The sequence below is a fragment of the Streptomyces sp. RLA131 genome, assembly GCF_056270125.1.
In genome coordinates, this window is record NZ_JBWDOQ010000001.1 from 1 (window position 1) to 55,418 (window position 55,418).

Genomic DNA, 55,418 nt, shown 5'->3' on the forward strand with positions numbered 1-55,418 from the left:
ACGCCATACGGCACAGGCAGCAAATGCAAGGAGGGCAGTGAGGTGAGAACGCGGGCGCGAAAATCGCCGACGGGCGGTCGCCGGCCGACTGCGCGGCGACCGCGGCTTCGGCAGTGTCGAGCTCGCGGTCCTGGCCGTCGTGGTGCTGGCGCTCGTCTTCACCATCATCCAGGTCGGCCTGTACTACCACGCGCGTAAGGTCGCCCAGTCCGCCGCGCGCCAAGGAGTCGACGCCGGCCGCGCCTTCGGCGCGAGCCCGAGCGACGGCGTCGCCCAGGCCGAGGACTTCCTCGCCCGGTTCGGCAACAGCGTGCGCGGCGCACACGTCTCCTCCGCAGGCAGCGACGCCCAGCAGATCCACATCACCGTCACGGGCCACGTCGCGACCCTCGTGCCGGGCCTGGAACTCGACGTCACCCAGTTCGCCGACGCCCCCGTCGAACGGTTCACCAACCCATAACCCGCCCCCACATCCCCAACCTGACGGGCGCGCTCCGCCGCGACCGGGGCAGCTACGCGCTGGAGACCGCGGTCCTGGCCCCCGTCCTGATCGCCCTGCTGGGCCTGATGGTCGCCTTCGGCCGCGTCACCGACGCCGACGGCGCCGTGGACGCGGCAGCCCACGCGGCCGCGCGCGCAGCGTCCCTGGAACGCGACGCCTCCAGCGCGCAGTCCGAGGCGCAGGCCGCCGCCACCAGCAGCCTGGAGGGCGACGGCATCACCTGCCAGACCTCCAGCGTCGTCGTGGACACCGCCGGCTACGCGCTCGACGTCGGCCAGGACGCCACCGTGACGGTGACGATCGCGTGCACCGCGCGCCTCGACGACATCGGCCTGCCCGGCCTGCCCGGCTCCAAGACGCTCACCGCATCGTGGACCAGCCCCATCGACACCTACCGGGGGCGGCAATGACCCACCGGGTTCTGGCATACGTGAACCGGCGCCGTACGGCGCTCAGCGGCCAACAGCGCGACCGGGGCTCGATGTCGCTGTTCTTCGCCATCTCAGCGCTCGCGATCCTCATGGTCATGGGCCTGATCGTGGACGGCGGTGGCGCTCTCAACGCAGGCAACAGGGCCACCTCCCTCGCCCAGGAAGCCGCCCGCACGGCCGGCCAGCAGATCGACCCGGCACAGGCCATCGAGGGCACCGCGATCACGATCGACCCCGAGGCGGCCCGCGCTGCCGCCCAGCGCTACCTCGCCGCAGCGAACGTCCAGGGCGATGTACAGATCACCGACGGCGGGCAGACCCTCACGGTGACCGTCCACGACACCTACAGCACCTACTTCGCGACGCTGGTCGGCAGGTCCACGATCCACGTGACCGGCACCGCGAAAGCCCATCTGCAGACCCAAGCTGGAGGCTGAGCCGCACCATGGCCCACCGCACCCCCGGACCCCTGCGCGCCCTCGGCGTCCTGCTGCGCGCCCTGACCGGCCTCGCTCTCCTCATAGCTCTGGTCGGTGGCGTTCCTTTCGCGCTGCTGGTGGTCGGGCACCAGCCGACCGAGCTGTCCGGCGGCTTCGACCTGCTGATGCGCCCGGACGACGGCACCGTCTTCCTGGTCGTCCTCACGCTCATCGGCTGGGCCGGGTGGGCCGCGTTCACCTTCTCCGTCCTGGTGGAGATCGTGGCCGTGCTGCGCCGCCGCTCCGCACCTCACATCAGGGGCCTGGGCGGACTGCAGTCCCTCGCCAGCTTCCTCATCGGCGGGATCCTGCTGCTCGCGCCGACCGCCGCCTCGGCCGCCACCAGCACACCGGCGGTCGCGGTGACCGCGACAGCCCGTCGCCGATGCCACCCCCAGCGCTTCGGCATCCACAGGCACAGACGAGGCCGCCTGGCCCCAGCACACGGTCACCTCGCCGACCGAGTCCCCGTGGGACCTGGCGGAGGAGTACCTCGGCAACGGGCAGCGGTGGAAGGACATCGCCGCCCTCAACCCCGGCATTCCCGAACTCGCCGCCGGCGACGCATACCTGCCGCAGGGCGCGGTCATCAACCTGCCCGCCGACGCCCGGACCGCGTCGCCGGCCACCGAGGCCGCCACCGAGACCCACGCGGCAGCCACCGCCACGCCCAAGGACCAGAGCTCCGACCAAGAGCACGCGGGCGCTGACGGCACCGAGAAGACGTCGGCCACGAAGGACACCACGGATCGGCCGCATACCGTCACGGTCCACACCGGCGACAGCCTCTGGAAGATCGCCGACACCTACGGAGACCCCACCGACTGGCCCGCCATCTACAAGGAAAACAAGGGCGAGACACAGCCCGGCGGCGGCATCTTCGACGACCCGGACCTGATCTTCCCCGGCCAGAAACTCGACCTGCCCCAGGAAAAGACCAAGGCCAGCGACCGCACAGAAGCACCGGCCGACAACGGCACAGACGCCTCGGCGCCGCCCGCCGACCAGACGCCGGATGAGAACCCGGACACCGCCACCCCGGACAACAGCGAGGGCCAGGACGACGGGCAGCAGCCCGCATCCCCGAAGGCCTCGACCCCGGCGCCGTCCGCGAGCCGCACGCCCGAGGCCTCGCCCGTCCCCAGCCGCACCCCCGAGGCCGCCGCCACCCCCGCCCCCTCCCAAAGCCCCGCCCGCCAGGACACCGGCCAGGGCCATGTGGCGGAGGAGGACCGGGCCCTCGCGCCCGCCGCTGTGTGGATGGGCGCAGGCGTCCTCGCCGCCGCACTGATGGGCACCCTGGCCACCCGCCGCGTCCTGCAGCAGCGCCGCCGCCGACCCGGCCGCCGGATCCCCATGCCCAAGGGCAGCGCGGCCGCCACCGAGCAGAGCCTGCGCGCCGCCCAGCACCCCACCGGCTTCGACCTGCTGAACACCGCACTGCGCACCCTCGCGCTCAACCTTGCCGCCAACCGCGAACTGCCCGTCCTCGAGGCGGTCGTCCTCCACGACGCCCGCGTCGACCTCCACCTCGCCAACGACACCCCCGCGTGCGCGCCCTTCACCGCAGCGGCCGGACGGCACGACATGTGGACCTGCGCGGCCAGCAACCCCGACCTGGCCGCCCCCGAAAACCTGCAGGCCGCAGAAGCCCCGTACCCGGCGCTGGTCTCCCTCGGCTGGGATCCCCAAGGCCACCTGGTCCTGGTCGACCTGGAGCACGTCGGCATCCTGAACCTGGCCGGCGACGAAGACCTCGCCCGGCACGTCCTGCAAGCCATCGCCGTGGAGCTCGCCACCACCAGCCTGCCGGGCCACCTCGAAGTCACCGCCCTCGGCAACACCACCCCCGGCCTGGACACCGCCGCCCCCGAACGCGTCGCGCGTACCGAGGACCTGGCCGGCGCCACCGCTGAACTCGCCGCGCACTCCGCCGACCAGCGACGCACCCTGGCCGCTCTGGGAGCCGACTCACTGCGCGCGGCCCGGCTGCGCGACGACGCTGGCGGCGCCTGGACCCCCCACATCATCCTCGCCCAGACCCTGCCCGACGCCGCCGCTCACCACGATGCCGTCACCGCGCTCTTCGACACGCTCGCCGACCGGCCCCGGACCGCCAGCGCGGTCATCACCGCTGCCCCCGCCTCGGTCCCGCTGCCCGCCGACGCCTGGACGCTGACCTGCCATGGCCCGGGCGACGCGGTCGTCCTGCCGGGATCCGGGCTGCCGGTCCATCTGCAAGGCCTCAGCGACAACCACTTCGCCGACGCCATCGAACTGCTGGCCCTCGCCGACAGCGACACCGACATCCCGGCCCCCGACTGGACCCGCGCCCAAGACGACCCCGACGACGACGGCCTGCCGGCCGAGTACGCCGACATCGAAGAAGAGCTCGACACCGAGACAGCCGAATGGACGCAGACCGGGACGCCCGCACCGACGATGCCAGAGGAGAACGGGGAGACGCCGGGGGCCGGGATGTCGCTCGCTGACGTCCTGGCCGAAGACGACGACACTGACGCCAGCCGCACGAACGGTACAGCCCCAACCACAGCAGGCCCGGCCGATGTCGCCCTCGTCCTCGGCCCGCAGCCTTGCGTCACCCCGGCCAAGGCCCTCCACGTCACCATCACCGACCAGGCGACCCAGACCAAGGCCCCGAGACCTGAGCCCGCAACGGCCACGCCAGCAGCAGCCCCGGGGCCGGTCGTACTGCTCCTGGGCTCCGTCGGCGTCGAAGGCGCCACCGGACGCGTCGACTCCAACCGCAAGCGCACCGGCACCGAACTCGCCGCCTACCTGGCGCTCCACCCCGGCGTCGACCACCACGCCATCGATGAGGCCCTGTGGCCCGGCCAGATCGTCAACAAGACGATGCGCAACGCCGTCATCTCCCGCCTGCGTTCCTGGCTGGGCACCGACCCGGACGGCAACGCCCACTTCCCCCGCGTCCAGGACGTGACCGACCACCGATACCGCTTCGGCCCCCACGTCACCTGCGACTGGACCCAGTTCCAACAGCACGCCCGAAAAGGCCTCAACGACCCCACCGAGGACGGCGACCTCGCCCTGCGCCAGGCCCTCGCCCTGGTCCGCGGCCGGCCCTTCGCCGCCATCGACCCCCAGCGCTACGCCTGGGCCGAGCCCGCCATCCAGGAGATGGCCTCCGCGATCGTGGACGTCGCATACGACCTCTCCACCCGATGCCGCGACGCCGGCGACATCCCCGGCGCCCTGTGGGCCGCCAGCCAGGGCCTGCTCGCCGCTGAGGAGAACGAACTCCTGCACCGCGCGCTGTTCCTCGCCCACCACGCAGCTGGTGATGTCCCCGCTCTGCGCGCCGCCGCCGCAAAACTCGCCCGCATCAACGAACACCTCGGAGGCGGCGTTGATATGGAGGCCGAGACCGCCGAGCTCCTCCGAAATCTGCTGCCGCGCACCGTCACGGCCCGCTGAAGCCGGAGGGGAAACGGATGCACAGAGCCCGCGAGAAGAAAAGCAAGCGCGACGTCTTCGCCCGTCAGATCGGCCAGCAGCCGGAACCGTTGACGCGGCCGTTGTGCTGCTGGAAGTGCGAGAGCGCAGCCGTCGCGGTGAACGGCTACTCGCGCTTGGGCACCGCCGTGCCAGCCCACTTCCGCCTCGCCCCGAAAACCGAGCACGAAGGCACGTGCCCCCTCAACCCCACCTCGGTCATCAACGGCATCGCCCACGGCTCCCACGGCCTGGCCCAGGTCGACGACGGCGGAATCCTGCGGCTGACCCTCCCCGAGGACCTCACCACCGCCCCGCCGGCCCCGCCCCCCGGTGACGCCGACCCGGCCGACGTCATCCAGCGCACCACCACGACCGTACGGCCGCTGCTGCCGCCGGCCATCAACAGCGCCGCGAAGATCGCCCGGTTCCTGCAGCTCCACGACTTCGACCCGGACATCGTGCGTCGCTTCAAAGTCCAGCCCCAGCACCACAGAAGCATCCCGTGGGGTCAGTTCTGCTTCGGCCCCACCCACCAGTCGTACGCCGAGCTGTACGAGCTGCGGCGCACCCAGAAGACCAGCACCCACCCGATCGCGGTCTACGGCACCGTCCAACGCATCGGCCAGGAGGGCGACAGCGGCCGCCCCTACGCCACGCTCGCCAGCAACGTGCCCTCCGGTGACCAGCGCGTCCACGTCGTACTGCGATCCCAGTACGACACCCTCATCAAGCCGCTCGCCGTCGGCACGCACGTCCTGGCCGTCGGGGACTGGGGCATCTTCGACCGCGGCCGTATTCCACAGCTGCGGCTCTTCGCTGAGGAGCACTGGCAAATCGCTCACTGGACCACCGACAACGCTGGCCACCCCACCGAACCGGCCTGCCCGTCGCCGGTCACCTCCCACCAGCGGGTCACCGCCCGCTCCGATGCCCGCAACCGCCGGATCAAGGCCCAGCAGCCCCCCGCAACCCAGCCGCCGGCCCCGTCAGCCGCCCGCACCGAGACGGATGCCGTGACGGCTGTCCGCCCCGAGGCCGCCCAGGCGCCGGAGTCGCCCGCAGCTCCACCCGCAACCGCGCCGCCCGAGGAACGGCCGCCACCTTCAAGCAACCCGGCGACAGACGCCATGACGGAAGCGACCGCGCCCGAGCAACCTGGGCCGGAGAACCCTGTCCTCCCTCCGCCAGCGCCCACCGTTCCGCCGCGGCCAGCGCAACCGCCCCGGACCCCGGCACCGCCCCTACGTCCAAGAGGCCGCCGCCGTTGGTTCGGTCGGCGCAGGTAGCAGCCGTGGGCCGCTGTCCGACGCCTCCGGATGGGGTTGCTTTCATAGGGGGCTGGACCGTTGGCTGCAAGGTTGGCTGGACAGGCGCATCGAGGGTTGCACCGAGGGTTGCAGCACCACCTTCGGCGGATCGAATGGATCCCCTGGTCAGCCCCGGTGGGCAAGCCTATTTGGCTCGCCGACACCTCTTTCTCCGCGGTAGCCGGAGGAAGAGGCTTGATCTCCCAACCGTGCGTGATCGCCCACAAGGCCCCCGGAAGTGCGGTGCGGTACGCATTGCCTGGTGCGCACCGCCCGCCGTGGTGCGCGCACCCGCGCATGCGCACCACCGCACCGGCCGGGCCGGGATGCGCACCACCGCACCGCACCGGCGGGGATGCGCACCGCACTACACGGCGGTGAGGCGCACCGAGTGCGCACCGGTTGTCGGTGCGGGGTGCGCGTCGAGGGCCTGGCCCACGGCGAGGGCCTCCAGCTGCTTCAGGATGTCGGCGACGTCTTCGTGGTCCTCGGTGAGGATCTGCGCGGCGAAGGCGATGATGGCGTGGGCGATCCCGTCTGCCGTTGCTGGGCACACCTGCTCCCAGGTGCGCAGGGTGTCCAGGAAGACGCGTCCGAGTGCGACGATCCGTTCGGCGACGTCCACGAGCAGCGCGGCCATCTGCCGCTGGGTGCCAGCGAACTCGGCGGCGGCTTCGATGTCGCCGGCCTCCACCGCCCGGAGGTAGTTGAAGACGCTGATCGCCGCGTCCGGGTCCATCGGGGTGAGCGGCGAAGCGGTGGTGGTCTTGGGCATGTCGGCTCCTCACGTACGGGCCGCCGCGCTGATCACGACGACCTCAAGATCGAGTCTCGGAGCGCGGGCCTGTGGACAGAGACCGCGCACCGACGGTGACCTGCCACCCCCTTGTCCTGCCCCCGCCCCGGCCCGCATTCCTCCTGGACCACCTTCGCTACGTGCGACATAACGGCCATTCCGCAGGGGAGAGATCACCCTCCGGCGCACGCAGGGTGAGCCGGTGAAAAGCCGCTGCCGATCCGGGAGCGGGACTGCGACACTGCGCGGATGACCACCCAGCAGCTGCCGTTCCCGGTACCGGACCAGCGAGCCCACAACTTCGTCTCTTCGTACGCGGACATGCACCAGCTCGTTGAGGACCTGGTCGTGCCCGACGGGGTGCCCGAGGCCGCGGCGACGGTGCTGCGCACGGCCCGCGAGCTGCTGCGCCACTCCTACTACTGCTACGAGTTCTCCACCGTGGCGGTCATGCACTCCCTGATCGGGGTGGAGATCGTGCTGCGCGACCGCATCCCGGGTGCGGGCAAGAAGCCGCTGCAGAAGCTCATCGGGCAGGGCGCCGCCGCAGGGATCCTGACGGCCAGGCAGGCCGAATACCTCGACTACGGCCGGCAGATCCGCAATGGCATGGCTCACGGCAAGACCACGCACGCGGCGATGCCTCCCGCCATGGCGGTCCCGATGGTGAACACCTCGTTCACGATCGTCACCGAACTGTGCGCCGCGCCCGCCTGATGATCACGGATCGGTAACGTCCAACGGCCGTTCGTCACACGAGGCAGCTCCAGCACACCTCTACCAATGATCGCGGGATTCTGCCCGGAGTCCCGCGCCACTTGCGTGAGGAGCATCACCATGACGCACACCAGCCGTGCCTGGCAGTCCGCCGACGGGGCCGGGGAGACCTGGATAAGGGGTGCCGGGGATCTTTCAGGCGGCCGGATATCTGGTGCCGTATCCAGTGCCGTGAACGATTCGACGACTCTGAGCATCATCGCAGGCCACACCCCTGGTCCATGTGGTCCCGGCGACGCTGACACCTCTCTCCCTGTCCCTGCTGAGTCAGCGACGGGCGAGAGGTCTTCCACTCCCACGGCTCCGAAGGTACGGGCTGACGCGTTGCGGATGCTGGGGTGTGTGCGGATAGCCACGGTTCGGCAGATGGCTCAGGTGATCACGTCGGAGGATGCGGACGGGCGGTCGTACGTGCGCAGGGCGATGCGGAAGCTGGAATCGCAGGGGCTGGCGGAGACGAACGGCAAGGACGGCAAGCACCCGATCTGGAACCTGACCCCGGCGGGGCAGAAGGCTCTGGCCGACGGCAACGAGCTGCCGCCGCGACCGAAGGCCGGCACCGGAGCGAAGGCGGTGAAGGCCGGGTTCGGTCCGCACGGCGTCGCGGTGACGGACACGATCCTCGCCTACGGCGGCCGCGAGTATCTGACCGACTGGCAGGTTGAGGTCAACCACGCCATCAAGGAGACCGGCCTGAGCTTCAACGCCGACGCGGTCCTCGCACGGCCGACCACCACCAGCGAGGTCCAGATCTTCGAGATCGACAACGGAACGATGTCCCGGGCCCGGCTCGCCAAGGAGGTCTGGGACTACGAGCGCTACGCCGGGCACCGGGTCTGGGAGGGAGCGCGCGGCACCATCGGGGGCACGTTCCCGTTCTGGTCGCGCTACCGCTACACCCGCAGCGAGCGCTTCCCCACACTGCACGTCGTCCTGGCGGGTAAGCCCGAGCACCTGCTGCAGCGGCGCCTGGACGCGCTCGCGGAAGCCGTCCGCGGCATCACCGTCGCGGTCCTGGTCGTCACGCTGCCCGGCCTCCAGCGCGGCGAGTCCTGGCAGGAGATCGGCGTGGACGACCCGCGCCGTCGGCGCGAGCGCTACCCCGAACCGTCCAGCCGCTGATCTCCGCGCGGGAGCCGGGCAAGCCCCGCCGCGCCAGCTACAGGGAGAAGCCCACGGCGGTGCTGGCGCAGAGGGGCGGGCTCTAGCGATCCCCGCAACACCCTTGGAGTTCAGGGAGTTGTTCGTAGTCGCGGGGCTGGAGCGCATCGCCCTCCAGAGCGAACACGGCTGTGGCCAGCGTGTCGGCCCCCGGTCCAGGGGCAGTTCCGCGTCGATCAGGCCCTCCAGGTCGTACAGGACATGGTTCATGAGGCGGCCGCCCACTCGTGTTCCGCGCCGGTCAGGTTGCGCAGGTGTGCGGCGAGCCGGTCCGTACGGACCAGCCGAGGGGAGTGACGCGGCGGGCTGATCCAGTGCGCGGACGCGGTGCCGTGCTCGGTGTCGGGGAACAGCAGCTGATTGCCCCTGGAGAGCACGCGCACGCCGGGAAGGCCGGCGGCGCGGTGCCGGTGCCGGGCGGCACCAGGACGTAGAGCACGTCACGGATGCGGTCGGCGAGCACCGGGTGACCGCTGGCGGTGCCCAGATGCATGGCGGCCAGCGCGTCCAGGCCGACCGAGATCGGGGTGATGGCCACCGCGTCCCACGTCCAACCGCACGCTCTCCAGCCGGTGCGGTCCCGGCTCGAAGCCCACAGCGCGCGGCGCCGGTCGGTGGGCTGCGCGAGGCGGTGCCAGGTGGGAGCGGCGGGCCTCCCGGCCGAGGCGGGGCCTGTCGCCATGGCGGTCTCCCTGATCAGTGGTCACGTCACTGTTCAGGCAAGCAACAGAGCGTCGGCGGGTGCGACGCCAGGCCGATGTAAGAACGATGCAAGTCGGCCCCGGCGGGGTGAACCGTGGCCGATGCCGGGCAGAACAACGGGTGGGAGCGGTACGGTCGCCGCACCCGTCCAATCGCGGATGCAGTCCGGAGCTGGCATGGCTGACCGCCCTCGTTCCTCCAACGCCCCGCTACGCGCTGTGCGCGAGGGCGAGTTCCAGATGTCCCGCCAGGAGTTCGCCAAGCTCATCGTCACCACCGGCGAAGAGATGGGCGAGGCAGTCGGCTGCACCGCACGCCTGGTCGCGGCCTGGGAGGACGGCGAGGTCCAGCTTCCCCGCGCGGTGTACCGGCGCATCCTCACCCGGCTGACGGGGCGCCCGCTGCGCGACCTCGGCTTCCGCCTCGACACGCCAGCACTGCCCCCGGCGCCGGCCACCACAGCGCAGGACGACGCGGTGGACCGCCGTGCCTTCCTGGCCGACGGTGCCAGCGTCGCGCTGGCACTCCTGTCCCTCGGAGCCGCCTCCGACACGGTCCCCGGCAGGATCGGGGCCGGTGAGATCCGCGCCGTCGACTGCGCCGTCACCACGATCTACGCCCACGACCACAACCACGGCTCCGCCGCGCTGCGCCGGGACGCCTCCCGGGCCCTGCACACCGCCTACCAGTGGCTGCAGGAAGGCACCTACACCGACCGGAACGGGAAGTGGCTGCGTTCAGCGACCGGGCATCTGTCGATCGCCGCCGGGTGGCTGTCGTACGACTCCGGCCGGGCCGCCGACGCCCGCTCGCTGTACGGCGAGGCCCTGGCCGCAGCCAGAATCGCGGAGGATCCCGGCCTGGAGGGGCACGCCTTCGGCTGCCTGTCGCTGCTGGCCAAGGCATCCGGCCGCCCCCGTGAGGCGATCTCCGCCGCCCAAGGCGCTCAGGCCGTCGTGCGCACCTACGGCTCGCCCCGGATGCTGGCCCTGTTCGCGCTGCGCGAGGCCGGCGGATGGGCACTCCTAGGCGACGTCAGCGCCACCGACAAGGCGATCGTGCGAGCCCACCACCTCTACGCCAAGGGCCCCGCCGACGCCGATCCGGCGTGGCTGGAGTTCTTCACGCCCGCCGAACTCGCCGGGCTCGAAGCCCTCGCACGCGCCGATCTCCAGCAGCACGAACGTGCCGCCGCCGGAGCCGAACAGGCCGTTCTCCTTCATGGCGATGACTTCGCGCGCAACCGCGCCCTGTACACCGCCGACATCGCCATCCAGCATGCAGTCAGGGACCGGCCGGAGCCGGAAGCCGCGGCCGAAGCCGCCGGACGCGTCCTGGCCTACCTGCCCGAGGTGCGCTCCGACCGCCTGCTGCAGCAGCTGCACAACGTCGGCAGCGCGCTCCAGCGGCACGCCGCCGTCCCGGCGGTCGCCGACTGGCTGGAGGAGTACCGCACCACTGCCAGCGTCATCTGAGGAGGAGACGGTGACCACCCCGCGCACCCGCACCGACGTGGTGATCCGCACCTACGGCCCGGGCCAGGTCCCGCCGCTACTGGACGTTGTCGCCGACATCTGGGCCGACGCCCACCCCGAACTGGTCGACAACCCCGGCGCCGAGACCGCCGGCCTGTCCGTGCCCGCGCTCCACCGCCAGATCACCGGACACCTCAAGCACTCCGGCTTCGCCCTGGACGTCGCGTACGCGGGCGGCACCCCGGTGGGCTTCGGCTACGCCTTCCCCTGCACCGCCGACTACTGGTTCGGCCCCGGCCTGGTCGACCAGGTCCCCGAAGGCGCCCGCACCCAACGACTGATGGGACTGTGCGAGCTCGCCGTCCGGCCACCCTGGCAGTCCCGGGGCATCGGCTCGCGACTGCACGCCGAACTCCTCAAGGCCATCGCCCCGCAGTGGGCCTCGCTACTCGCACTGCCCTCCAACCAGCGCGGCCAGGACCTCTACGCCCGGCTCGGCTACCAATACGCCGGCCCCTACAGCAACGAACCCGGCGGCCCCGAGTACGACCTGCTGCTCCTGCACGTCGAAGACGCGTCCTGAACCGGCGTACTCGCCGGGAGTCGGGCGGGACCGGAGCTGACAGCGCTGACCTGGGGCTCGCGGTGGATACTGGCCCCGTCAGCCGTACGCTGCGGCCCGGCCATCGGCCCGCTCGATGGCCTCCTGGCTAACCGGCTGACTGTGTCCTCGCCCAGGTGCTCCACCAGCCGTTCCTCCAGGCGGTCGGCGAGCTGCTCCGCCATCTCTTCGAAGAGCAGGTCGGACTCGCCGGCCATTTTCAGCAGCAGGCCAGCCACGATCGCCTCACCCGCGGTGAGCACGGCCAGCGGCGCGTCGGTGGCAGTGAGCAGCGCTTCCAGTTCTTCCAGGCATCCGCGCTGCTCCGCGCCGAGTTCCTCTCGCAGCGCACCGGCCAGTTGTCGGCGGCCCCACGCCGATGGCGCGCGACCGCCCGCTTCCTCGAGGCTGAAGCCGTGCTCGCCGGGATGGCCGCGTGGCAAGTCGCACAGCTCATCGTCGTCGGTGCTCTTGGTATCGCAGTCGTCCAGATGCTTCAGCTCACGCAGCCCCGGCGCCCACCTCAGCCACCAGTTCGCGTCCTCCCTGCCGCAGGATTGGCCGATGGCTACATGCGGGCCGCGATGGCACTCCTGGAGCTCACAGGCGACGTCCTCCTCGACTTCAAGGGCTGCCTGCGGCAGCGCCGTCAGCTGTTCGTGCTCGTCTGCGGTCAGGGCGAGCTGTGCACCGCACCGGGGATAGAGATTCGTCATGCCCGGCACGTTAGGGACAGGCTCCGACACCGGATGGGCTGAATGGCCCACCCGGGTCACCTGCAAGAGTGCCCGCTGTCCCCTGTATGGCGGCGTCGACCCATGGCCAACCTGCCACCGGGACGTCGTCTTTTAGACGGTCGGCGCGCTCTTTGCTGGGGGATCGGTGTGGTGGCGCAGTCGTGGCCACAGCGGGTTGTGGGCGAGTTCCTCCAGCAGGATCGCGGCGACGGCCGGATCAACGATGCGCAGCCGGGAGCTCTCCTTGTCAGGTCGGGGACGACGTACTCGGCCAGCACCTGGCCGTGGACGCCGGGCAGTCCCGGTTCGCAGCACACCCGCCACACGAGGTTGAGAGCGGCAGTATCAGTCAGCGCCCTCGCCCAGGTGCGGAGCATCTCCTCCGTCCAGATCGCACCGCCGTACCCGGGGTGCTGCCACACCACGTCTGCGGGCAGCCGGGGCGGCATCTGTGGCGCGCTGGGCTCGGGTAAGTGCCCGTATGCGGCCAGCACGGTGCGCATGGCGTTCTCGTAGGAGTCGACCTCGGTGTCGATCGTGAACTTCAACGTCCCTCCCCGGACAGGCTCCCGGGAGGCTACCCGGCGACACGGCGGCTGTCCGGCCGTCGCGGCCGAACTGGTCGCTTCCGACGTCGCGGCGGGGGTGTCGGTCGGACGCTGTCATGGCACGTACGTACGATCGCGGGTATGCCAGACACTGACGACGCCCCCGCCTTCCCCTGGTCACCTGAACTGCTCCAGGCCCAGGTCGACTATTTCGCTGGGTTCGTCGAGCTGGAGGCGCTGGAGCGGCCGACGTTCGTGGACGACTACCCGCCGGGCGTGCTGGCCAAGGAGCAGGAGCTGCGGGCCAAGGTGATCGCGGCTTCGGAGCGGATCCATGCGGACCCGTTCTGGAAGGACCACACCGGCACCGATCGCCTGGCGGCGGAGATGGCGCTGAAGAAGGCCGCGAAGAAGCAACTCGGTGCGGCGGCTGATCGAGCGTGAGCTCGCCGGCGTCACTGCTCAGGCGGCGAGGGCGTTGCGGAGGGCTTGCACGGCGGGCTCGCGGTGGTGCTGGGCGGGGATGGACTGGTAGAGGTCGGTGGCCCGGGCGCGGATGAGCCCGGTGCGGTAGCCGGCCGGGAGCATGGTGAGGGCGGCGGTGGCCTGGCGGCAGGCTTGTTCGGTGTCGCCGTCGTGGTGGGTGCAGGCTGCGGCGTCGATGGTCAGCAGGGTGCGGGTCATGCTGCTGGTCGGCGCGGACAGCGCGAGCGCCCGGTCCTGGCTCTCCCTGGCCCGCCGGGTGTCGCCCAGCGCGGTGAGCGCGTGGCTGAGGTGGACGTGGTGTTTCTGTTCGCAGTGCCCGAACCAGGTGTCGGCCCGCTGCTCACCGGCCAGCTGCTCCATGAGCCGGTCCGCGTCGGCGAGCGCCTCGCGGGCCTGGTCCTCCTGGTGGGCGAGGGCGTAGGCGCGGGCGGCGACGGCGGCCGCCAGGGTCGCGGCTGCGGTGGGTGCGGTGCCGGCGGTGCGGCGGGCCTGTTCGGCGAGGTGGGCGGCGGCTTTGGGGGAGCCGTAGTTCAGCCCGACCATGGCTTCGCGGGCTGTCACCCAGGCGTGCAGCTGGCGGTCGCCGGATTCGCCGGCGGCGTGGGCGGCGGTGGCGAACCACGCGCGGGCCTCCCGCCGACTCCCGAGGTCATGAAGCACGATCGCGGTCATGCCCGCCATCTGCCCGGCGGTCCGGCACAGCCTGGCCCGTACCGCGACCGGCTGCGGGACAGCGAGCAGCGGGGGAATGTCGGCGAAGTCGGTGACGAGGTCGGCCAGCACCGCCGTGGGGGCCTGGCCGTGGTAACCGTAGCCGTAGTGTTCGGCGGCGGCTTCCAGGTCGGACAGGTCGGCCGGATCGGCGGCGAGCGTGTGGTCGAAGGTGCTGCGGGAGGCGGTCAGGGCGGCGATCGCCGGAGCAGTAAGTCCAGCGGCCAGAACGCCGCGCAGCAGCTCACGGCGCTTCATGGGGTCATCTCCATCTGGGGGCTCCGGACTGGGGGCGATGGCGGCGGTGTCTTCCCAGGGTCGCGCAGCAAGCCCCAGGAGGGCACCGGGAATCCGAAGACCATCCGAGATCCGCTCCACCGTGTCGAACCCGGTCACCGCAGCGTCCCCACGGGCCACTTTGCTGACCCGCTCGCTCTTCATCCCGCAGGCCTCCGCGATGCGGTTGAAGCTGACTGCCTGGTTGGCCATGGCGAAGACGACACCGAAGTCCCGGGCCTGGAGGGCTCGCAGGAACGCCGGGTCGGATAACAGCCGGCGGGGCAGCTGAGCTGGTGACGACGGTAAGTCCACGGTGTCCCCCGACTCCCACGGCACGTGACGACTCGTCACCTATGACGATACCCACCGTGGGGGCCCCTTCGTGGGGTTATCGCCCGCTGTCCCGCTCGCTTCACTGACGGGTGTCCGATCCATTCCCGGGCCGCGCCGGGACCCCTACTCCAGCGCGGCCCACCTCTCGAAGGAGGACACGATGTCGACACCCACCCCGCCCCCGGCAAGGGGCCTGCTGCGGTCCCGGCGCCTGATCACCACCGCCCGCGGCCGCAACACGCTGCTGGGCGACGGCGGCGGCACCGGCAAGGGCGACGGCAACGACTAGTCGGAGCCGAAGCCAGCGATGACGAACATGTCGATCGCGGAGCGCCTGGGCGAGGACTTCCTCGCCCAGGCGCTGCACCGCGACTACCGCCACATCCCCGAAGCCGTCGATGTCGCCGGGCTGATGACCTGGGACGACCTGGACCGCATCCTGACCCAGCACCGCCTGGAGCCGCCCCGGCTGCGGCTGGCCCGCGACGGCAAGACGCTGCCGCTGTCGGACTACGCCACGCCCGTGGCAACCCGCCGCCACACCGTGTGGCACCGCCTCCAGCCCGCCGGCCTCCACCCACTGCTCGCAGACGGAGCCTCCCTCGCCCTCGATGGCGCCGACCAACTCCACCGGCCCCTGGCCCGGCTCGCCGAAGACCTCGAGCGCACCTTCCGTACACACGTCCGCGCGAACCTCTACGCCTCCTGGACCGCCACTCAGGGCTTCGGCACCCACTGGGACGATCACGCGGTCCTGGTCCTCCAGCTGGACGGCGCCAAACGCTGGCGGCTGTTCGGCCCCACCCGACCGGCCCCGCTGTTCCGCGACACCGAGCTCCCGCCCGAACCGCCGGCGGAACCGCTCGCCGACCTGGTGCTGCACCCGGGAGACCTGCTCTACGTACCGCGCGGCTGGTGGCACTCGGTCGCCGCCGACCAGGGCGGCCCCAGCCTGCACGTCACGTTCGGGTTCGAGCCCCACACCCCGGTCACCCTGCTCGACTGGCTCGCCGAACAGCTCACCGGGCACGAGGAATTCCGCGCCGACCTGCCCCTGCTCGACAACCCCGACGTCCAGGCCGCGACCGTACGCGGGCTGCGCAAGCTGCTCCTGGCGGAGCTGGACGACCCGCAGCTGCTGGCCCGGTACGCCGCCGCGATGGACGGCCGCTCCGTGGGGCGGCTGGCCCCGAGCCTGCCGTACGTCGGCGGCGTCCCCGCCGACCCGGGCCTGCGGGTCCGGCTGACCACCGCCCGCGCCGTCCTCACCACCACCGACGACACTGTGGTGCTCGCTGCTGCCGGCAGCGAATACGAGTTCGCCCCAGCCGCGGAGCCGGTGCTGCGGCCGCTGGTCGACGGCCTGGTCCTCACCCTGGCCGACCTCGCGACCGCCGCCGGCCTGCCCGTCGACGACGTCGCCGCCCTGATCGGCGAGCTGGTCGTCGGCCAGGCAGCCGTCGTCGGCAACCTGCCGTAGCCAAGCCCGGTGACAGCGGCCACCACTGCCGTCACCGGGCCCGGCCCGGCCGCGGCTGTGCCCGGGGAGGCCGGAAATAGCCGGACCTGCGCCCTGGTCCGGCAGACTGGCCACAGGTCGCCAGACGGCCGTGCAGCCCCCTCGGACCCCGACCGATCACGGGAGACCCCGGTGTACTCGCCCCCCTCGAACCCGGCCGATGAGCAGCGGATGCGTACGCAAGCCGAGCGCGCCGCGCAGGCCCTGAAGGTGACCCTTGGCGGCGGGGAGCCGTTCTGGGGCTGGGACGGCCGCACCCTCGGACGCTCCGGCACTACCGCGACCGGACAGCGGGTGTGGCTGCGGCTCGCAGCCGCTCCGGTGGCCAAGGCCTGCGGCAAGCTGTGGGACGGCGCGGAGGCCGCGCAGCAGGCGTTCGGCGACCTGGACGGATACCGGCCCGCGCTCCTGGCCATCCACGACGCGGAGCACGACGGCACCGCCTACCGGACGGAGCTCAGCGAGCACCTGGACCAGCCGGTCATCTCCGCCGACGCGATCCTGCGCCACCCGCTGGAGCTGCCCGCCGACTGGTGGCCGGCCATCGACGGCGCGCTGGAGAAGGTGGCGGCCGCCGTCACCGACCGCGTCGCGGTCCGCCAGGCCTACATCGACCGCGCCGTCCCGCAGTACCTCGGCATCCTGGCTCCGCCGGTCACCCGCTGGGCGACCGTCCACGGCGACCTGCACTGGGCGAACATCGCCGCCCCCGAACTGCGGCTGCTGGACTGGGAGGCATGGGGGCAAGGTCCGTGGGGATACGACCAGGCCACGCTCTACGCCTACAGCCTCCTGCGGCCCGACGTCGCCGCCCGGGTCCGCGACGCCTTCCCCTTCCTGGGCACCCCGCAGGCGTACGCGGCCGAAGCCGTCGTCTGCGCCGAACTGCTCCAGACCGTCTCCCGGGGGACGAATCTCGACCTCGCCGGACCTCTGCGGACGTGGGCCGACCAACTGCGCGACCGCGGCTGACCAAGCCGACGACGGGTCCTGAACTGCTGGGATTCCTCATCTGGCCCCGGGATAAGGCGCCGAGTTGGGGCCTTGATCAGATGGTGCCCGGCTCATCCGGAATCACATGGGTTCATTTCGCCATTTCGGTGGCAAGCTATGGGCCCGGCCCCGGCCCCTTCTGTCTCCCCCAGGCGAAGATCCGGTGGCTCCGCCCCGCCCCGGCATCAAGGGGGCGGGGCTCTCTTGCGCTCGGCTCAGCCAGCGGAGCGGTTGCCCGGTGCCTTCTTCGACTTCGCCCCGGCCCTCTTCCCCTGCGCCTTCTTCTTCGCGGCCGGGCTGGAGCGGTGGGATTCCGCGGCCTGGATGCTCTGCTCCAGGGCGGCCATCAGGTCCACCAGCCCGTCGTCGACGGGCAGGGTGTCGGGGGCGTGCGGTGGTTCCAGGCCCTCCAGGCGGGCGGTCACGACCTGCTCCAGGGCGTGCCGGTAGACGTCGCGCTGGTCTTCCAGCTGGAAGTCCTCGCTGACCACGGTCATCAGTGAGCGGGCCATCTGCAGCTCCTGGCGGCGCGGCTGCGCAGCCGGCGGCACCGCGACGTCGTCGGCGCCGCGCAGCTCATCGGGCCATAGCAGGGTCTGCATCGCGATCGTCTCGTTCTTCACCCGCAGGACGGCCAGCGATTCGCGCGTGCGCAGGGCGACGCGGACGACGGCCACCAGGCCGCTCTCGCGCATGGCCTCGCGCAGCAGCGCGTACGGTCGCGCGGCGGTCGGGTCGGCGATTCCGAGGTAGTACGGCTTGTTCAGCAGCAGCGGGTCGATGAAGTCGTCGGGCACGAAGGCCAGGACGTCGATCGCCTTCGGCGAGCTCGGCAGCGGCAGGTCCGCGAGGTCGTCGTCGGAGAGCACGACGACCCGGCCGTCGTCGGACTCCCAACCGCGCGCGACTTCCTCGTACGGGACATCCTCGATGCCCTCGCGCTCGCAGTAGCGGTGCAGCCGTACCCGGCCGCCTCCGCACCTGGTGTGGACCTGGTGGAGCGGGACGGAGTGCTGGGCGGTCGCGGCGTGCACGGTCACCGGGATCGTCACCAGGCCCCAGGAGATCGCCAACTTCGAGATGGTCTGCGGCATGATCCCATCGCACTCCCGACCAGCGGTGATCGCACCTCGGGGACCGCCGACGTCCAACCGTCGCTCGCTGAGCGAGTCGCCGGGACTGAAGATCCTCGTACCGCATCTCACCACCCCGCAGTAGCGAGCACCGTCGATGAAGCAGGCCCGTTCACGCCCGGGGGAGGGCGGGGAACCGGTCGTAGGCGGGATCGCCGGGAAAGGCGATCGATCCATGCTGCCCCTGCGGCTGTGGGCGTCAATCCCGCGGGGACCGGTCGGCGGGTGCGTGGTTGCCTGAAGGGCGCGGGGGTGCGTGCTGGTGTGCGCCCTGGTGGGATCCGGCGCAGGGGCGGGATACTGGAGATGGCCGGGCAGGGGTCGTTCACAGCCTGCGCAGGGGGTGACGGATGAGGACCAGGGACGTACGGGTGGGTGCCACGTACATCGTCAACGTGCCGCAGCGCATCCCATCCGCGGTGCGCGACCGGGTGCCGCGTACCCCCGAGGCGTTCGCTGCGGACATGCGGCTGCACCTGCACCGGGGCGGGCGCTTCGACCTGACCGTCACCGACGTGGACCTTCAGGCGCGCACGGTCGACGGGATCGAGTCGGTGACCACCAGCAAGGTCGGATTCCCGCTCACCGAGGGACAGGTGCAGGCGCTGGGGCTGTCGGAGGGCGTCTACCGCATCGAGGGCCTGGTCTACGGCCCGGACGACCGACTGGTGGAGCTGCCCACCACCCTCGCGTACACCGGGCTGCCGATGCGGTGGCTGGACCCGCTGGACACCCCCACTGTCCTCAGCGACCTGTCCGCCGCGTACTACCGCTGGCGGGTCCGCAAGGACGCCACCGGCCTTCAGCTGGAGCTCATCGCCCACGAGGCGGGGGAGATGCTGGAGAGGCAGCGCGAGGTGGCCGCCCGCGCCCTGGACAACTACGACGCCGAAAGCCACCTGCGTGAGGTGGAAGTCCAGGTGGCTGAGTGGCGACGCATCGAGCTGGTGATGCGCGTGAGCGGAGCTGGCCGCTACCGGCCCGAGGATGATCCGGACGTGGGCGAGGACGATCTCAAAGACCCCTTCACCCGGGACACCTAATCGAGATGGTGGACGGCGATGCGGGCGCCGACGAACCGTCCGGCAGCGGCGGCCTCGCGCATGAGGCGGGTCTTGGCGCGCTGGTCGGTGGCGGGGATCCCGGCGAGTCCGATCTTCCCCACGTACATCACGCTCCAGCCGTACTGGGCAACCCCGGCGATCCACTGGGGCGGGGGAGCGATCGTGCCGGTGTAGAAGAGCGTCCCGTCGGGTTCCATGACGGTCAGCTGCGAGACGCCCTCCCCGTGGGCGGGGGTGGGTAGGTGGCCAGGGCCACCGGTCCGCTTGGGCGGGTGCCTGGCGCATCCGGCCGACGGGGGAGAAGCCGTCGGCAAGGACGCGGGCGAGGACGTCCAGGAGTCGGAGCTCGTCCCGGCGCGGAGGAAGACGGGTGCTTCGGGTTCGGCGATGAGGGTGGGCAGGACGGAGCGGCCGTGTTCGACGGTGGCGGCGGTCATCCGCATCGCTGTATGCCATCGTCCGGCGCGGCCGACGGGACGGGAGAGCTGGCTTCGGGATCTCCACGACGGCGGCGGCGGCAGCGGGCGTGCGCGTACCGCACGTGCGCGACGCCCGCCGATCCGTACGACGACGTTGGCCGCTCGGCAGGGTCGATCTTCTTCTCGCAGGCCAGGCAGATCGCGCTGCGTTGGAGGGTGACGGCCTCGGCCTGGGCGACGCCCGGTCCGGCCCCAGGACGGTACGCACGTCGGCGCTCATACGGATGTCGGTCATCATCGCCCCCGCAGTGCCGCTGCAGGTATCCAGCACAGCTCTTGTCTGGCGCACGCCGGACAGGGCACTTGGCGGCTTCGACCACCACCTGGCTCACGCCACCATGCGAGCTGGCCGCCGCTGCCAACCCAGTGTGGTTCCTGCCGTAGTCCAGACGGAAAGCGATCCGGGCCCCAGCTTGTCCGGCAGCATTTCGATGAGCATGGCCGCAACTTGCTGGAGGCCGAACTGTCTCCGCCTGCGCCTCTCACCACAAAAGCCTGCGGGTCGGTTAGACGGGGCCGATTTCTCCGCCAGAACGGGCGTGCCCATCTCCGTGCCAGCCGCCGCCTGTTCCGCTTCTTCAGAAAGCTATCGTCGGCATCAATACTGCTGCTCCTCCTCTAGCTGAGGGCTTGTCCCGCATGGCGCCTGATCAAAAATTACAGGGAACGCACCCTGGGGCTGCACCCCGGCAGCTGATCGAGGTTTTCGTGTGGCCAGGTCATGTCTCGTGCTCGTCGGTGAGGTGCCTTAGCCTGGGGAGACACTGAGCAGCTCCAGTGCTGCGCGCCTCGTCCACTGTTTTCCCGGTTAGGCCGCGCGCCCACCGTCCTGCGGACCGTGAGGCCCTGGTCTCGTCACGCAGTATGTAGGCCGCTACTACGGCCACCGATTTCCAACGAGGTGCCAGATGAATGGCCAGTAGACGGCGGAGGCTGAGGGCTTCACTTTCACGGGCCGGTCCAGTTGCTGTCGTTCTGGCACAGCGTCCAGTGCTGCCGTCCTGGAGCGGGCCGCGGTTCTCGGCCAGGCTCCGTTTTTTTGTTTTTCGCGCCCTGCCGGCTCCGCCCGGCCCCGCGGGTTTGGTGGAGCTCGCCGACCCGCTGGTCACTCCGGAGCGGCTGATGGGTGAGGAGCGGCGGCGGGAGGAGGTGCGGGGGCAGCGGCTCGGGGCGTTGCATGCGGCGCTGCTGCGGACCATGGCGGATCACGACCTGAACACGTGCATCACCTTCCACCACCGGACGATAGAGGCCCAGGCGTATGCGGAGGGGCTGGGGCGCGTCGCTGCGAAGCTGCACGCGGACCAGCCGGAGAAGTACCCGGCGACGATCTGGGCGGACTGGCTGTGCGGCGAGCACGCGCCCGAGCGCCGGCGGGAAGTCCTGGGCAGCTTCGGCACCACGGCCAGGCGCGCGGTGCTCTCGAACTGCCGCGTGTTGGGGGAGGGTGTGGACATCCGGGCGGTGGACTCGGTGGCCCTCCTGGATCCCAAGGGGGCACCGCACGACATCGTGCAGGCGATCGGCCGGGCTCTGCGGCAAAAGCCCGGAGAAGGAAAACTGGCGTCCCTGGTCGTGCCGGTTTTTCTCCAGCCGGGAGAAGAGCCCGAGGATATGTTCACCTCCGGTTCGTACCGGCCTTTGGTGAAGGTTCTTGAAGGTCTTCGGGCTCACGATGAAGAGGCCGTGGAATTGCTCGCCATTCCGCAGGAACCGCAGAAGGACGTCGCGCAGCCGTCCATGAATATCGGCACGAAGCCGGAAGAGGGCGAGGAAGAATCCCGCCTGCTGCTGCGTTTTGCGGCCCCGCGTGATCCGGTGATGGTCGCAGAGTGGGTGTCCTTCAACGTGATCGACACTGAGCGGCAAGATTGGGGTCGCGGCTGGGCGGCACTCAAGCGGTTCACCGAACGTGAGGCTCACGCCCGGGTTCCGTACGACCACAAGGAGGGCGCCTACCCCCTCGGGCAGTGGGTCGCAGAGCAGCGAAGGGCGTACGGGGCCGGGCAGATGACCGGCAAGCGCGCACAGCGGCTGGAAAAGCTCGGCATGGTCTGGAGCCTGGCCGATGAGCGGTTCCAGGAGAACCTCGCGGCAGCCCGGGTGTACTACGAGCAGCACTGGACGCTGTGCGCTCCCCGGGCGGCAACAGCGCTGGACCGGCCCGTGGGGCAGTGGCTGTCCAACCTCCGCCGTCCCGGCGCACTGGCCGATCGCCCGGAGTGGGAAGCCTCGTTGAAGGAGATCGATCCGGACTGGGACCCGGCGTGGCCGGCGGAATGGCAGCGGCACTACGCGGCCCTGCGGGAGCTGCTGCGTGACGAGGACCAGGAGCAGCAGACGGAGGTCCTGCCGGGGATCACGGTCCACGGGATGGACGTCGGACGGTGGCTCCAGAAGCAGCGCAAGCACGACGTCTGGCCGGGGCTGATGGACGGGCAGCGCGAGCGCCTGGAGCAGCTCGGTGTCGCGCCGCTCCCCCCGGAGCAGGAAGCACCCGCGAAGCCGTCCAAGGCCGCCTCTGGGGCCTTCGAGCGGGGCCTTGAGGCCCTGGCGCAGTACAAGGCCCGCACGGGCTCTGTGGGGCCCGTCAGCCGCTCCCACGTCGAAGTTTTGCCAGATGGGACCGGGATCAAGCTCGGAGTGTTCCTGTCGAACACGAAGTCGAGGCGCACCAAGCTCGCCGGGGACAAGCTCCAGCAGCTGGCGGCCCTCGGGCTGGCGTGGGCGGCGGAGGAAGGGGCAGCGTGATGACCGGTGACAGCTCTGAAGAGCAGCGGGTGCAGGCGGCCGTACAGCGGCACCGCTTGGAGATGGACGCGTTCTGGGCGGAGAAAGCCATCTCGGCCGTCCTGGCCGACCCGCAGGTACAGCGTGTGAGGGCGCAGGTCCTGGAGGCGGAGACACAGTTCGGCCTGGAACTGCGCGCCTGCCTCCAGCCCTTCCAGGACCGCTACGACCAGGCGGTGCGCGACGGCAACACGGCCGTGCTCATCGGGATCTGCCCGGGCAAGCACGGCCGTTGGGGACGGATCTGCGTCCTGGACGAAGGCCACGCGGCCGCGATAGAGGAACCACACTGGGGGCACAACAGCGACGGCCAGCCCATCGCATGGGTGGGAAGCGCTCCGGATGACTGGTAGCACCGGAGTGATCGCGGTGGTCAAAACCGCCAAGTGCCCTGTCCGGCGTGCGCCGATCGGCTGTGCTGGATACCTGCACAGCAGCACTGCCGCAGGGGAGCGATGATGACCGACATCCGTATGAGCGCCGACGTGCGTACCGTCCTGGGGCCGGACGGCGTCGCCCAGGCCGGGGCCGTCACCCTCAACAACGCGATCTGCCTGGCCTGCGAGAAGAAGATCGACCCTGCCGAGCCGGCCAACGTCGTCGTACGGATCGGCGGGCACGTCGCGCACGTGCGGTACGCGCACGCCCGCTGCCACGCCTCCGCCGTCGTGGAGATCCCCGAAGCCGGCTCTCCCGTCCCGTCGGCCGCGCCGGACGATGGCATGGCGATGCGGATGACCGCCGCCACCGTCGAACACGGCCGCTCCGTCCTGCCCACCCTCATCGCCGAACCCGAAGCACCCGTCTTCCTCCGCGCCGGGACAGGCTCCGAGCTCCTGGACGTCCTCGCTTCCCGCGTCCTTGCCCGCGGCTTCTCCCCCGTCGGCCGGATGCGCCAGGCACCCGCCCAAGCGGACCGGTGGCTGGCCACCTACACCACCCCCGCCCACGGGGAGGGCGTCTCGCAGCTGACCGTCATGGAACCCGACGGGACGCTCTTCTACACCGGCACGATCGCTCCCCCGCCCCAGTGGATCGCCGGGGTTGCCCAGTACGGCTGGAGCGTGATGTACGTGGGGAAGATCGGACTCGCCGGGATCCCCGCCACCGACCAGCGCGCCAAGACCCGCCTCATGCGCGAGGCCGCCGCTGCCGGACGGTTCGTCGGCGCCCGCATCGCCGTCCACCATCTCGATTAGGTGTCCCGGGTGAAGGGGTCTTTGAGATCGTCCTCGCCCACGTCCGGATCATCCTCGGGCCGGTAGCGGCCAGCTCCGCTCACGCGCATCACCAGCTCGATGCGTCGCCACTCAGCCACCTGGACTTCCACCTCACGCAGGTGGCTTTCGGCGTCGTAGTTGTCCAGGGCGCGGGCGGCCACCTCGCGCTGCCTCTCCAGCATCTCCCCCGCCTCGTGGGCGATGAGCTCCAGCTGAAGGCCGGTGGCGTCCTTGCGGACCCGCCAGCGGTAGTACGCGGCGGACAGGTCGCTGAGGACAGTGGGGGTGTCCAGCGGGTCCAGCCACCGCATCGGCAGCCCGGTGTACGCGAGGGTGGTGGGCAGCTCCACCAGTCGGTCGTCCGGGCCGTAGACCAGGCCCTCGATGCGGTAGACGCCCTCCGACAGCCCCAGCGCCTGCACCTGTCCCTCGGTGAGCGGGAATCCGACCTTGCTGGTGGTCACCGACTCGATCCCGTCGACCGTGCGCGCCTGAAGGTCCACGTCGGTGACGGTCAGGTCGAAGCGCCCGCCCCGGTGCAGGTGCAGCCGCATGTCCGCAGCGAACGCCTCGGGGGTACGCGGCACCCGGTCGCGCACCGCGGATGGGATGCGCTGCGGCACGTTGACGATGTACGTGGCACCCACCCGTACGTCCCTGGTCCTCATCCGTCACCCCCTGCGCAGGCTGTGAACGACCCCTGCCCGGCCATCTCCAGTATCCCGCCCCTGCGCCGGATCCCACCAGGGCGCACACCAGCACGCACCCCCGCGGCCCTTCAGGCAACCACGCACCCGCCGACCGGTCCCCGCGGGGATTGACGCCCACAGCCGCAGGGGCAGCATGGATCGATCGCCTTTCCCGGCGATCCCGCCTACGACCGGTTCCCCGCCCTCCCCCCGGGCGTGAACGGGCTCGCTTCATCGACGGTGCTCGCTACTGCGGGGTGGTGAGATGCGGTACGAGGATCTTCAGTCCCGGCGACTCGCTCAGCGAGCGACGGTTGGACGTCGGCGGTCCCCGAGGTGCGATCACCGCTGGTCGGGAGTGCGATGGGATCATGCCGCAGACCATCTCGAAGTTGGCGATCTCCTGGGGCCTGGTGACGATCCCGGTGACCGTGCACGCCGCGACCGCCCAGCACTCCGTCCCGCTCCACCAGGTCCACACCAGGTGCGGAGGCGGCCGGGTACGGCTGCACCGCTACTGCGAGCGCGAGGGCATCGAGGATGTCCCGTACGAGGAAGTCGCGCGCGGTTGGGAGTCCGACGACGGCCGGGTCGTCGTGCTCTCCGACGACGACCTCGCGGACCTGCCGCTGCCGAGCTCGCCGAAGGCGATCGACGTCCTGGCCTTCGTGCCCGACGACTTCATCGACCCGCTGCTGCTGAACAAGCCGTACTACCTCGGAATCGCCGACCCGACCGCCGCGCGACCGTACGCGCTGCTGCGCGAGGCCATGCGCGAGAGCGGCCTGGTGGCCGTCGTCCGCGTCGCCCTGCGCACGCGCGAATCGCTGGCCGTCCTGCGGGTGAAGAACGAGACGATCGCGATGCAGACCCTGCTATGGCCCGATGAGCTGCGCGGCGCCGACGACGTCGCGGTGCCGCCGGCTGCGCAGCCGCGCCGCCAGGAGCTGCAGATGGCCCGCTCACTGATGACCGTGGTCAGCGAGGACTTCCAGCTGGAAGACCAGCGCGACGTCTACCGGCACGCCCTGGAGCAGGTCGTGACCGCCCGCCTGGAGGGCCTGGAACCACCGCACGCCCCCGACACCCTGCCCGTCGACGACGGGCTGGTGGACCTGATGGCCGCCCTGGAGCAGAGCATCCAGGCCGCGGAATCCCACCGCTCCAGCCCGGCCGCGAAGAAGAAGGCGCAGGGGAAGAGGGCCGGGGCGAAGTCGAAGAAGGCACCGGGCAACCGCTCCGCTGGCTGAGCCGAGCGCAAGAGAGCCCCGCCCCCTTGATGCCGGGGCGGGGCGGAGCCACCGGATCTTCGCCTGGGGGAGACAGAAGGGGCCGGGGCCGGGCCCATAGCTTGCCACCGAAATGGCGAAATGAACCCATGTGATTCCGGATGAGCCGGGCACCATCTGATCAAGGCCCCAACTCGGCGCCTTATCCCGGGGCCAGATGAGGAATCCCAGCAGTTCAGGACCCGTCGTCGGCTTGGTCAGCCGCGGTCGCGCAGTTGGTCGGCCCACGTCCGCAGAGGTCCGGCGAGGTCGAGATTCGTCCCCCGGGAGACGGTCTGGAGCAGTTCGGCGCAGACGACGGCTTCGGCCGCGTACGCCTGCGGGGTGCCCAGGAAGGGGAAGGCGTCGCGGACCCGGGCGGCGACGTCGGGCCGCAGGAGGCTGTAGGCGTAGAGCGTGGCCTGGTCGTATCCCCACGGACCTTGCCCCCATGCCTCCCAGTCCAGCAGCCGCAGTTCGGGGGCGGCGATGTTCGCCCAGTGCAGGTCGCCGTGGACGGTCGCCCAGCGGGTGACCGGCGGAGCCAGGATGCCGAGGTACTGCGGGACGGCGCGGTCGATGTAGGCCTGGCGGACCGCGACGCGGTCGGTGACGGCGGCCGCCACCTTCTCCAGCGCGCCGTCGATGGCCGGCCACCAGTCGGCGGGCAGCTCCAGCGGGTGGCGCAGGATCGCGTCGGCGGAGATGACCGGCTGGTCCAGGTGCTCGCTGAGCTCCGTCCGGTAGGCGGTGCCGTCGTGCTCCGCGTCGTGGATGGCCAGGAGCGCGGGCCGGTATCCGTCCAGGTCGCCGAACGCCTGCTGCGCGGCCTCCGCGCCGTCCCACAGCTTGCCGCAGGCCTTGGCCACCGGAGCGGCTGCGAGCCGCAGCCACACCCGCTGTCCGGTCGCGGTAGTGCCGGAGCGTCCGAGGGTGCGGCCGTCCCAGCCCCAGAACGGCTCCCCGCCGCCAAGGGTCACCTTCAGGGCCTGCGCGGCGCGCTCGGCTTGCGTACGCATCCGCTGCTCATCGGCCGGGTTCGAGGGGGGCGAGTACACCGGGGTCTCCCGTGATCGGTCGGGGTCCGAGGGGGCTGCACGGCCGTCTGGCGACCTGTGGCCAGTCTGCCGGACCAGGGCGCAGGTCCGGCTATTTCCGGCCTCCCCGGGCACAGCCGCGGCCGGGCCGGGCCCGGTGACGGCAGTGGTGGCCGCTGTCACCGGGCTTGGCTACGGCAGGTTGCCGACGACGGCTGCCTGGCCGACGACCAGCTCGCCGATCAGGGCGGCGACGTCGTCGACGGGCAGGCCGGCGGCGGTCGCGAGGTCGGCCAGGGTGAGGACCAGGCCGTCGACCAGCGGCCGCAGCACCGGCTCCGCGGCTGGGGCGAACTCGTATTCGCTGCCGGCAGCAGCGAGCACCACAGTGTCGTCGGTGGTGGTGAGGACGGCGCGGGCGGTGGTCAGCCGGACCCGCAGGCCCGGGTCGGCGGGGACGCCGCCGACGTACGGCAGGCTCGGGGCCAGCCGCCCCACGGAGCGGCCGTCCATCGCGGCGGCGTACCGGGCCAGCAGCTGCGGGTCGTCCAGCTCCGCCAGGAGCAGCTTGCGCAGCCCGCGTACGGTCGCGGCCTGGACGTCGGGGTTGTCGAGCAGGGGCAGGTCGGCGCGGAATTCCTCGTGCCCGGTGAGCTGTTCGGCGAGCCAGTCGAGCAGGGTGACCGGGGTGTGGGGCTCGAACCCGAACGTGACGTGCAGGCTGGGGCCGCCCTGGTCGGCGGCGACCGAGTGCCACCAGCCGCGCGGTACGTAGAGCAGGTCTCCCGGGTGCAGCACCAGGTCGGCGAGCGGTTCCGCCGGCGGTTCGGGCGGGAGCTCGGTGTCGCGGAACAGCGGGGCCGGTCGGGTGGGGCCGAACAGCCGCCAGCGTTTGGCGCCGTCCAGCTGGAGGACCAGGACCGCGTGATCGTCCCAGTGGGTGCCGAAGCCCTGAGTGGCGGTCCAGGAGGCGTAGAGGTTCGCGCGGACGTCTGTACGGAAGGTGCGCTCGAGGTCTTCGGCGAGCCGGGCCAGGGGCCGGTGGAGTTGGTCGGCGCCATCGAGGGCGAGGGAGGCTCCGTCTGCGAGCAGTGGGTGGAGGCCGGCGGGCTGGAGGCGGTGCCACACGGTGTGGCGGCGGGTTGCCACGGGCGTGGCGTAGTCCGACAGCGGCAGCGTCTTGCCGTCGCGGGCCAGCCGCAGCCGGGGCGGCTCCAGGCGGTGCTGGGTCAGGATGCGGTCCAGGTCGTCCCAGGTCATCAGCCCGGCGACATCGACGGCTTCGGGGATGTGGCGGTAGTCGCGGTGCAGCGCCTGGGCGAGGAAGTCCTCGCCCAGGCGCTCCGCGATCGACATGTTCGTCATCGCTGGCTTCGGCTCCGACTAGTCGTTGCCGTCGCCCTTGCCGGTGCCGCCGCCGTCGCCCAGCAGCGTGTTGCGGCCGCGGGCGGTGGTGATCAGGCGCCGGGACCGCAGCAGGCCCCTTGCCGGGGGCGGGGTGGGTGTCGACATCGTGTCCTCCTTCGAGAGGTGGGCCGCGCTGGAGTAGGGGTCCCGGCGCGGCCCGGGAATGGATCGGACACCCGTCAGTGAAGCGAGCGGGACAGCGGGCGATAACCCCACGAAGGGGCCCCCACGGTGGGTATCGTCATAGGTGACGAGTCGTCACGTGCCGTGGGAGTCGGGGGACACCGTGGACTTACCGTCGTCACCAGCTCAGCTGCCCCGCCGGCTGTTATCCGACCCGGCGTTCCTGCGAGCCCTCCAGGCCCGGGACTTCGGTGTCGTCTTCGCCATGGCCAACCAGGCAGTCAGCTTCAACCGCATCGCGGAGGCCTGCGGGATGAAGAGCGAGCGGGTCAGCAAAGTGGCCCGTGGGGACGCTGCGGTGACCGGGTTCGACACGGTGGAGCGGATCTCGGATGGTCTTCGGATTCCCGGTGCCCTCCTGGGGCTTGCTGCGCGACCCTGGGAAGACACCGCCGCCATCGCCCCCAGTCCGGAGCCCCCAGATGGAGATGACCCCATGAAGCGCCGTGAGCTGCTGCGCGGCGTTCTGGCCGCTGGACTTACTGCTCCGGCGATCGCCGCCCTGACCGCCTCCCGCAGCACCTTCGACCACACGCTCGCCGCCGATCCGGCCGACCTGTCCGACCTGGAAGCCGCCGCCGAACACTACGGCTACGGTTACCACGGCCAGGCCCCCACGGCGGTGCTGGCCGACCTCGTCACCGACTTCGCCGACATTCCCCCGCTGCTCGCTGTCCCGCAGCCGGTCGCGGTACGGGCCAGGCTGTGCCGGACCGCCGGGCAGATGGCGGGCATGACCGCGATCGTGCTTCATGACCTCGGGAGTCGGCGGGAGGCCCGCGCGTGGTTCGCCACCGCCGCCCACGCCGCCGGCGAATCCGGCGACCGCCAGCTGCACGCCTGGGTGACAGCCCGCGAAGCCATGGTCGGGCTGAACTACGGCTCCCCCAAAGCCGCCGCCCACCTCGCCGAACAGGCCCGCCGCACCGCCGGCACCGCACCCACCGCAGCCGCGACCCTGGCGGCCGCCGTCGCCGCCCGCGCCTACGCCCTCGCCCACCAGGAGGACCAGGCCCGCGAGGCGCTCGCCGACGCGGACCGGCTCATGGAGCAGCTGGCCGGTGAGCAGCGGGCCGACACCTGGTTCGGGCACTGCGAACAGAAACACCACGTCCACCTCAGCCACGCGCTCACCGCGCTGGGCGACACCCGGCGGGCCAGGGAGAGCCAGGACCGGGCGCTCGCGCTGTCCGCGCCGACCAGCAGCATGACCCGCACCCTGCTGACCATCGACGCCGCAGCCTGCACCCACCACGACGGCGACACCGAACAAGCCTGCCGCCAGGCCACCGCCGCCCTCACCATGCTCCCGGCCGGCTACCGCACCGGGCTCATCCGCGCCCGGGCCACCGACCTCTACCAGTCCATCCCCGCCCAGCACCACCGCGAGCCCGCCGTGCAAGCCCTCCGCAACGCCCTCGCCGCCTGAGCAGTGACGCCGGCGAGCTCACGCTCGATCAGCCGCCGCACCGAGTTGCTTCTTCGCGGCCTTCTTCAGCGCCATCTCCGCCGCCAGGCGATCGGTGCCGGTGTGGTCCTTCCAGAACGGGTCCGCATGGATCCGCTCCGAAGCCGCGATCACCTTGGCCCGCAGCTCCTGCTCCTTGGCCAGCACGCCCGGCGGGTAGTCGTCCACGAACGTCGGCCGCTCCAGCGCCTCCAGCTCGACGAACCCAGCGAAATAGTCGACCTGGGCCTGGAGCAGTTCAGGTGACCAGGGGAAGGCGGGGGCGTCGTCAGTGTCTGGCATACCCGCGATCGTACGTACGTGCCATGACAGCGTCCGACCGACACCCCCGCCGCGACGTCGGAAGCGACCAGTTCGGCCGCGACGGCCGGACAGCCGCCGTGTCGCCGGGTAGCCTCCCGGGAGCCTGTCCGGGGAGGGACGTTGAAGTTCACGATCGACACCGAGGTCGACTCCTACGAGAACGCCATGCGCACCGTGCTGGCCGCATACGGGCACTTACCCGAGCCCAGCGCGCCACAGATGCCGCCCCGGCTGCCCGCAGACGTGGTGTGGCAGCACCCCGGGTACGGCGGTGCGATCTGGACGGAGGAGATGCTCCGCACCTGGGCGAGGGCGCTGACTGATACTGCCGCTCTCAACCTCGTGTGGCGGGTGTGCTGCGAACCGGGACTGCCCGGCGTCCACGGCCAGGTGCTGGCCGAGTACGTCGTCCCCGACCTGACAAGGAGAGCTCCCGGCTGCGCATCGTTGATCCGGCCGTCGCCGCGATCCTGCTGGAGGAACTCGCCCACAACCCGCTGTGGCCACGACTGCGCCACCACACCGATCCCCCAGCAAAGAGCGCGCCGACCGTCTAAAAGACGACGTCCCGGTGGCAGGTTGGCCATGGGTCGACGCCGCCATACAGGGGACAGCGGGCACTCTTGCAGGTGACCCGGGTGGGCCATTCAGCCCATCCGGTGTCGGAGCCTGTCCCTAACGTGCCGGGCATGACGAATCTCTATCCCCGGTGCGGTGCACAGCTCGCCCTGACCGCAGACGAGCACGAACAGCTGACGGCGCTGCCGCAGGCAGCCCTTGAAGTCGAGGAGGACGTCGCCTGTGAGCTCCAGGAGTGCCATCGCGGCCCGCATGTAGCCATCGGCCAATCCTGCGGCAGGGAGGACGCGAACTGGTGGCTGAGGTGGGCGCCGGGGCTGCGTGAGCTGAAGCATCTGGACGACTGCGATACCAAGAGCACCGACGACGATGAGCTGTGCGACTTGCCACGCGGCCATCCCGGCGAGCACGGCTTCAGCCTCGAGGAAGCGGGCGGTCGCGCGCCATCGGCGTGGGGCCGCCGACAACTGGCCGGTGCGCTGCGAGAGGAACTCGGCGCGGAGCAGCGCGGATGCCTGGAAGAACTGGAAGCGCTGCTCACTGCCACCGACGCGCCGCTGGCCGTGCTCACCGCGGGTGAGGCGATCGTGGCTGGCCTGCTGCTGAAAATGGCCGGCGAGTCCGACCTGCTCTTCGAAGAGATGGCGGAGCAGCTCGCCGACCGCCTGGAGGAACGGCTGGTGGAGCACCTGGGCGAGGACACAGTCAGCCGGTTGGGCCAGGAGGCCATCGAGCGGGCCGATGGCCGGGCCGCAGCGTACGGCTGACGGGGCCAGTATCCACCGCGAGCCCCAGGTCAGCGCTGTCAGCTCCGGTCCCGCCCGACTCCCGGCGAGTACGCCGGTTCAGGACGCGTCTTCGACGTGCAGGAGCAGCAGGTCGTACTCGGGGCCGCCGGGTTCGTTGCTGTAGGGGCCGGCGTATTGGTAGCCGAGCCGGGCGTAGAGGTCCTGGCCGCGCTGGTTGGAGGGCAGTGCGAGTAGCGAGGCCCACTGCGGGGCGATGGCCTTGAGGAGTTCGGCGTGCAGTCGCGAGCCGATGCCCCGGGACTGCCAGGGTGGCCGGACGGCGAGCTCGCACAGTCCCATCAGTCGTTGGGTGCGGGCGCCTTCGGGGACCTGGTCGACCAGGCCGGGGCCGAACCAGTAGTCGGCGGTGCAGGGGAAGGCGTAGCCGAAGCCCACCGGGGTGCCGCCCGCGTACGCGACGTCCAGGGCGAAGCCGGAGTGCTTGAGGTGTCCGGTGATCTGGCGGTGGAGCGCGGGCACGGACAGGCCGGCGGTCTCGGCGCCGGGGTTGTCGACCAGTTCGGGGTGGGCGTCGGCCCAGATGTCGGCGACAACGTCCAGTAGCGGCGGGACCTGGCCCGGGCCGTAGGTGCGGATCACCACGTCGGTGCGGGTGCGCGGGGTGGTCACCGTCTCCTCCTCAGATGACGCTGGCAGTGGTGCGGTACTCCTCCAGCCAGTCGGCGACCGCCGGGACGGCGGCGTGCCGCTGGAGCGCGCTGCCGACGTTGTGCAGCTGCTGCAGCAGGCGGTCGGAGCGCACCTCGGGCAGGTAGGCCAGGACGCGTCCGGCGGCTTCGGCCGCGGCTTCCGGCTCCGGCCGGTCCCTGACTGCATGCTGGATGGCGATGTCGGCGGTGTACAGGGCGCGGTTGCGCGCGAAGTCATCGCCATGAAGGAGAACGGCCTGTTCGGCTCCGGCGGCGGCACGTTCGTGCTGCTGGAGATCGGCGCGTGCGAGGGCTTCGAGCCCGGCGAGTTCGGCGGGCGTGAAGAACTCCAGCCACGCCGGATCGGCGTCGGCGGGGCCCTTGGCGTAGAGGTGGTGGGCTCGCACGATCGCCTTGTCGGTGGCGCTGACGTCGCCTAGGAGTGCCCATCCGCCGGCCTCGCGCAGCGCGAACAGGGCCAGCATCCGGGGCGAGCCGTAGGTGCGCACGACGGCCTGAGCGCCTTGGGCGGCGGAGATCGCCTCACGGGGGCGGCCGGATGCCTTGGCCAGCAGCGACAGGCAGCCGAAGGCGTGCCCCTCCAGGCCGGGATCCTCCGCGATTCTGGCTGCGGCCAGGGCCTCGCCGTACAGCGAGCGGGCGTCGGCGGCCCGGCCGGAGTCGTACGACAGCCACCCGGCGGCGATCGACAGATGCCCGGTCGCTGAACGCAGCCACTTCCCGTTCCGGTCGGTGTAGGTGCCTTCCTGCAGCCACTGGTAGGCGGTGTGCAGGGCCCGGGAGGCGTCCCGGCGCAGCGCGGCGGAGCCGTGGTTGTGGTCGTGGGCGTAGATCGTGGTGACGGCGCAGTCGACGGCGCGGATCTCACCGGCCCCGATCCTGCCGGGGACCGTGTCGGAGGCGGCTCCGAGGGGCAGGAGTGCCAGCGCGACGCTGGCACCGTCGGCCAGGAAGGCACGGCGGTCCACCGCGTCGTCCTGCGCTGTGGTGGCCGGCGCCGGGGGCAGTGCTGGCGTGTCGAGGCGGAAGCCGAGGTCGCGCAGCGGGCGCCCCGTCAGCCGGGTGAGGATGCGCCGGTACACCGCGCGGGGAAGCTGGACCTCGCCGTCCTCCCAGGCCGCGACCAGGCGTGCGGTGCAGCCGACTGCCTCGCCCATCTCTTCGCCGGTGGTGACGATGAGCTTGGCGAACTCCTGGCGGGACATCTGGAACTCGCCCTCGCGCACAGCGCGTAGCGGGGCGTTGGAGGAACGAGGGCGGTCAGCCATGCCAGCTCCGGACTGCATCCGCGATTGGACGGGTGCGGCGACCGTACCGCTCCCACCCGTTGTTCTGCCCGGCATCGGCCACGGTTCACCCCGCCGGGGCCGACTTGCATCGTTCTTACATCGGCCTGGCGTCGCACCCGCCGACGCTCTGTTGCTTGCCTGAACAGTGACGTGACCACTGATCAGGGAGACCGCCATGGCGACAGGCCCCGCCTCGGCCGGGAGGCCCGCCGCTCCCACCTGGCACCGCCTCGCGCAGCCCACCGACCGGCGCCGCGCGCTGTGGGCTTCGAGCCGGGACCGCACCGGCTGGAGAGCGTGCGGTTGGACGTGGGACGCGGTGGCCATCACCCCGATCTCGGTCGGCCTGGACGCGCTGGCCGCCATGCATCTGGGCACCGCCAGCGGTCACCCGGTGCTCGCCGACCGCATCCGTGACGTGCTCTACGTCCTGGTGCCGCCCGGCACCGGCACCGCGGCCGCCGGCCTTCCCGGCGTGCGCGTGCTCTCCAGGGGCAATCAGCTGCTGTTCCCCGACACCGAGCACGGCACCGCGTCCGCGCACTGGATCAGCCCGCCGCGTCACTCCCCTCGGCTGGTCCGTACGGACCGGCTCGCCGCACACCTGCGCAACCTGACCGGCGCGGAACACGAGAGGGCGGCCGCCTCATGAACCATGTCCTGTACGACCCGGAGGGCCTGATCGACGCGGAACTGCCCCTGGACCGGGGGCCGCACATGTCGCTGGCCACAGCCGTGCTCGCTCTGGAGGGCGATGCGCTCCAGCCCCGCGACTACGAACAGATCGTCCTGCAGCTGACCGGGCACGCCCGCGCCGTCGCCGCCGACGTCCGGCGCCACGCCGACCGGCTCCCTGAAGACAACGGTGCCCGCGCGCTCGCCGAAGTCATCCTCGGCGACGCCCAACAGCGCCTGGCCACCGCCCGGCGGGGCACTCTCGCCTGCGCCCAGGACCGGGCCCGCCTCGTCCGCCCGGGCAGCACCCGAGATACTGCCGTTCTCCCGGTCCAGCGCCTCGAAGAACCTCGCCCTCAGCTCCGCAAAACCCACGATCCCCGCAACTCCCTGAACTCCAGGGTGTTGCGGGGATCGCTAGAGCCCGCCCCTCTGCGCCAGCACCGCCGGGGGCTTCTCCCTGTAGCTGGCGGGGCGGGGCTTGCCCGGCTACCGCGCGGAGATCAGCGGCTGGACGGTTCGGGGTAGCGCTCGCGCCGACGGCGCGGGTCGTCCACGCCGATCTCCTGCCAGGACTCGCCGCGCTGGAGGCCGGGCAGCGTGACGACCAGGACCGCGACGGTGATGCCGCGGACGGCTTCCGCGAGCGCGTCCAGGCGCCGCTGCAGCAGGTGCTCGGGCTTACCCGCCAGGACGACGTGCAGTGTGGGGAAGCGCTCGCTGCGGGTGTAGCGGTAGCGCGACCAGAACGGGAACGTGCCCCCGATGGTGCCGCGCGCTCCCTCCCAGACCCGGTGCCCGGCGTAGCGCTCGTAGTCCCAGACCTCCTTGGCGAGCCGGGCCCGGGACATCGTTCCGTTGTCGATCTCGAAGATCTGGACCTCGCTGGTGGTGGTCGGCCGTGCGAGGACCGCGTCGGCGTTGAAGCTCAGGCCGGTCTCCTTGATGGCGTGGTTGACCTCAACCTGCCAGTCGGTCAGATACTCGCGGCCGCCGTAGGCGAGGATCGTGTCCGTCACCGCGACGCCGTGCGGACCGAACCCGGCCTTCACCGCCTTCGCTCCGGTGCCGGCCTTCGGTCGCGGCGGCAGCTCGTTGCCGTCGGCCAGAGCCTTCTGCCCCGCCGGGGTCAGGTTCCAGATCGGGTGCTTGCCGTCCTTGCCGTTCGTCTCCGCCAGCCCCTGCGATTCCAGCTTCCGCATCGCCCTGCGCACGTACGACCGCCCGTCCGCATCCTCCGACGTGATCACCTGAGCCATCTGCCGAACCGTGGCTATCCGCACACACCCCAGCATCCGCAACGCGTCAGCCCGTACCTTCGGAGCCGTGGGAGTGGAAGACCTCTCGCCCGTCGCTGACTCAGCAGGGACAGGGAGAGAGGTGTCAGCGTCGCCGGGACCACATGGACCAGGGGTGTGGCCTGCGATGATGCTCAGAGTCGTCGAATCGTTCACGGCACTGGATACGGCACCAGATATCCGGCCGCCTGAAAGATCCCCGGCACCCCTTATCCAGGTCTCCCCGGCCCCGTCGGCGGACTGCCAGGCACGGCTGGTGTGCGTCATGGTGATGCTCCTCACGCAAGTGGCGCGGGACTCCGGGCAGAATCCCGCGATCATTGGTAGAGGTGTGCTGGAGCTGCCTCGTGTGACGAACGGCCGTTGGACGTTACCGATCCGTGATCATCAGGCGGGCGCGGCGCACAGTTCGGTGACGATCGTGAACGAGGTGTTCACCATCGGGACCGCCATGGCGGGAGGCATCGCCGCGTGCGTGGTCTTGCCGTGAGCCATGCCATTGCGGATCTGCCGGCCGTAGTCGAGGTATTCGGCCTGCCTGGCCGTCAGGATCCCTGCGGCGGCGCCCTGCCCGATGAGCTTCTGCAGCGGCTTCTTGCCCGCACCCGGGATGCGGTCGCGCAGCACGATCTCCACCCCGATCAGGGAGTGCATGACCGCCACGGTGGAGAACTCGTAGCAGTAGTAGGAGTGGCGCAGCAGCTCGCGGGCCGTGCGCAGCACCGTCGCCGCGGCCTCGGGCACCCCGTCGGGCACGACCAGGTCCTCAACGAGCTGGTGCATGTCCGCGTACGAAGAGACGAAGTTGTGGGCTCGCTGGTCCGGTACCGGGAACGGCAGCTGCTGGGTGGTCATCCGCGCAGTGTCGCAGTCCCGCTCCCGGATCGGCAGCGGCTTTTCACCGGCTCACCCTGCGTGCGCCGGAGGGTGATCTCTCCCCTGCGGAATGGCCGTTATGTCGCACGTAGCGAAGGTGGTCCAGGAGGAATGCGGGCCGGGGCGGGGGCAGGACAAGGGGGTGGCAGGTCACCGTCGGTGCGCGGTCTCTGTCCACAGGCCCGCGCTCCGAGACTCGATCTTGAGGTCGTCGTGATCAGCGCGGCGGCCCGTACGTGAGGAGCCGACATGCCCAAGACCACCACCGCTTCGCCGCTCACCCCGATGGACCCGGACGCGGCGATCAGCGTCTTCAACTACCTCCGGGCGGTGGAGGCCGGCGACATCGAAGCCGCCGCCGAGTTCGCTGGCACCCAGCGGCAGATGGCCGCGCTGCTCGTGGACGTCGCCGAACGGATCGTCGCACTCGGACGCGTCTTCCTGGACACCCTGCGCACCTGGGAGCAGGTGTGCCCAGCAACGGCAGACGGGATCGCCCACGCCATCATCGCCTTCGCCGCGCAGATCCTCACCGAGGACCACGAAGACGTCGCCGACATCCTGAAGCAGCTGGAGGCCCTCGCCGTGGGCCAGGCCCTCGACGCGCACCCCGCACCGACAACCGGTGCGCACTCGGTGCGCCTCACCGCCGTGTAGTGCGGTGCGCATCCCCGCCGGTGCGGTGCGGTGGTGCGCATCCCGGCCCGGCCGGTGCGGTGGTGCGCATGCGCGGGTGCGCGCACCACGGCGGGCGGTGCGCACCAGGCAATGCGTACCGCACCGCACTTCCGGGGGCCTTGTGGGCGATCACGCACGGTTGGGAGATCAAGCCTCTTCCTCCGGCTACCGCGGAGAAAGAGGTGTCGGCGAGCCAAATAGGCTTGCCCACCGGGGCTGACCAGGGGATCCATTCGATCCGCCGAAGGTGGTGCTGCAACCCTCGGTGCAACCCTCGATGCGCCTGTCCAGCCAACCTTGCAGCCAACGGTCCAGCCCCCTATGAAAGCAACCCCATCCGGAGGCGTCGGACAGCGGCCCACGGCTGCTACCTGCGCCGACCGAACCAACGGCGGCGGCCTCTTGGACGTAGGGGCGGTGCCGGGGTCCGGGGCGGTTGCGCTGGCCGCGGCGGAACGGTGGGCGCTGGCGGAGGGAGGACAGGGTTCTCCGGCCCAGGTTGCTCGGGCGCGGTCGCTTCCGTCATGGCGTCTGTCGCCGGGTTGCTTGAAGGTGGCGGCCGTTCCTCGGGCGGCGCGGTTGCGGGTGGAGCTGCGGGCGACTCCGGCGCCTGGGCGGCCTCGGGGCGGACAGCCGTCACGGCATCCGTCTCGGTGCGGGCGGCTGACGGGGCCGGCGGCTGGGTTGCGGGGGGCTGCTGGGCCTTGATCCGGCGGTTGCGGGCATCGGAGCGGGCGGTGACCCGCTGGTGGGAGGTGACCGGCGACGGGCAGGCCGGTTCGGTGGGGTGGCCAGCGTTGTCGGTGGTCCAGTGAGCGATTTGCCAGTGCTCCTCAGCGAAGAGCCGCAGCTGTGGAATACGGCCGCGGTCGAAGATGCCCCAGTCCCCGACGGCCAGGACGTGCGTGCCGACGGCGAGCGGCTTGATGAGGGTGTCGTACTGGGATCGCAGTACGACGTGGACGCGCTGGTCACCGGAGGGCACGTTGCTGGCGAGCGTGGCGTAGGGGCGGCCGCTGTCGCCCTCCTGGCCGATGCGTTGGACGGTGCCGTAGACCGCGATCGGGTGGGTGCTGGTCTTCTGGGTGCGCCGCAGCTCGTACAGCTCGGCGTACGACTGGTGGGTGGGGCCGAAGCAGAACTGACCCCACGGGATGCTTCTGTGGTGCTGGGGCTGGACTTTGAAGCGACGCACGATGTCCGGGTCGAAGTCGTGGAGCTGCAGGAACCGGGCGATCTTCGCGGCGCTGTTGATGGCCGGCGGCAGCAGCGGCCGTACGGTCGTGGTGGTGCGCTGGATGACGTCGGCCGGGTCGGCGTCACCGGGGGGCGGGGCCGGCGGGGCGGTGGTGAGGTCCTCGGGGAGGGTCAGCCGCAGGATTCCGCCGTCGTCGACCTGGGCCAGGCCGTGGGAGCCGTGGGCGATGCCGTTGATGACCGAGGTGGGGTTGAGGGGGCACGTGCCTTCGTGCTCGGTTTTCGGGGCGAGGCGGAAGTGGGCTGGCACGGCGGTGCCCAAGCGCGAGTAGCCGTTCACCGCGACGGCTGCGCTCTCGCACTTCCAGCAGCACAACGGCCGCGTCAACGGTTCCGGCTGCTGGCCGATCTGACGGGCGAAGACGTCGCGCTTGCTTTTCTTCTCGCGGGCTCTGTGCATCCGTTTCCCCTCCGGCTTCAGCGGGCCGTGACGGTGCGCGGCAGCAGATTTCGGAGGAGCTCGGCGGTCTCGGCCTCCATATCAACGCCGCCTCCGAGGTGTTCGTTGATGCGGGCGAGTTTTGCGGCGGCGGCGCGCAGAGCGGGGACATCACCAGCTGCGTGGTGGGCGAGGAACAGCGCGCGGTGCAGGAGTTCGTTCTCCTCAGCGGCGAGCAGGCCCTGGCTGGCGGCCCACAGGGCGCCGGGGATGTCGCCGGCGTCGCGGCATCGGGTGGAGAGGTCGTATGCGACGTCCACGATCGCGGAGGCCATCTCCTGGATGGCGGGCTCGGCCCAGGCGTAGCGCTGGGGGTCGATGGCGGCGAAGGGCCGGCCGCGGACCAGGGCGAGGGCCTGGCGCAGGGCGAGGTCGCCGTCCTCGGTGGGGTCGTTGAGGCCTTTTCGGGCGTGCTGTTGGAACTGGGTCCAGTCGCAGGTGACGTGGGGGCCGAAGCGGTATCGGTGGTCGGTCACGTCCTGGACGCGGGGGAAGTGGGCGTTGCCGTCCGGGTCGGTGCCCAGCCAGGAACGCAGGCGGGAGATGACGGCGTTGCGCATCGTCTTGTTGACGATCTGGCCGGGCCACAGGGCCTCATCGATGGCGTGGTGGTCGACGCCGGGGTGGAGCGCCAGGTAGGCGGCGAGTTCGGTGCCGGTGCGCTTGCGGTTGGAGTCGACGCGTCCGGTGGCGCCTTCGACGCCGACGGAGCCCAGGAGCAGTACGACCGGCCCCGGGGCTGCTGCTGGCGTGGCCGTTGCGGGCTCAGGTCTCGGGGCCTTGGTCTGGGTCGCCTGGTCGGTGATGGTGACGTGGAGGGCCTTGGCCGGGGTGACGCAAGGCTGCGGGCCGAGGACGAGGGCGACATCGGCCGGGCCTGCTGTGGTTGGGGCTGTACCGTTCGTGCGGCTGGCGTCAGTGTCGTCGTCTTCGGCCAGGACGTCAGCGAGCGACATCCCGGCCCCCGGCGTCTCCCCGTTCTCCTCTGGCATCGTCGGTGCGGGCGTCCCGGTCTGCGTCCATTCGGCTGTCTCGGTGTCGAGCTCTTCTTCGATGTCGGCGTACTCGGCCGGCAGGCCGTCGTCGTCGGGGTCGTCTTGGGCGCGGGTCCAGTCGGGGGCCGGGATGTCGGTGTCGCTGTCGGCGAGGGCCAGCAGTTCGATGGCGTCGGCGAAGTGGTTGTCGCTGAGGCCTTGCAGATGGACCGGCAGCCCGGATCCCGGCAGGACGACCGCGTCGCCCGGGCCATGGCAGGTCAGCGTCCAGGCGTCGGCGGGCAGCGGGACCGAGGCGGGGGCAGCGGTGATGACCGCGCTGGCGGTCCGGGGCCGGTCGGCGAGCGTGTCGAAGAGCGCGGTGACGGCATCGTGGTGAGCGGCGGCGTCGGGCAGGGTCTGGGCGAGGATGATGTGGGGGGTCCAGGCGCCGCCAGCGTCGTCGCGCAGCCGGGCCGCGCGCAGTGAGTCGGCTCCCAGAGCGGCCAGGGTGCGTCGCTGGTCGGCGGAGTGCGCGGCGAGTTCAGCGGTGGCGCCGGCCAGGTCCTCGGTACGCGCGACGCGTTCGGGGGCGGCGGTGTCCAGGCCGGGGGTGGTGTTGCCGAGGGCGGTGACTTCGAGGTGGCCCGGCAGGCTGGTGGTGGCGAGCTCCACGGCGATGGCTTGCAGGACGTGCCGGGCGAGGTCTTCGTCGCCGGCCAGGTTCAGGATGCCGACGTGCTCCAGGTCGACCAGGACCAGGTGGCCTTGGGGATCCCAGCCGAGGGAGACCAGCGCCGGGTACGGGGCTTCTGCGGCCTGCAGGTTTTCGGGGGCGGCCAGGTCGGGGTTGCTGGCCGCGCAGGTCCACATGTCGTGCCGTCCGGCCGCTGCGGTGAAGGGCGCGCACGCGGGGGTGTCGTTGGCGAGGTGGAGGTCGACGCGGGCGTCGTGGAGGACGACCGCCTCGAGGACGGGCAGTTCGCGGTTGGCGGCAAGGTTGAGCGCGAGGGTGCGCAGTGCGGTGTTCAGCAGGTCGAAGCCGGTGGGGTGCTGGGCGGCGCGCAGGCTCTGCTCGGTGGCGGCCGCGCTGCCCTTGGGCATGGGGATCCGGCGGCCGGGTCGGCGGCGGCGCTGCTGCAGGACGCGGCGGGTGGCCAGGGTGCCCATCAGTGCGGCGGCGAGGACGCCTGCGCCCATCCACACAGCGGCGGGCGCGAGGGCCCGGTCCTCCTCCGCCACATGGCCCTGGCCGGTGTCCTGGCGGGCGGGGCTTTGGGAGGGGGCGGGGGTGGCGGCGGCCTCGGGGGTGCGGCTGGGGACGGGCGAGGCCTCGGGCGTGCGGCTCGCGGACGGCGCCGGGGTCGAGGCCTTCGGGGATGCGGGCTGCTGCCCGTCGTCCTGGCCCTCGCTGTTGTCCGGGGTGGCGGTGTCCGGGTTCTCATCCGGCGTCTGGTCGGCGGGCGGCGCCGAGGCGTCTGTGCCGTTGTCGGCCGGTGCTTCTGTGCGGTCGCTGGCCTTGGTCTTTTCCTGGGGCAGGTCGAGTTTCTGGCCGGGGAAGATCAGGTCCGGGTCGTCGAAGATGCCGCCGCCGGGCTGTGTCTCGCCCTTGTTTTCCTTGTAGATGGCGGGCCAGTCGGTGGGGTCTCCGTAGGTGTCGGCGATCTTCCAGAGGCTGTCGCCGGTGTGGACCGTGACGGTATGCGGCCGATCCGTGGTGTCCTTCGTGGCCGACGTCTTCTCGGTGCCGTCAGCGCCCGCGTGCTCTTGGTCGGAGCTCTGGTCCTTGGGCGTGGCGGTGGCTGCCGCGTGGGTCTCGGTGGCGGCCTCGGTGGCCGGCGACGCGGTCCGGGCGTCGGCGGGCAGGTTGATGACCGCGCCCTGCGGCAGGTATGCGTCGCCGGCGGCGAGTTCGGGAATGCCGGGGTTGAGGGCGGCGATGTCCTTCCACCGCTGCCCGTTGCCGAGGTACTCCTCCGCCAGGTCCCACGGGGACTCGGTCGGCGAGGTGACCGTGTGCTGGGGCCAGGCGGCCTCGTCTGTGCCTGTGGATGCCGAAGCGCTGGGGGTGGCATCGGCGACGGTCTGTGTCGCGGTCACCGCGACCGCCGGTGTGCTGGTGGCGGCCGAGGCGGCGGTCGGCGCGAGCAGCAGGATCCCGCCGATGAGGAAGCTGGCGAGGGACTGCAGTCCGCCCAGGCCCCTGATGTGAGGTGCGGAGCGGCGGCGCAGCACGGCCACGATCTCCACCAGGACGGAGAAGGTGAACGCGGCCCACCCGGCCCAGCCGATGAGCGTGAGGACGACCAGGAAGACGGTGCCGTCGTCCGGGCGCATCAGCAGGTCGAAGCCGCCGGACAGCTCGGTCGGCTGGTGCCCGACCACCAGCAGCGCGAAAGGAACGCCACCGACCAGAGCTATGAGGAGAGCGAGGCCGGTCAGGGCGCGCAGCAGGACGCCGAGGGCGCGCAGGGGTCCGGGGGTGCGGTGGGCCATGGTGCGGCTCAGCCTCCAGCTTGGGTCTGCAGATGGGCTTTCGCGGTGCCGGTCACGTGGATCGTGGACCTGCCGACCAGCGTCGCGAAGTAGGTGCTGTAGGTGTCGTGGACGGTCACCGTGAGGGTCTGCCCGCCGTCGGTGATCTGTACATCGCCCTGGACGTTCGCTGCGGCGAGGTAGCGCTGGGCGGCAGCGCGGGCCGCCTCGGGGTCGATCGTGATCGCGGTGCCCTCGATGGCCTGTGCCGGGTCGATCTGCTGGCCGGCCGTGCGGGCGGCTTCCTGGGCGAGGGAGGTGGCCCTGTTGCCTGCGTTGAGAGCGCCACCGCCGTCCACGATCAGGCCCATGACCATGAGGATCGCGAGCGCTGAGATGGCGAAGAACAGCGACATCGAGCCCCGGTCGCGCTGTTGGCCGCTGAGCGCCGTACGGCGCCGGTTCACGTATGCCAGAACCCGGTGGGTCATTGCCGCCCCCGGTAGGTGTCGATGGGGCTGGTCCACGATGCGGTGAGCGTCTTGGAGCCGGGCAGGCCGGGCAGGCCGATGTCGTCGAGGCGCGCGGTGCACGCGATCGTCACCGTCACGGTGGCGTCCTGGCCGACGTCGAGCGCGTAGCCGGCGGTGTCCACGACGACGCTGGAGGTCTGGCAGGTGATGCCGTCGCCCTCCAGGCTGCTGGTGGCGGCGGCCTGCGCCTCGGACTGCGCGCTGGAGGCGTCGCGTTCCAGGGACGCTGCGCGCGCGGCCGCGTGGGCTGCCGCGTCCACGGCGCCGTCGGCGTCGGTGACGCGGCCGAAGGCGACCATCAGGCCCAGCAGGGCGATCAGGACGGGGGCCAGGACCGCGGTCTCCAGCGCGTAGCTGCCCCGGTCGCGGCGGAGCGCGCCCGTCAGGTTGGGGATGTGGGGGCGGGTCATGGGTTGGTGAACCGTTCGACGGGGGCGTCGGCGAACTGGGTGACGTCGAGTTCCAGGCCCGGCACGAGGGTCGCGACGTGGCCCGTGACGGTGATGTGGATCTGCTGGGCGTCGCTGCCTGCGGAGGAGACGTGTGCGCCGCGCACGCTGTTGCCGAACCGGGCGAGGAAGTCCTCGGCCTGGGCGACGCCGTCGCTCGGGCTCGCGCCGAAGGCGCGGCCGGCGTCGACTCCTTGGCGCGCGGCGGACTGGGCGACCTTACGCGCGTGGTAGTACAGGCCGACCTGGATGATGGTGAAGACGAGCGCCAGCACCACGACGGCCAGGACCGCGAGCTCGACACTGCCGAAGCCGCGGTCGCCGCGCAGCCGGCCGGCGACGGCCCGTCGGCGATTTCGCGCCCGCGTTCTCACCTCACTGCCCTCCTTGCGTTGCTGCCTGTGCCGTATGGCGTGGTCGGTACTCATCCGCCGTCGATGATGCCGATCTTCTCGGCGACCTTGAGCTTGATGGCCAGTGCGACCCCGCCGGCCACGACGATCAGGACAGCGGCCATCACGGCGAGCTCGCCGGTGGACTGCCCGGCGTCCTTGGCCGCCTTCGTCTGCTCCCAGCGGGCCCGGAGCAGCAGAGTGAGAGCCCTGAGATCCATGTTCTTCTTCCTGTTCTTCAGCTACCGAGGATGGTGATGGTGAGGGGGATCATCACGAATACGATCATGAGGATGACGCCGAAGGTGACGGGCAGGATCATCGCAGCCGAGGCCTCGTTGGCCTTGCCCTTCGCGTCCGTCAGCAGCGCGATGCGCAGCTGACGGGCCTGGGCCTGCAAGGTGGTGTAGACGGCCGCGCCGTCCCCGGCGAGTTCCAGGATGTCGGCGGGGCGGGTCAGCTCGGGGATGTCGAGTTCCTCTCCGAGTTGCTTGAGCGCATGCCACGGGGTGATGCCCGCCAGGTCGGCCTGGTTGAAGACCTGCCGCATGCGCTCGTAGATGAAGCCCCCGCCGACCTGCGCGGTCTCGGTCAGTGCCTGGGCGGCGCCGGAGTTGGCGACGCGGGCCAGGGCCACGCGCTCCAGGTAGGAGGCTGCGGCATGCCGCGCCACGAGCCGGGCTTCGGCTGCGGCCCGGGCGACCTCCTTGCCGGGCCAGAACCAGAACAGCGCGCCCAGGGCGAGTGAGAGGAAGGCCGGCATCGCGTACGGGAACGGCATGGCCTGCATCAACTGCGGGACCAGCAGTCCGTACAGGGCGAACAGGACCCGCTTGCCGAGGTGTTCGGCCGGGCTGATGCGCAGCAGGTTGAGGTCCTTCATCGGCAGGGTGATGCGGCCGCCGAACTCGCCGATCAGCCGGTTGCCGACCCGTTCGGGCACTGACCCGGTGCGGGACGTGGCGTTGGAGGGGATGGCCGCGGAGACCTTGCTGGCGTCCAGCCGGTCCAGGGCGCTGGCCAGGTTCGGGCGGGCGGGCCAGGCCGCTCGGGCGGCCAGGCCGATCAGGATGCCGGCGGCGGCTGCGGGCAGCACGGCGTTGAGAGGGATCACCGCTGGCCTCCAGCGCTGCTGGTGGGGAGCCGGTCCAGGAAGCGCGGGTCGGTCGCGCCGAACGCGTGGGCCAGGACGAGGCTGCGCAGCGGCTCGATGAGCCGGGGGTCGGGCTGGGTGCGGGCGATGCGGCGCAGCCAGGTCAGCGTCCAGGCGAAAGCGCCTCCCAGGAAGGCCAGCACGATCTGGCCCAGCGGGGACTGGTACCAGCCGGACCATGCCTCGTTGAGCATGCAGCCGATCACGACGGTGCAGATGACGACGGACACCAGGCGGGCGGACTTGCGGACCTTCGCCCGGTCCGCCTCCACGTCCCGGGCGTCCGCGGCCTGCTGGTGGATGGTCACCGCGAGGGCCTCGAGGGCGTCGGCCAGGCCCGGGCCCTTGTAGACCGCGTGGGACTGGAAGAGCAGCACCACGTGGTCGGAGACGCCGTCGGCGAGTTCGTCGGCGAACAGTTCGAACGCGTCGTAGGCCTCCATGCCGGTGCGCAGCCGCTCGGCGAGCGCCCGCACGTTCGCGGCGATCGGGGCGGGCGCGTTCTTCGCGGAGGAGCGGATCGTCTGGGGCAGGCTGATCCCCGCGGTGTGCACGCCGGCCAGGTGGTTGAGCCACTGTCCGAGGGCTTCGAGGCGCTCGATGCGTACCTGGGCGGCGCCGCCCGGATGCAGTACGTACGGCAGGCCGAGCACGGCGGCGCCAGCGAGCAGGCCGTGCACCGGCCACCCGGTGTAGGCCCACACCAGCAACGTGACGCCGCCGGAGGTCGCGACCAGGTAGCGCCAGCGGCTTCGCCATTGCTCGGGCAGTTCTGCCTTCGCGCGGTGCATGCGGCCGGTCAGCCGTGACGTCGGCTTGGCCGGGTCGGGGATGCGGCCGCGCAGTTCACGGACCACGGCGATGACGGCCAGGAGAGCCAGGACGGTGCAGCAGGCCGCGACCAGGGCGAGCTGGGGAGTGGTCATCGCGGTCCCACCTTCTGCAGAGGGGGACCCCAGGCGCCGTGCGGGTTGTTGGTCAGCCAGCGGCGGTCGAAGCCCGCCTTGTCCTCGAGGTCTTCGACGAAGGACGGCATGTTCTTGTAGATCGCGCGCGGTTCCGTCCGTTCGCCCGCGTCGGCGGGGGCGAAGATCTCGGTGGTGGTGGGCCGGCCGCCTTCGCCGACGACGTCGTGGACCTCGTAGACGTGGCTGACGTACCGGTGCTTGCGGCCGCCGTACTTGAGGTCGCTCCAGTCGTACTTCAGGTAGACGACGACGTCGATCGAGGAAGCGATGAGGTGGTGAGCGGCGCTGTCGGCCATGCCGGACTCGGTGCACAGCTGCACCAGGCGGCTGATGATCGCGTGCGGGCGGCGTACGTGCATGGTGCACATCGACCCGGATCCGCCAGCGGACATCGCCTGCAGCATCGGCACGATCTCGGTGCTGCGGACCTCGCCGACGATCACGCGCGTGGCGTTGTAGCGCAGCGCGGTGGCGAACATGTCGGAGATGGTGACCTCGCCGGCGAGCCTGTTGTCTCCGGTGCGTTCGCCGTTGGACTGCCGCGCCTCGAACGCGAAGGTGATCGGCCCAGGCTTGGGGCCCGGCTCGTCCAGGTACAGCTCGCGGTCCGATTCCAGGGTGACGAGGCGTTCCTCTTCGGGGATCTCCCGGCCGAGCGCGCGCAGCATGGACGTCTTGCCGGCGCCCATGTCGCCGACGACCAGCATGTTCAGGCGGGCCCGGACGCAGGCCCGCAAAAAGAATTCGATCATCGGGTTGACGGTGCCCCACTTCACCAGTTCCTCCATGCCGGTGTCACGCAGGCGGTGCTTTCGGATCACCACGGAGGGCCGGGTGGTCAGCAGGGACGCGGTGACGCGGGATCCGTCCGGCATCCGGAAGCCGACCATCGGGGTGGACTGGGTCAGCGCGCGCTCACCGTGGCCGGACAGACGGGCCATGCGATTGACCCAGCTGATGAGTTCGTCGTGGGAGTCCGCGACGCGGTCGATGGTGCGGCGCGGCCGGTCGAAGTATTCGACGTGGGCACGCAGTCCGTCGACCATGACGTCTTCGACGCCGTCCTCGTCCAGGAGCGACTGCAGCCGGCCGCCGCGGTACATGGCGTTGAAGACCGCCGTGCCGATCGCGGCTTCCTGCTCGGCGCGCAGCGGCTGGTTGCCCTGGGCGTACTTGGCGGCCCAGTCGGCCACCGCCGACTTGGTCAGCGAGCGGGCGAGGGCGCGCCGGTCGTCTTCCTCCAGGGTCCGGTTGGGGTCGCGCTTGCTGAGCTCGGCGGAGACCTCGGCCTGCAGGGCTTCGATGACCTCCCAGTCGACGGGGAGTTCACCGGGCAGGTCGGCCAGCCGTGGCACCGCGGCCGGACCGGCCGCCGCGGCGGAGGCGGTCCCGGGGACGGGGCGGACTGGTTCGGGTGGCTGGCGCTGGCTGAGCCTCCCGCTGAGCAGGCTGGCCATTTCATCGCGGCCCAGGGCCGGCGGCTGCCCGTTGAGGCCAGGGCGCTGGTGGGTGTCAGCCACGCGTACCTCCACGGGTCTCGGTCAGGCGCTGCAGGACCCCCGCCATCTGCGGGTTGGGCTGCCGGGACCGCCATTCCTGGTGGATGCGGCGGCGCTGGGCGACGGCGTCGAGCCGCTCGCTCGTGGTGCGTGCGTGGCGGAGCAGCTCGCTGCGGCCGTAGCCGCGTGGTGGGGCGCCGCCTTCGGTGAAGTAGTCGCCGACGGGCTGGTCCCAGGGCAGGGCGCCCAGTACGGGCACCTTGAGCGCGTCGGCGACCTGGTGGGCCTTGTGGCCGCGGCGGGAGTCCCGCTCGATGAGGAGCAGGCCCAGGGCGTCGGCGCCGGTGCCGTGTTCGTCGAGTTCGGCTCGGAGCGGGTCGATGACGTGCCGGGTCAGTGCGAGGGAGGGTTCGGTGTTGCGGACCACGAGCAGCACCAGGTCGGCCTGGTGGATCAGCGGTGCGGGGGTGAGCGTGGGGTGGAGGCGGCCGGATTCCAGGGCGAGGCGTCCGGCGTCGATGAACACGTCGTGGCCGGCGTCGTGGGCGAGGACGTGGACGACCTCCGACAGCGAGGACCAGGTGCGGGTGAGGGAGGCCGCTTGGGCTGGGTCGGTCAGACCGGGCAGGAGTTTGCGGTGTCCTTGCTGGTCCAGGGGCCACAGGTGGGAGGCGAAGGCGTTGGCGAGTGCCTCGGGGCCGACGCGTTCGGCGGCGGCCAGGTGGTAGAGGCCGAATCCGGCGGTGACGGTGGCCTGCATGAAGCCGGCGCGCAGGGTGCCGCCCTTGGGGTCGCATTCGGCGAGCAGGCTGGGGCGTTTGGAGGCGAGGGTGAGCGCGAGGGAGGAGACGGTCACACCGACGGATGCCGCACTGGTCAGTGCGATGACGGGCATGGTCAGTTGCTCCGCGGTTCACGGACCAGCGCGATGCGGCTCATCGCGGCGCGGGTGGCCAGGAGTGGGCCGTCGGTGGTGGCGACGGCGAGGTTGACCACGACGGTGCCGGAGGCGTCCGGGGTGGAGACGGAGACGACCACGGCGTCGATCGACGACGGCGGTTCTTTGCTGTCGGTGGTGTCGTCGCCCTGGGCTGGGGTGGTCACCGCGAGGACCTTGTCGCCGGGGGCCAGGGTGCCGGCCGGGGCCTGGCCGCGCTTGACCTGGACGCCGACCTGCTGCTTGTCATCGCCCAGTCCGGTGCCGGCGTCCAGCTGCGAGGCCGTGAGCAGGCCGCCCTTGCGCAGGCCGACCGCGGGCCGCTTGCCGATCACGCTGGCCTTGTCGGCTGCGGGGACCGGCGTCAGCGCGGAATCGGCGGAGACTTCGGCGACGGTCAGATCGGCGTCGGTCAGGGCCTGGCCGGCGGGCACGTCCCTGGCGATGGCCAGGACCTGGGCGCGATCGCTGGCGGAGGTGACGGCCGCGGCCGCGCCCAGGCCGCACAGGGCGGCCAGGACGACGCACAGCGCGACGACCGACCAGCGGCGCTCCCGCCGGACCGGAGCGGTGGCGGTGATGGGGACCTCGGGGCGCAGCGGGCTCTGGGGACGTGGCACCGTCGGCGCGGCAGCGGGGGATTCCATGAGGCCTCTCGGGTCTTGTAGCGGTGTCAAGCGGTGTTAGTTGAGGACCTGGACTTCAGCGACGGTGATGTCCACGGCGCTGTTGCGGATCTCGGTGAGCTGGCCGGTCTGGCCGCCGCCGGCCCAGTCGATGGTCCAGGTGGAGGTGGCGGTGACGTGGAATTTCCCGGACGACTTCGTGGAGGAGGGCTGGCTGTAGCGGTAGCCGCAGTCCGGAGAGGGCTTCTTGCCGTAGGCCGCCTTGTAGGGGGTGCCGGCGCTGGTGCAGGTGACCGTGGAGCCGTCACCGAGTTTCCACACGATCTTTGAGACCTTCGCGGTCGCGGTGACCGTCACGGCGCCGGCCGTTGCGGTCGCGGTGTTGGGCCCGTACGTCTCAGCGCCCGTCTCGGTCCACAGGTAGACCGGCATGCCGACGACGCCCTTGCCACCGGGTTTGGGGGTGATGCCGATCTCAGGTCCGCGCAGCGTCATCTTCTTGACGGCTTCCTGGGCGAGCTGGCCGGGGTCGACCGCCGCGCCGCCGGGGCCGTTCACGGAGAAGTACGTGCCGCCCATCAGCTCACGGCCGACGCCGGGGCAGGTGACGTTGTAAAGCTCACCCTTGTCGCCGGGCTTCCAGTCCGAGGGCAGTCCGACGGCCAGCTTCCACACCGGGTCGTCGGCGGCGGGCTGGGGCTTGAGCAGCTGCCAGTAGCAGGAGTCCGCATGGTTGAAGGTGCCCATCTCCGTAGTACACGGCACGGTCTTGCCGTCGATCTCGCAGGTGGCCTTGCCGGAGCCGGCGGGCTGATCGGCGTCCCCGGGATTCTCGGGAACCTTGGGATCCGTGGCTTTGACGTCGCAGTCCAGTTCCTTCGGCGGGCACTCCACCCCCGTGTCTGCGGCCGACGCGGAGTGCGCCGGCACGCCGACGAGGGCCAGGGCGAGCACGGCGGCCGCCGCTGCGGCGCGGGCGGTCAGCATGTTCTCTCCCGGTCGATCACCGAGGCGTAGATCTTCCAGTCGCCGGTCTTGCTGCGCTCGGCGGTCGAGGTCACCACGTGGCGGCGCGGGCCCGAGGCGACGGACCCGACGGCCTTGCCGGTCTTGGCGCTGACCTTGTCGTACGCGCTGGAGTCCACGCAGTCGACGACGGTGGCCTTCAGCGGATCGGACTCGATGCTGATCGCGGTCACCTTCGGCGAGCGCGTCGGCGTCCCCTTCATGATCGTGCCCTGCTGCTGGTAGTAGAAGAGCGTCGCCTTGATGTCCGACAGCGCCTTATCCGCGGCGTACTTCTCCAGATCCGGGTCGAGTTTCGCCTTCGCGTAAGTGCGGACCTCCGCCGCCGACATGGACCGGTACACCGCCAGCACCTTCGCCTTCTCCGCCGCGTCGGGATCTACCGACCGCGTCGGGGAAGGAGAAGGGGACTTCGTGGGTTGCTTGGCGGCTGAATCATCGGTACTGGAACTACAGGCGGACACTGCCAGGAGCGTGCAGGCCACGAAAACCAGGGCCACTGACCGGGTGCCATTCCCCTTGCCGCGGTGTTCCCGTTCCGGTCGTGCTGGCTGTGCCACTGCGCCTCCCCGTGCGTCGCGCCTGTCGACCTGCGGCGCGCTGCGCCGTGTGATGTCGCCATCACACGCTTCAACCGCCCCAGGTGGCTGGTCTGGTCTCATACGTTACGCAAAGTTCCTCCGACAACCCAGCCCGTTTGAGCAGTTCAGATGCACCGCGCGAGCCGTAAATCGGCATAATTCCGCATGACAGGAACACGGATGTGGAATTCATCCCGTCAAGCGGGACTGGAATGACAGCGGCCCGACCTATCGGACTGCCTGAGATTGTCGATTCATCAGGATTTCGGGATTTCATGCCGCTGGCGAGGCGGCTGTGGTGTCCGCAGCGGGACTTCCTGGCCGTCGGAGAACAATGCGCGCCTTGGCCCCTGCTCACGATGCTCCGCACTGCGTGACGGCCCAGTCCTCAAGTTCGATGCGCAGCGCTGCGCAGGCCCGTTCGGCCTCGTGCTGGTCGCGTAGGTGCACGAGCCATCCCAGGCCCGTGTCGGGCGCTGCAGGGCGGACTGGGCCGGGGAGGCCCGCAACTCTGGCCCGGTAGATGTCGCGTGAGGAGACGTCTTCGCCCCATAGGGACTGCGTGGGAAGGGACTGGGTGAATGTCTGCTCGCTCTCGCGGAGTCGGGGCTGGTTCTCCGTACGCCGGCGACGGTTGTCCTGCGCGGCTTGTCGGCCGTCGGCGAGGCGCTGGCGCAGGGCTGGGCGGAGTTGCTCGGCGTAGCGCTGCCAGATGGGGGTGTTGCGATCCTGGCGGACCCGGAGCATGGCGGCGTACCGGGTGCCGGCATCGTCGACCTGGTCGTCGGGCATCGTGCGGGGGGTGAGGCCGGGGATGCTGCCGAGCTGCTGGCGGCGGGTGAGTTCGTGGCGTACGTACGCGGCTGGATCGCGCAGGTGGCCGGGCACGCCCCAGGTGAGGAGCTCGCCGGTGAGGCTCTGCCAGGTCCAGCCGTTGGCGATCAGGGGGCGCAGCACGTATCCGAGGCGGCGGGCGCAGCCGCGGTGGAGCCACCACACCTCGCGCTGCAGGCGTTCGGCGACGGTGATGGCGCGGGCGCACTCGGCTGGCGTGACGCGGGGGCGGTTGTTGGTGTTGCTGGAGGTGCGGGGGGAGGTCTTCGGGCACGTCGCGCGCTGGCGCGAGGTGTCTTTCTCTCCTCCCACTACCTTCAGCTGACGGTAGTCCTGGGGGACCGCCACAGAAGGGGTGCACGAAGTGCGCCGTGCGGGCGTCTTGGCTGCGGCCTCGCGGCGGGCCTGCCGGGTGGCCTGGACCCGCCCGTGGTCGGTGACGCCGGCGATGCGTGCCGTGTAGCCGGTCCCGGCGATGCGCCGGCCCATCGCCTCGTCCCAGACGGCAGGCGCGGTCGCGGCGAACAGGGTGGCGGTGCCGCGGTAGCCGTCACCGGGGCGCCAGGCTGCGCCGCGGCGGGTGCGCAGCACGTTCGTCTTCGAGCCGTGCTCGGCGTACGCGAGCAGGCCGAGCTCGCGCAGGTACCGGGCGTGGTACATCACCGCCCGTGGCTTCAGGCCGAGTTCGCGGGCGGTGGTCTGCACGCTGAAGGGGAAGTGGCCGTGGCGGCTGCGCCGCATCCGGGTTGCGAAGACCTCGGCCAGGCGCAGCGTGGTGCGGCCGGCCTTCGGGTGGAATCCGGCTGTGACCATGAAGTGGGCGGCGGCCCGGAAGTCGTCGGCACGGCGTAGTTGCCGGGATGCGGTGGTGGCGAGTTCCTGGCTGGCGGGGTCACGGACGGGGGCGAAGGCGGGCCCGGGTGTGGGCGACGTGGCGTCGGTCGGGCGGTGCGTCAATACGTCGGGCATGGTGACCTCGTTCGTGCGCTTTCCGGTGTTTCGTGGCAGCACAAAGCCCTGCTGCTGGCCTGTCGGCCGGTGTGGTGGTGGGGTTCGGAGACGGAAGATCTGTGCGGGTTCGAGTCGGAGACGTCAGGACCGGGGATTGGCGCCGTGCAGCGGTGGCGGGTTGCTGGCTGGGCGGGCCCCAGGTGCTACGTCAGGCGGCTCCGCCCATGTCCGTACGCACGGCCCGCACCCCGAGGGGCTCGGGTGCGGGGAATCCCGTCGCCCGGGATGTGCGCGGCTCCAGGAGAAGCTGGTCGATCGAGCCGAGGCCGTCGGTCTGGTTCTGCCAGCCCTCCAGGATGTGGTGGATGATCGACCGGGCGGCCAGCTGGTATTCGTCGGGGCAGTGCTCGTCCTGGGAGAGCGCCCCTATCTGGCGGGTGTGGCAGTACAGCGCCATCATTTCGGCGATCAGCGGCGAGAACAGTCGCGGCATCGCGTTCAGGTCGGTGCAGGCGGGTGCCGTGCCGTACGCGGCCTGGCCGGTGGCGGCCGGCGCGGCAGTGGCGGGGGCGGGCTTGCGGAAGCGGGGGAAGCGCATGGTGGTCTCTCCTTTGAGGCGTCGGGTCAGGCTGCGGTGGCGATGGGGCGCAGCCAGGCGTCGGTGAGGCCGGCGGTGCCCAGGACTGGTGTGAAGATCGGCGCGAAGGGGCCTTCGTCGCGCAGCTGGTCGAGGGTGGTGACGCCGGCGCGGACGGGCGTGGAGCCCAGGGCGGGGTCGGCGGCCGCCAGGCTGCGCAGATCGGCGATGCGGCGCTCCAGGCGGGTGGCGGAGGCGCCGGTGAGCACCAGGAGCAGGCGGGGGAAGGCCGGGTAGCGGCTGCGCCAGGCCGGTGCGGTGGAGGTCCGGCGGGCGCTGCGGCCGGCGCGGGCGGCGAGCTGGGGGCTGTAGTCGTAGTAGCGGGCGTAGGCGTGGAGCTTCTGGGCGAGCCGGGCGATCGTCATCTGGGTGCGGTCGACTTCGACGAAGTACGTCAGCAGGGTCCGCTGCTTGGCGGCGGCGTGTACGTAGTTGATGACGGCGTCGGGGATCAGGCAGAGGTCTTCGCCGGGGCGGTTGTCATCGCGGTAGTAGTGGGCGTTTTCCGGGGACCAGTCGAGCGGGCCGCATTCGTGACCGAGCCGGCGGGCCCAGTCCACGAAGGCCAGTCCGGTCTCCACGGTGGCGAGGGTGTGTTCCTGCAGGGGGCCGGCCGCGGCTTCCGGGCTCATCCGGTACGGGCGCTGCGGCAGCAGACCGGCGACTTCGACGGCTTCGGCGCCCTTGTCGGTGAGCCACCACAGCAGGTCTGTCTGGCCGTGGGCGCGGCGGCCGACGGCGTCGGCCAGACCGGCGTTGCGCAGGGTGTGGAGCTGGCGGCGCAGGTATTCGGCGCGGGTGTGGTGCGGGGTGAGCAGGCGGTGCAGCTGACCGGTGGAGACCAGGCGGTGCTGGTAGAGGACTTCCATGGCCTGCTGGCCGAGCAGGCCGGCGCCGAGCGGCGCGGACTTGGGCGGGTAGGGCATCGCGGGGCTCCGGTCCTAGTCGATGACGGTGGTGGGGTCGCCGCCGGCGGCAGTGCCGGGATGGGAGCGGCCGGTGAAGTGGGCGAGGATCTCGGCGTCCAGGTCCTCGAGGTCAGCGAGGACCTCGCCGACCGGGCGGCGCCGCAGGTTGGTGTCGATCGCCTGGTCCAGGTCGGGGATGCCGGCCGGGTTGTCGTAGTGGGCGAAGACTTCTTCGACGGGCAGGCCGCGGACCCGGAACGGCTTGGTGCGCGCGCCGTCCAGGTTGATCGACATCACGTAGTGGTACTTGGGGAGTTCGGTGATGGTCTCGGGGGTGACGTGGCCGTTCCAGCGCTTCGCCACGAACGCGGCCTCGTCATAGTCGGCGGCGCAGGTGCTCAGCAGGGACTGGTTCTGCAGCAGGGCCTGCCGGGTGATCGCGCTCAGCCGCAGGGCCATCTGGGTCATGCCGATGAAGCGGACCTCGTACTTGCGGAGCTGTTCGGCGATGGCGGCGAGGAAGCCCTTGGAGGAGGAGTCCAGGGCGGTGAGTTCATCGCCCCAGGCCCAAAAAGTGCGGCGCTGGTGCTTGGGGATGTCCTGGCGGGAGAGGCCGGCGCGGTGCAGGTCGTGGATGAGCAGGCAGCTCACCAGCGCATCGGATTCGGATCCGGAGGGGCAGACGAACACGACGCGGTCGGTGTCCATGGCGGTGCGGACGTCGTAGCCGGAGCGGGACGAGCCGAAGAAGGCCTGCAGCGACTGCGAGGTGTCGAGGCGGTCCATCACGTAGGTGACGGTGGGCACCGCGTCGCTGGCGAGCTTGGGGAAGGTCTTCTCCCAGTACGCCCGTACCCGTGGCGGCAGCTGCGGCAGCAGGGCCTCGCGCCAGTCGTCGTCGGTCAGCCAGGTCCGCAGCTGGAAGAGCGTGCCCTGCAGATCAGGACGGCCTGAGGCCACGGCCTTGAGGTTCAGCAGCGCGAGTGCCTGGGAGGCGCGGGCCAGGACGGTGCGGGCCCGGGGGGCGTGGTTGCCCCAGTCCTGGGCGGCGGCGATCCCCTCGGTCACCGAACGCACCACCGTCTGGACGTCCTTAGCGGTGCGGGCCTCCATCGACAGCGGGTTCCAGGAGACGACCATCTGGTCCGGCTCGGCCTCGGCCAGGTTGATCTCCCAGACACGGGCCATGAGCTGCGGGTGCGCCAGGTACGGCTTCGCCCGGGCCCAGGCCTCGCCGTGCGGGTCCAAGAACCACACGCCGTACCCGTTGTGGCCCAGCGCGATGGCCTGGACGAGAGCGGCCTCGGTCTTGCCGTGGCCGGACTTGCCCAGGCACAGGCCGAACAGCAGGTCCTTCACGCGGGCGGCGCCGATGCGCTCGCGCCCGTCGGAGTAGGTCACCGCGCCGAGCGGGACCAGGTCCGGCTGGCCGGTGTAGACGGGCAGGTTCGCCGGCGCGGGAGGCACCAGGCCGCCGGAGCGTACGACGCCGGAGGCGTTGCACTTGGCGGTCGGGGGCTTGAGGAAACCCGCGAGCTCCGGGACGGTCATCCACTGCCGGCGGGCCGGG

At 71.2% G+C, this 55,418-nt stretch carries 56 protein-coding genes (1 of these 56 running past the window's edge); 24 read left to right on the forward strand and 32 right to left on the reverse strand.

The annotated features are described in order from the left end of the window. Positions 1–88: 88 nt before the first annotated feature. The 6 genes from RWE79_RS00005 to RWE79_RS00030 all read left to right on the forward strand — a co-directional run bounded on the left by RWE79_RS00005 (position 89) and on the right by RWE79_RS00030 (position 6,175). Positions 89–460: a TadE/TadG family type IV pilus assembly protein gene (locus tag RWE79_RS00005; RefSeq protein ID WP_475938044.1), complete on the forward strand. Its 372-nt coding sequence runs from the start codon at positions 89–91 to the stop codon at positions 458–460. 59 nt (positions 461–519) lie between these two features. Then, a complete protein-coding gene (locus tag RWE79_RS00010) occupies positions 520–912 on the forward strand; it encodes a TadE/TadG family type IV pilus assembly protein (protein WP_475938045.1) in 393 nt (130 codons plus the stop codon). Continuing rightward, positions 909–1,370, forward strand: a complete 462-nt coding sequence (locus RWE79_RS00015; protein WP_475937921.1) for a TadE/TadG family type IV pilus assembly protein — start codon at positions 909–911, stop codon at positions 1,368–1,370. The genes RWE79_RS00010 and RWE79_RS00015 overlap by 4 nt, the downstream gene beginning before the upstream one ends. An 8-nt stretch (positions 1,371–1,378) precedes the next feature. Further along, positions 1,379–2,122, forward strand: a complete 744-nt coding sequence (locus RWE79_RS00020; protein ID WP_475937922.1) for a hypothetical protein — start codon at positions 1,379–1,381, stop codon at positions 2,120–2,122. 550 nt (positions 2,123–2,672) lie between these two features. Continuing rightward, positions 2,673–4,868, forward strand: a complete 2,196-nt coding sequence (locus RWE79_RS00025) for an AfsR/SARP family transcriptional regulator (protein ID WP_475937923.1) — start codon at positions 2,673–2,675, stop codon at positions 4,866–4,868. Between the two features lie 17 nt (positions 4,869–4,885). Then, the gene (locus RWE79_RS00030; RefSeq protein WP_475937924.1) at positions 4,886–6,175 is read left to right on the forward strand and encodes a hypothetical protein; all 1,290 of its coding nucleotides are present in this window, start codon (positions 4,886–4,888) and stop codon (positions 6,173–6,175) included. Positions 6,176–6,563: 388 nt separating this feature from the next. On the opposite strand, the gene RWE79_RS00035 is transcribed toward RWE79_RS00030, so the two are convergent. Next, positions 6,564–6,971 (reverse strand): hypothetical protein, encoded by a 408-nt coding sequence (locus RWE79_RS00035; protein WP_475937925.1) that lies wholly within the window; start codon positions 6,969–6,971, stop codon positions 6,564–6,566. 270 nt (positions 6,972–7,241) lie between these two features. Between RWE79_RS00035 and RWE79_RS00040 the strand changes: the two genes are divergently transcribed. Both RWE79_RS00040 and RWE79_RS00045 read left to right on the forward strand, forming a co-directional pair. Beyond that, the gene (locus tag RWE79_RS00040; RefSeq protein ID WP_475937926.1) at positions 7,242–7,709 is read left to right on the forward strand and encodes a hypothetical protein; all 468 of its coding nucleotides are present in this window, start codon (positions 7,242–7,244) and stop codon (positions 7,707–7,709) included. A 390-nt stretch (positions 7,710–8,099) separates the two neighbouring features. Continuing rightward, positions 8,100–8,891, forward strand: coding sequence for a replication-relaxation family protein (locus RWE79_RS00045; RefSeq protein WP_475938046.1), 792 nt, complete (start codon positions 8,100–8,102; stop codon positions 8,889–8,891). Between the two features lie 280 nt (positions 8,892–9,171). Here RWE79_RS00045 and RWE79_RS00050 read toward each other — a convergent pair whose 3' ends face one another. Further along, positions 9,172–9,612 (reverse strand): hypothetical protein, encoded by a 441-nt coding sequence (locus RWE79_RS00050; protein ID WP_475937927.1) that lies wholly within the window; start codon positions 9,610–9,612, stop codon positions 9,172–9,174. 196 nt (positions 9,613–9,808) lie between these two features. On the opposite strand from RWE79_RS00050, the gene RWE79_RS00055 reads away from it, so the two are divergent. Both RWE79_RS00055 and RWE79_RS00060 read left to right on the forward strand, forming a co-directional pair. Continuing rightward, the gene (locus RWE79_RS00055) at positions 9,809–11,107 is read left to right on the forward strand and encodes a hypothetical protein (protein WP_475937928.1); all 1,299 of its coding nucleotides are present in this window, start codon (positions 9,809–9,811) and stop codon (positions 11,105–11,107) included. Between the two features lie 10 nt (positions 11,108–11,117). Continuing rightward, a complete protein-coding gene (locus RWE79_RS00060) occupies positions 11,118–11,690 on the forward strand; it encodes a GNAT family N-acetyltransferase (protein WP_475937929.1) in 573 nt (190 codons plus the stop codon). Here RWE79_RS00060 and RWE79_RS00065 read toward each other — a convergent pair. Further along, positions 11,624–12,424: a hypothetical protein gene (locus tag RWE79_RS00065; RefSeq protein ID WP_475937930.1), complete on the reverse strand. Its 801-nt coding sequence runs from the start codon at positions 12,422–12,424 to the stop codon at positions 11,624–11,626. The genes RWE79_RS00060 and RWE79_RS00065 overlap by 67 nt on opposite strands. A 710-nt stretch (positions 12,425–13,134) precedes the next feature. On the opposite strand from RWE79_RS00065, the gene RWE79_RS00070 reads away from it, so the two are divergent. Continuing rightward, the gene (locus RWE79_RS00070) at positions 13,135–13,437 is read left to right on the forward strand and encodes a hypothetical protein (protein ID WP_475937931.1); all 303 of its coding nucleotides are present in this window, start codon (positions 13,135–13,137) and stop codon (positions 13,435–13,437) included. A gap of 18 nt (positions 13,438–13,455) precedes the next feature. Here RWE79_RS00070 and RWE79_RS00075 read toward each other — a convergent pair whose 3' ends face one another. Next, on the reverse strand, positions 13,456–14,781 hold the full coding sequence (locus RWE79_RS00075) for a hypothetical protein (RefSeq protein WP_475937932.1): 1,326 nt from the start codon (positions 14,779–14,781) through the stop codon (positions 13,456–13,458). Between the two features lie 181 nt (positions 14,782–14,962). On the opposite strand from RWE79_RS00075, the gene RWE79_RS00080 reads away from it, so the two are divergent. From RWE79_RS00080 to RWE79_RS00090, 3 genes are all read left to right on the forward strand, one after another. Continuing rightward, a complete protein-coding gene (locus RWE79_RS00080) occupies positions 14,963–15,091 on the forward strand; it encodes a hypothetical protein (protein WP_475937933.1) in 129 nt (42 codons plus the stop codon). 18 nt (positions 15,092–15,109) lie between these two features. Next, positions 15,110–16,282, forward strand: coding sequence for a cupin domain-containing protein (locus RWE79_RS00085; RefSeq protein ID WP_475937934.1), 1,173 nt, complete (start codon positions 15,110–15,112; stop codon positions 16,280–16,282). Between the two features lie 210 nt (positions 16,283–16,492). Next, complete coding sequence (locus RWE79_RS00090; RefSeq protein WP_475937935.1) at positions 16,493–17,293, forward strand: hypothetical protein; 801 nt, start codon at positions 16,493–16,495, stop codon at positions 17,291–17,293. A gap of 236 nt (positions 17,294–17,529) precedes the next feature. On the opposite strand, the gene ku (RWE79_RS00095) is transcribed toward RWE79_RS00090, so the two are convergent. Next, on the reverse strand, positions 17,530–18,408 hold the full coding sequence (gene ku, locus RWE79_RS00095; RefSeq protein ID WP_475937936.1) for a non-homologous end joining protein Ku: 879 nt from the start codon (positions 18,406–18,408) through the stop codon (positions 17,530–17,532). 389 nt (positions 18,409–18,797) lie between these two features. Here ku (RWE79_RS00095) and RWE79_RS00100 point away from each other — a divergent pair, with 389 nt between their 5' ends. Continuing rightward, on the forward strand, positions 18,798–19,490 hold the full coding sequence (locus RWE79_RS00100; protein WP_475937937.1) for a hypothetical protein: 693 nt from the start codon (positions 18,798–18,800) through the stop codon (positions 19,488–19,490). Here RWE79_RS00100 and RWE79_RS00105 read toward each other — a convergent pair. Then, positions 19,487–19,948 (reverse strand): hypothetical protein, encoded by a 462-nt coding sequence (locus tag RWE79_RS00105; protein WP_475937938.1) that lies wholly within the window; start codon positions 19,946–19,948, stop codon positions 19,487–19,489. The genes RWE79_RS00100 and RWE79_RS00105 overlap by 4 nt on opposite strands. 1,125 nt (positions 19,949–21,073) lie before the next feature. Here RWE79_RS00105 and RWE79_RS00110 point away from each other — a divergent pair. From RWE79_RS00110 to RWE79_RS00120, 3 genes are all read left to right on the forward strand, one after another. Next, entirely contained in the window at positions 21,074–22,741 is a 1,668-nt protein-coding gene (locus RWE79_RS00110) for a helicase associated domain-containing protein (RefSeq protein ID WP_475937939.1), read from the forward strand. Further along, on the forward strand, positions 22,741–23,133 hold the full coding sequence (locus RWE79_RS00115; protein ID WP_475937940.1) for a hypothetical protein: 393 nt from the start codon (positions 22,741–22,743) through the stop codon (positions 23,131–23,133). Before RWE79_RS00110 ends, RWE79_RS00115 begins: the two co-directional genes overlap by 1 nt. A gap of 105 nt (positions 23,134–23,238) precedes the next feature. Further along, the gene (locus RWE79_RS00120) at positions 23,239–23,979 is read left to right on the forward strand and encodes a hypothetical protein (RefSeq protein ID WP_475937941.1); all 741 of its coding nucleotides are present in this window, start codon (positions 23,239–23,241) and stop codon (positions 23,977–23,979) included. Here RWE79_RS00120 and RWE79_RS00125 read toward each other — a convergent pair. After that, positions 23,976–24,668, reverse strand: coding sequence for a hypothetical protein (locus RWE79_RS00125; protein ID WP_475937937.1), 693 nt, complete (start codon positions 24,666–24,668; stop codon positions 23,976–23,978). The genes RWE79_RS00120 and RWE79_RS00125 overlap by 4 nt on opposite strands. Before the next feature lie 392 nt (positions 24,669–25,060). On the opposite strand from RWE79_RS00125, the gene ku (RWE79_RS00130) reads away from it, so the two are divergent. After that, on the forward strand, positions 25,061–25,939 hold the full coding sequence (gene ku, locus RWE79_RS00130; protein WP_475937936.1) for a non-homologous end joining protein Ku: 879 nt from the start codon (positions 25,061–25,063) through the stop codon (positions 25,937–25,939). 236 nt (positions 25,940–26,175) lie between these two features. On the opposite strand, the gene RWE79_RS00135 is transcribed toward ku (RWE79_RS00130), so the two are convergent. From RWE79_RS00135 to RWE79_RS00145, 3 genes are all read right to left on the reverse strand, one after another. Next, positions 26,176–26,976: a hypothetical protein gene (locus RWE79_RS00135; RefSeq protein ID WP_475937935.1), complete on the reverse strand. Its 801-nt coding sequence runs from the start codon at positions 26,974–26,976 to the stop codon at positions 26,176–26,178. Between the two features lie 210 nt (positions 26,977–27,186). After that, positions 27,187–28,359, reverse strand: coding sequence for a cupin domain-containing protein (locus RWE79_RS00140; protein WP_475937942.1), 1,173 nt, complete (start codon positions 28,357–28,359; stop codon positions 27,187–27,189). Between the two features lie 18 nt (positions 28,360–28,377). Beyond that, complete coding sequence (locus tag RWE79_RS00145; protein WP_475937933.1) at positions 28,378–28,506, reverse strand: hypothetical protein; 129 nt, start codon at positions 28,504–28,506, stop codon at positions 28,378–28,380. Between the two features lie 181 nt (positions 28,507–28,687). On the opposite strand from RWE79_RS00145, the gene RWE79_RS00150 reads away from it, so the two are divergent. Continuing rightward, positions 28,688–30,013 carry a hypothetical protein gene (locus tag RWE79_RS00150; RefSeq protein WP_475937932.1) on the forward strand — a complete coding sequence of 442 codons (1,326 nt, stop codon included), beginning with the start codon at positions 28,688–28,690 and terminating at the stop codon, positions 30,011–30,013. A gap of 18 nt (positions 30,014–30,031) precedes the next feature. Here RWE79_RS00150 and RWE79_RS00155 read toward each other — a convergent pair whose 3' ends face one another. Beyond that, positions 30,032–30,334, reverse strand: a complete 303-nt coding sequence (locus RWE79_RS00155) for a hypothetical protein (RefSeq protein WP_475937931.1) — start codon at positions 30,332–30,334, stop codon at positions 30,032–30,034. Between the two features lie 710 nt (positions 30,335–31,044). Between RWE79_RS00155 and RWE79_RS00160 the strand changes: the two genes are divergently transcribed. Further along, positions 31,045–31,701 (forward strand): hypothetical protein, encoded by a 657-nt coding sequence (locus RWE79_RS00160; protein WP_475937943.1) that lies wholly within the window; start codon positions 31,045–31,047, stop codon positions 31,699–31,701. Positions 31,702–31,779: 78 nt separating this feature from the next. Here the strand turns inward: RWE79_RS00160 and RWE79_RS00165 are convergent, their stop codons facing one another. Next, entirely contained in the window at positions 31,780–32,352 is a 573-nt protein-coding gene (locus RWE79_RS00165; RefSeq protein WP_475937929.1) for a GNAT family N-acetyltransferase, read from the reverse strand. Between the two features lie 10 nt (positions 32,353–32,362). Then, positions 32,363–33,661 (reverse strand): hypothetical protein, encoded by a 1,299-nt coding sequence (locus RWE79_RS00170; protein ID WP_475937944.1) that lies wholly within the window; start codon positions 33,659–33,661, stop codon positions 32,363–32,365. Positions 33,662–33,857: 196 nt separating this feature from the next. Between RWE79_RS00170 and RWE79_RS00175 the strand changes: the two genes are divergently transcribed. After that, positions 33,858–34,334, forward strand: coding sequence for a hypothetical protein (locus tag RWE79_RS00175; protein WP_475937945.1), 477 nt, complete (start codon positions 33,858–33,860; stop codon positions 34,332–34,334). Next, on the forward strand, positions 34,331–34,885 hold the full coding sequence (locus RWE79_RS00180) for a hypothetical protein (RefSeq protein ID WP_475937946.1): 555 nt from the start codon (positions 34,331–34,333) through the stop codon (positions 34,883–34,885). The genes RWE79_RS00175 and RWE79_RS00180 overlap by 4 nt, the downstream gene beginning before the upstream one ends. Here the strand turns inward: RWE79_RS00180 and RWE79_RS00185 are convergent. After that, positions 34,861–35,976 carry a replication-relaxation family protein gene (locus tag RWE79_RS00185; protein WP_475937947.1) on the reverse strand — a complete coding sequence of 372 codons (1,116 nt, stop codon included), beginning with the start codon at positions 35,974–35,976 and terminating at the stop codon, positions 34,861–34,863. The genes RWE79_RS00180 and RWE79_RS00185 overlap by 25 nt on opposite strands. A 66-nt stretch (positions 35,977–36,042) precedes the next feature. Further along, positions 36,043–36,510: a hypothetical protein gene (locus tag RWE79_RS00190; protein WP_475937926.1), complete on the reverse strand. Its 468-nt coding sequence runs from the start codon at positions 36,508–36,510 to the stop codon at positions 36,043–36,045. Positions 36,511–36,780: 270 nt separating this feature from the next. Between RWE79_RS00190 and RWE79_RS00195 the strand changes: the two genes are divergently transcribed. Next, a complete protein-coding gene (locus tag RWE79_RS00195; RefSeq protein WP_475937925.1) occupies positions 36,781–37,188 on the forward strand; it encodes a hypothetical protein in 408 nt (135 codons plus the stop codon). A 388-nt stretch (positions 37,189–37,576) separates the two neighbouring features. Here the strand turns inward: RWE79_RS00195 and RWE79_RS00200 are convergent, their stop codons facing one another. The 17 genes from RWE79_RS00200 to RWE79_RS00280 all read right to left on the reverse strand — a co-directional run. After that, on the reverse strand, positions 37,577–38,866 hold the full coding sequence (locus RWE79_RS00200; RefSeq protein WP_475937924.1) for a hypothetical protein: 1,290 nt from the start codon (positions 38,864–38,866) through the stop codon (positions 37,577–37,579). 17 nt (positions 38,867–38,883) lie between these two features. Beyond that, positions 38,884–42,375, reverse strand: coding sequence for a LysM peptidoglycan-binding domain-containing protein (locus RWE79_RS00205; RefSeq protein WP_475937948.1), 3,492 nt, complete (start codon positions 42,373–42,375; stop codon positions 38,884–38,886). An 8-nt stretch (positions 42,376–42,383) separates the two neighbouring features. After that, positions 42,384–42,845 (reverse strand): TadE/TadG family type IV pilus assembly protein, encoded by a 462-nt coding sequence (locus RWE79_RS00210; RefSeq protein WP_475937921.1) that lies wholly within the window; start codon positions 42,843–42,845, stop codon positions 42,384–42,386. Further along, the gene (locus RWE79_RS00215; RefSeq protein WP_475937949.1) at positions 42,842–43,297 is read right to left on the reverse strand and encodes a TadE/TadG family type IV pilus assembly protein; all 456 of its coding nucleotides are present in this window, start codon (positions 43,295–43,297) and stop codon (positions 42,842–42,844) included. Before RWE79_RS00215 ends, RWE79_RS00210 begins: the two co-directional genes overlap by 4 nt. Further along, positions 43,294–43,710 (reverse strand): TadE/TadG family type IV pilus assembly protein, encoded by a 417-nt coding sequence (locus tag RWE79_RS00220; RefSeq protein WP_475937950.1) that lies wholly within the window; start codon positions 43,708–43,710, stop codon positions 43,294–43,296. The genes RWE79_RS00215 and RWE79_RS00220 overlap by 4 nt, the downstream gene beginning before the upstream one ends. Positions 43,711–43,760: 50 nt before the next feature. Continuing rightward, entirely contained in the window at positions 43,761–43,949 is a 189-nt protein-coding gene (locus RWE79_RS00225) for a hypothetical protein (RefSeq protein ID WP_475937951.1), read from the reverse strand. Between the two features lie 17 nt (positions 43,950–43,966). Then, on the reverse strand, positions 43,967–44,842 hold the full coding sequence (locus RWE79_RS00230) for a type II secretion system F family protein (protein ID WP_475937952.1): 876 nt from the start codon (positions 44,840–44,842) through the stop codon (positions 43,967–43,969). Beyond that, positions 44,839–45,807 carry a type II secretion system F family protein gene (locus RWE79_RS00235; protein WP_475937953.1) on the reverse strand — a complete coding sequence of 323 codons (969 nt, stop codon included), beginning with the start codon at positions 45,805–45,807 and terminating at the stop codon, positions 44,839–44,841. The genes RWE79_RS00230 and RWE79_RS00235 overlap by 4 nt, the downstream gene beginning before the upstream one ends. Continuing rightward, positions 45,804–47,369, reverse strand: coding sequence for a CpaF family protein (locus RWE79_RS00240; protein ID WP_475937954.1), 1,566 nt, complete (start codon positions 47,367–47,369; stop codon positions 45,804–45,806). The genes RWE79_RS00235 and RWE79_RS00240 overlap by 4 nt, the downstream gene beginning before the upstream one ends. Further along, complete coding sequence (locus RWE79_RS00245) at positions 47,362–48,243, reverse strand: CpaE/TadZ family protein (protein WP_475937955.1); 882 nt, start codon at positions 48,241–48,243, stop codon at positions 47,362–47,364. Before RWE79_RS00245 ends, RWE79_RS00240 begins: the two co-directional genes overlap by 8 nt. 2 nt (positions 48,244–48,245) lie before the next feature. Next, positions 48,246–48,932 (reverse strand): SAF domain-containing protein, encoded by a 687-nt coding sequence (locus RWE79_RS00250; protein ID WP_475937956.1) that lies wholly within the window; start codon positions 48,930–48,932, stop codon positions 48,246–48,248. Between the two features lie 36 nt (positions 48,933–48,968). Then, positions 48,969–49,898 (reverse strand): ATP/GTP-binding protein, encoded by a 930-nt coding sequence (locus RWE79_RS00255; RefSeq protein ID WP_475937957.1) that lies wholly within the window; start codon positions 49,896–49,898, stop codon positions 48,969–48,971. Then, positions 49,892–50,281 (reverse strand): hypothetical protein, encoded by a 390-nt coding sequence (locus RWE79_RS00260; protein ID WP_475937958.1) that lies wholly within the window; start codon positions 50,279–50,281, stop codon positions 49,892–49,894. The genes RWE79_RS00255 and RWE79_RS00260 overlap by 7 nt, the downstream gene beginning before the upstream one ends. A 591-nt stretch (positions 50,282–50,872) precedes the next feature. Next, the gene (locus tag RWE79_RS00265; RefSeq protein WP_475937959.1) at positions 50,873–52,321 is read right to left on the reverse strand and encodes a hypothetical protein; all 1,449 of its coding nucleotides are present in this window, start codon (positions 52,319–52,321) and stop codon (positions 50,873–50,875) included. 190 nt (positions 52,322–52,511) lie between these two features. After that, positions 52,512–52,901 carry a hypothetical protein gene (locus RWE79_RS00270; protein ID WP_475937960.1) on the reverse strand — a complete coding sequence of 130 codons (390 nt, stop codon included), beginning with the start codon at positions 52,899–52,901 and terminating at the stop codon, positions 52,512–52,514. 26 nt (positions 52,902–52,927) lie between these two features. Beyond that, a complete protein-coding gene (locus tag RWE79_RS00275; RefSeq protein ID WP_475937961.1) occupies positions 52,928–53,866 on the reverse strand; it encodes a replication-relaxation family protein in 939 nt (312 codons plus the stop codon). 15 nt (positions 53,867–53,881) lie between these two features. After that, positions 53,882–55,418, reverse strand: the 3' portion of a protein-coding gene (locus RWE79_RS00280) for a type IV secretory system conjugative DNA transfer family protein (RefSeq protein ID WP_475937962.1). 650 nt of this gene lie beyond the right edge of the window; only the last 1,537 of its 2,187 coding nucleotides appear in the window; its start codon lies off the right edge, out of view — the gene reads right to left on this strand; the stop codon is at positions 53,882–53,884.

Bases quoted from the DNA above. Each gene is read 5' to 3' on its own strand.
- RWE79_RS00015 (WP_475937921.1), top strand. From the start codon at position 909: ATGACCCACCGGGTTCTGGCATACGTGAACCGGCGCCGTACGGCGCTC.
- RWE79_RS00020 (WP_475937922.1), top strand. From the start codon at position 1,379: ATGGCCCACCGCACCCCCGGACCCCTGCGCGCCCTCGGCGTCCTGCTG.
- RWE79_RS00025 (WP_475937923.1), top strand. From the start codon at position 2,673: ATGGGCGCAGGCGTCCTCGCCGCCGCACTGATGGGCACCCTGGCCACC.
- RWE79_RS00030 (WP_475937924.1), top strand. From the start codon at position 4,886: ATGCACAGAGCCCGCGAGAAGAAAAGCAAGCGCGACGTCTTCGCCCGT.
- RWE79_RS00035 (WP_475937925.1), bottom strand. From the start codon at position 6,971: ATGCCCAAGACCACCACCGCTTCGCCGCTCACCCCGATGGACCCGGAC.
- RWE79_RS00040 (WP_475937926.1), top strand. From the start codon at position 7,242: ATGACCACCCAGCAGCTGCCGTTCCCGGTACCGGACCAGCGAGCCCAC.
- RWE79_RS00045 (WP_475938046.1), top strand. From the start codon at position 8,100: ATGCTGGGGTGTGTGCGGATAGCCACGGTTCGGCAGATGGCTCAGGTG.
- RWE79_RS00050 (WP_475937927.1), bottom strand. From the start codon at position 9,612: ATGGCGACAGGCCCCGCCTCGGCCGGGAGGCCCGCCGCTCCCACCTGG.
- RWE79_RS00055 (WP_475937928.1), top strand. From the start codon at position 9,809: ATGGCTGACCGCCCTCGTTCCTCCAACGCCCCGCTACGCGCTGTGCGC.
- RWE79_RS00065 (WP_475937930.1), bottom strand. From the start codon at position 12,424: ATGACGAATCTCTATCCCCGGTGCGGTGCACAGCTCGCCCTGACCGCA.
- RWE79_RS00070 (WP_475937931.1), top strand. From the start codon at position 13,135: ATGCCAGACACTGACGACGCCCCCGCCTTCCCCTGGTCACCTGAACTG.
- RWE79_RS00080 (WP_475937933.1), top strand. From the start codon at position 14,963: ATGTCGACACCCACCCCGCCCCCGGCAAGGGGCCTGCTGCGGTCCCGG.
- RWE79_RS00085 (WP_475937934.1), top strand. From the start codon at position 15,110: ATGACGAACATGTCGATCGCGGAGCGCCTGGGCGAGGACTTCCTCGCC.
- RWE79_RS00090 (WP_475937935.1), top strand. From the start codon at position 16,493: ATGCGTACGCAAGCCGAGCGCGCCGCGCAGGCCCTGAAGGTGACCCTT.
- ku (WP_475937936.1), bottom strand. From the start codon at position 18,408: ATGCCGCAGACCATCTCGAAGTTGGCGATCTCCTGGGGCCTGGTGACG.
- RWE79_RS00100 (WP_475937937.1), top strand. From the start codon at position 18,798: ATGAGGACCAGGGACGTACGGGTGGGTGCCACGTACATCGTCAACGTG.
- RWE79_RS00105 (WP_475937938.1), bottom strand. From the start codon at position 19,948: ATGACCGCCGCCACCGTCGAACACGGCCGCTCCGTCCTGCCCACCCTC.
- RWE79_RS00115 (WP_475937940.1), top strand. From the start codon at position 22,741: ATGACCGGTGACAGCTCTGAAGAGCAGCGGGTGCAGGCGGCCGTACAG.
- RWE79_RS00120 (WP_475937941.1), top strand. From the start codon at position 23,239: ATGACCGACATCCGTATGAGCGCCGACGTGCGTACCGTCCTGGGGCCG.
- RWE79_RS00125 (WP_475937937.1), bottom strand. From the start codon at position 24,668: ATGAGGACCAGGGACGTACGGGTGGGTGCCACGTACATCGTCAACGTG.
- ku (WP_475937936.1), top strand. From the start codon at position 25,061: ATGCCGCAGACCATCTCGAAGTTGGCGATCTCCTGGGGCCTGGTGACG.
- RWE79_RS00135 (WP_475937935.1), bottom strand. From the start codon at position 26,976: ATGCGTACGCAAGCCGAGCGCGCCGCGCAGGCCCTGAAGGTGACCCTT.
- RWE79_RS00140 (WP_475937942.1), bottom strand. From the start codon at position 28,359: ATGACGAACATGTCGATCGCGGAGCGCCTGGGCGAGGACTTCCTCGCC.
- RWE79_RS00145 (WP_475937933.1), bottom strand. From the start codon at position 28,506: ATGTCGACACCCACCCCGCCCCCGGCAAGGGGCCTGCTGCGGTCCCGG.
- RWE79_RS00155 (WP_475937931.1), bottom strand. From the start codon at position 30,334: ATGCCAGACACTGACGACGCCCCCGCCTTCCCCTGGTCACCTGAACTG.
- RWE79_RS00160 (WP_475937943.1), top strand. From the start codon at position 31,045: ATGACGAATCTCTATCCCCGGTGCGGTGCACAGCTCGCCCTGACCGCA.
- RWE79_RS00170 (WP_475937944.1), bottom strand. From the start codon at position 33,661: ATGGCTGACCGCCCTCGTTCCTCCAACGCCCCGCTACGCGCTGTGCGC.
- RWE79_RS00175 (WP_475937945.1), top strand. From the start codon at position 33,858: ATGGCGACAGGCCCCGCCTCGGCCGGGAGGCCCGCCGCTCCCACCTGG.
- RWE79_RS00180 (WP_475937946.1), top strand. From the start codon at position 34,331: ATGAACCATGTCCTGTACGACCCGGAGGGCCTGATCGACGCGGAACTG.
- RWE79_RS00185 (WP_475937947.1), bottom strand. From the start codon at position 35,976: ATGATCGCGGGATTCTGCCCGGAGTCCCGCGCCACTTGCGTGAGGAGC.
- RWE79_RS00190 (WP_475937926.1), bottom strand. From the start codon at position 36,510: ATGACCACCCAGCAGCTGCCGTTCCCGGTACCGGACCAGCGAGCCCAC.
- RWE79_RS00195 (WP_475937925.1), top strand. From the start codon at position 36,781: ATGCCCAAGACCACCACCGCTTCGCCGCTCACCCCGATGGACCCGGAC.
- RWE79_RS00200 (WP_475937924.1), bottom strand. From the start codon at position 38,866: ATGCACAGAGCCCGCGAGAAGAAAAGCAAGCGCGACGTCTTCGCCCGT.
- RWE79_RS00205 (WP_475937948.1), bottom strand. From the start codon at position 42,375: ATGGCCCACCGCACCCCCGGACCCCTGCGCGCCCTCGGCGTCCTGCTG.
- RWE79_RS00210 (WP_475937921.1), bottom strand. From the start codon at position 42,845: ATGACCCACCGGGTTCTGGCATACGTGAACCGGCGCCGTACGGCGCTC.
- RWE79_RS00215 (WP_475937949.1), bottom strand. From the start codon at position 43,297: ATGACCCGCCCCCACATCCCCAACCTGACGGGCGCGCTCCGCCGCGAC.
- RWE79_RS00225 (WP_475937951.1), bottom strand. From the start codon at position 43,949: ATGGATCTCAGGGCTCTCACTCTGCTGCTCCGGGCCCGCTGGGAGCAG.
- RWE79_RS00235 (WP_475937953.1), bottom strand. From the start codon at position 45,807: ATGACCACTCCCCAGCTCGCCCTGGTCGCGGCCTGCTGCACCGTCCTG.
- RWE79_RS00245 (WP_475937955.1), bottom strand. From the start codon at position 48,243: ATGCCCGTCATCGCACTGACCAGTGCGGCATCCGTCGGTGTGACCGTC.
- RWE79_RS00250 (WP_475937956.1), bottom strand. From the start codon at position 48,932: ATGGAATCCCCCGCTGCCGCGCCGACGGTGCCACGTCCCCAGAGCCCG.
- RWE79_RS00255 (WP_475937957.1), bottom strand. From the start codon at position 49,898: ATGCTGACCGCCCGCGCCGCAGCGGCGGCCGCCGTGCTCGCCCTGGCC.
- RWE79_RS00265 (WP_475937959.1), bottom strand. From the start codon at position 52,321: ATGCCCGACGTATTGACGCACCGCCCGACCGACGCCACGTCGCCCACA.
- RWE79_RS00270 (WP_475937960.1), bottom strand. From the start codon at position 52,901: ATGCGCTTCCCCCGCTTCCGCAAGCCCGCCCCCGCCACTGCCGCGCCG.
- RWE79_RS00275 (WP_475937961.1), bottom strand. From the start codon at position 53,866: ATGCCCTACCCGCCCAAGTCCGCGCCGCTCGGCGCCGGCCTGCTCGGC.